Origin of the sequence: Bradyrhizobium lablabi (assembly GCF_018131005.1) — a bacterium.
Taxonomy (GTDB): domain Bacteria; phylum Pseudomonadota; class Alphaproteobacteria; order Rhizobiales; family Xanthobacteraceae; genus Bradyrhizobium; species Bradyrhizobium lablabi_D.
On record NZ_JAFCJK010000003.1, the window covers coordinates 504,734 to 561,200 of the forward strand.

The following is a 56,467-nucleotide window of genomic DNA, read 5'->3' on the forward strand; positions in this document are numbered from 1 at the left end:
TTTCCGCAATCCGCTCGGTCGCCTCTGAAATGACCATGGAGCAGATGCACGAGCAGCGCGGAGAATACGTCGCCCGCGTCAAGGCCAACGCCGCCGAGGCGCTAGCGCAGAACGGTCTCGAACTGGAGTCGGTAGCGATCACCGATCTCGACCAGACCGACCTCGAATATTTCAACCCTTCGAATCGCTTCGACGCCGAAGGTTTGACCCGCCTGATGGAAGACATCGAAGCGAGGCGCAAGCTGCGCAACGACATCGAGCAGGACTCGATGATCAAGATCCGCTCCCGAAACCTCGAGGCCGAGCGGCAGGCGCTGGAAATCGAGCGCGAAAGCGAGACCGCCCGCCTCGAACAGGAACGCGACATCGAGATGCGCCGCGCCCTGCAGCGCACCGAAGTCGCCCGCGAGCGCGCGCTGCGCGAAACTGAGGCCGAACAGGCCCAGATCACCGCGCGCGAGGCGATCGAGAAAGCGCGAATCGCCAACGAGCAAGCCATTACCGAGGCTCGCATCGCCTCCGAGCGCGAGACACGGCAGAAGGAGATCGAGCGGACGCGCGTGGTCGAGGAGAAGGAGCTCCTTGCTCGCGAGGAAATCGAGAAGGCGCGGATCACCAACCAGCGTTCGATCGACACCACACGCATCGCCTCGGAGCGGGAGGTCCGCCAGCGCGAGATCGAGCGCATGCGCACGGTGGAGGAAGCCGAGATCGCGGCCCGTGAGGCGATCGAGAAGGCCCGCATCCAGCAGGACCGCGTCGTGACCGATGCGCGCATCGCCAACGAAGAGGAGACGCGCCGACGCGAAATCGAGCGCACCCGCGCGGTCGAGGAAGCCGAAATCTCAGCGCGCGAGGCGACCGAGAAGGCGCGCATCACGCAGACCATGACGGTCAATGTCGAGCGCATCTCGTCCGATGAGCGCACCCGCGCGCTGGAGATCCAGCAAGTGCGCACAATCCAGGAGGCCGAGATCGAGGCGCAGAAGGCGGTCGAAGCCGCCCGCATCGCGCGCGAGAAGACGCTGGCCGCCGAGCGGATCAGCGCCGATCACAACACCCGCAAGCTCGAGATCGAGCGCAACCAGGCAATCGAGATCGCAGGCATCGCAGCGCGCGAGGCCACCGAAGCCTCGCGTATCACCCAGGAGGAGCACGTCCGGGCGCTGGAGATCGCGCGGACCCGCGCGGTCGAAGAGGCCGATATCGCCTCGCGCGAGGCGATCGAAGCCGCGAGAATCGCGCAAGAGAAGACCGTCGCTGCCCAACGCATCCGCGCCGAAAAGGAGACGCGCGGATTGGAGATCGAGCGCACCGAGGCGATCGAGGCCGCCGAACTCAGGCGTCGCGACGCGATCGAGCGGCAACGCATCGATGTCGAGCTGGCGCTTGAGAGCGAGCGGATCGCTTCGTCGAGGACGCGCGAGGTGCTCAATATCGACCAGAAGAAGGTGATCGAACTCGCCGACGAGGAGCGCGTCATTGCGCTGGCCGCGAAGCGCTCGGAGCGCATCGATGCCGACCGGCAGGTCAGGCAGGCCGAGATCGTCGCTCGCAAGGAGGTCGACACGACAGACGTCTCCCGCGAGCAGGCGCTGGAGGCGGCGCGGATCGAGCGGCGGCGCGCCATCGAGCAGCTCGATGTCGCCCGAAATCAATCGCTGCAGGAGGCGGAGATCGCATCACGCGAGGAAGTCGAGCGCGCGCGCATCGCCTCCGATCGCGGCCTGGACGAAGCCCGGATCGGCAGGGAACGCGATCTGCGAAAGCTAGAGGTCAACCGTGAGAAGGACGTCGAGACCGCCCTGATGGAGAAGGCGATCGCCCTGTACGAGAAATCCCTGGAAGAGTCGGCAGCCAAGGTGGCGGCGGAGGACGCGCGGGTGCGGGCGACCGAGGCTGCCGAACGGGTCGTCACCGCCCGCGAAAGCGAGATTGCCAAGCGGCGCAAGACCGTCGAGGTGCTGCTCGCCGAGAAGCAGGCCGAGGAAACAAGGATCGCGGCTGAGGCGGAACGGGTGCGCGCAGCCGTGGAGGCCGAAGCGCAGCGATTGCTCAACGAGGCCGAGAACGTGCTTACCGATCAGGCACGCTATTCGCTGTTCCGCCGCAAGCTGCTCGATCGGATCGAGGGCATCGTGCGCGAGAGCGTCAAGCCGATGGAAAAGATCGAGGGCATCCGCATCCTCCAGGTCGATGGCCTCAACGGCAACAGCCATGGCGGCGGCACCGGCCGCAGCGCCACCGACGAGGTGATCGACTCCGCGCTACGCTACCGCGTACAGGCGCCGCTCATCGACTCGATTCTGTCGGATATCGGCGTCGAAGGCGGCAGCCTCGCCAAGATGCCGGGGCTCATTCGCGAAGCGCGCGACATGCAGGGCATCCGGGATTCCTCGCGCAAGGGGGCCGGCGGCGACAAGCCCGAGTCTGATGGAACACAGTCGGGCGGGCCCCGCCCCGAGCGCACGCCGCGCAAGAAGGATTGAGCTCACGTCATGGCAAGAGTTTATGTGTCCACCGTCGTCAACGCCCGCAACGACCGGGTCTGGGCGCGCGTGCGCGACTTCAACGGGATGCCGAATTGGCATCCCGCGATCGCGGAAAGTCGGATCGAGGGCGGCGAGCCATCCGACAAGATAGGCTGCGTCCGCGACTTCCGCCTCCGCAACGGCGACCGCATCCGCGAAAAGCTTCTGGGGCTCTCCGACTACGACATGTTCTGCACCTACTCCATCCTGGAGTCGCCGATGGGCGTCGAGAACTATGTCGCGACGCTGCGGCTGACCCCGGTGACCGACGGCGACCAGACTTTCCTGGAATGGACCGCGGAATTCGACTGCGCGCCCGAGCGCGAGACGGAGCTCGTCAACAATATTGGCGGTGGTGTGTTCCAGGGCGGATTCGACGCGCTGAAGCGGGCATTCGGAGGGTGAGCCGTGCCTCATATCGTCAAAAGCACAATCCTGGACGCACCGACCGAGACGGTGTGGGCTGTGCTGCGCGATTTCAACGGTCACGACCGCTGGCATCCGGCAGTCGCGACCAGCACCATCGAGCGCGCGCAATCGGCCGACAAGATCGGCTGTATCAGGCGCTTCAGGCTGAAAGACGGTTCTGAGTTGCGCGAGCAACTGCTGGCGCTGTCCGATCTCGAACAGGCCTTCAGTTACTGCCTGCTTGATACGCCGATTGCGATGTTCAATTACGTGGCGCATGTCCGCCTGCTGCCGGTTACGGACGGCGACCGAACCTTCTGGCACTGGGAATCGCGCTTCACGACGCGGCCCGAAGACAGCGACCGCATTGCGCACATGGTTTCGGAAGACATCTATCAGGCGGGATTCGAGGCGATCCGCCGGCATCTGAAGGAGGCCGCCTGAGCGCGGAGACAGATCATGCCCGTAACGGTAAAAACATTTACCTCGTCCGGAGAGGCGGCGGCCGCGCTCTCCTCCGACCGCAGCGCGCGCTATCTCGGCGGCGGCACGCTGGTGATGCGCGCGCTGAACGAGGGCGACGTCTCGATCTCCACCATCGTGCGCGCCAATGATCATGCAATGATGCGGATCGACGCCACCGGTTCGCGTGTCACGCTCGGCGCCGGCGTCACTTTCGCGCGCATCCTGGCCGAGCGCGATCTCGCCTTCCTGCATCCACCTGCCCGCTCGATCGGCGGACCGGCGGTGCGCAACATGGGGACCGTCGGCGGCAATCTGTTCGCGTCGAACCCCTACGGTGACTTCACCGTTGCCATGCTCGCGCTCGACGCGACGGTGTCGGTGCAGGGCGGCCTCGGCAGCCGCGAGGTGCCGATCGAGGAATTCCTGCAGTCGCGCGAACGGCAGACCGGAACACTCGTGTTGGCGATCTCTTTTACGAAGCCGGCCAGTGCCGATGCCTTCCGCTATTGCAAGATCGCGCGGATCAAGCCGAAGGGCGGCGCGGTGATTACGCTGGCCGCATATCTGCCGATGAACGGCAGCCGCATTGTCGGCGCGCGCGTCGCGCTTGGCTCGATGGCACCAATCCCGATCCGCGCCCGCGCCGCTGAACGTGCGCTCGAGGGCCGCTCGCTCGATGCATCGACGATCAGTGCTGCCGCAACAGCAGCGGTGGAAGGAACTTCGCCCGGTGACAACGCGCTCGCCAGCGCCTGGTATCGCCGCGAGATTGTCGGCGTTCACCTGCGCCGTCTATTGTCCGGTCAGGAATAGCATCTCATGGCCAAGACCGCCCTCCAATTCCGCCACAATGGCCGCGACGTTGCGATCTTCGTCGACGGTGGCACCAACCTCCTGGTCGCGCTGCGCGAGCTGATCGGCGACATGACGCCGAAATTCGGCTGCGGCCAGGGCGGCTGCGGCACCTGCAGCGTGTTGATCGACGGCGAACTGCATCTTTCTTGCCTGACCCTCGCGGAGACGGTTGCCGGTCGTTCCGTCGAGACGCTCGACGGCATCAAGGACGGCCCGAACCTGCATCCGCTACAGCGCGCCTTTGCGGACAATTTTGCCGCGCAGTGCGGCTACTGCACGCCGGGCATGCTGATGGCCGCCAAAGCATTGCTCGATCGTAATTCACAACCGAGCCGCGCCGAGGTCGTCGAGGCGATCTCCGGCAACATCTGCCGCTGCACCGGTTACGAGCCGATCATCAACGCCGTGCTCGCCGCCGCGTCCGTCAGCCGGGCGCGCGCGTAAGGGGACTTGAGCCATGCTGGAACTGCGCAAGGACATCTTCGCCGACGAGCGCGACGACAATCTCAAGGAGATTGGCAAGGGCACGCAACGCCAGGACATGCTCGGCCACGTCACAGGCACCTCGCCTTATTTCGACGATCACAAGCTGCAGGGCATGCTGCATCTGAAGGTGGTCCGCAGCGCACATTCACACGCACGGCTGCGCCGCGTCGACACGAGCGAGGCGGAGCGATCGCAGGGCGTGCGGCGCGTCATCCGCGGCTCTGACGTGCCGCGCAACTTGAACACGCTGCTCAGCCTGATCAATTTCGGCAAGGACGACGAGCCGTCTCTTGCGGTCGACAAAGTGCGCTACAAGGGCGAGCCGATCGTCGCAATCGTCGCCGAAAGCCCGCGCGAGGCCTATGAGGCAATCGCGAAGGTCAAGATCGATTATGAGCCCCTGCCGGCCGTGTTCGACGTCGAGGAGGCGCTGAAGCCCGGCGCCCCCGTGGTCAACGAGGTCTATCCGAAGAACACCTTCACCTACTACGAGACTTACGATCACCAGAAGCTGCGCTTCGGCGACGCCGACCGCGCGCTCGCTTCCGCCGACCACGTGCTGGAGCAGCGCTATGAGATGTCGCCAATCGAGCACGCGCCGACCGAGACCAATGGCTCGATCGCGGCGCCCGACACCAACGGTCGCTACATCGTCTACACGTCGACGCAGGCGCTGTTCTTCTCGGTCGATACCTGCGCAAAGATCCTCGACGTCCCCTCCAACACCTTCCACTTCATCGGCGGTACCGTCGGCGGCGGCTTCGGCGGCAAGGTGGATACGCTGACCGAGCCGCTCTGCATCCTCGGCGCGATGCTGACCGGACGCCCCGTGCGCTATGTCTTCGGGCGCGAGGAGGAGATGCAATATGGCCCACCGCGCGGCGCCGAGCGCATCTACATCAAGGACGGCGTGACGCGCGACGGCCGCATCGTGGCGCGCAAAATTCGCGCTTATTTCGATAGCGGCGCCTATACGCGGCTGTCGAGCTATGCAGCCGTGAAATGTGCCGCGCATCTCCCCGGCCCCTACACGATCCCGAATGTCTATGGCGACGTCTACTGCGTCTTCACCAACCGCACACCGGCCACCGCGATGCGCGGCTTCGGTGTCACCGCGATGGACTTCGCCATCGAATGCCAGATGGACAAGCTCGCGCATCTCGTCGGCATGGACCCCATGGAGTTCAGGATCCTCAATGCGTATCGCGACGGCGATATGAAGGCGCACCGGCGCGAGGCCAAGAACACGGCGCTGATCGAATGTGTGCAGGTCGCCGCCGAAAAGGCCAAATGGCCGATCCGCGAGGAGTTCAAGCGCATGTCCTCGCGCAAGGATGGTGGCGGCGCTCGCGCCGCCGTGACGCCGACCCCGCGCGAGACGCATGCGCCGCTGGCCGCACCGCCCCAGCAGCGCACGACGTATGACCGCCCCCCGGTCGCGACCCGCGAGCCGCCGCCACCGCCCCCTCCGCCGGTGTCGCCACCGCCATCGCGACCGACCGCGCCGTCGCATGGCGCGACCCGTTTCTCATCCGTTTTCGGCACGAGGAGGCGCTGACAATGACCAGGCATCGCGGACGCGGAATCGCATCGGTCAACTATCCGATCGGCATGAACCTTGGCGGCGATCCGAGCCAGGCGCTGGTGCATTCCAACCCCAGCGGCAAATTCACGGTCGCACTGTCGTCGATCGATCTCGGCCAGGGCATGAAATCCGTGACGCGGCAGATCTGTGCCGAGACGCTCGGTGTGCCGGTCGAAGACGTCTATGTCGACACCGCTGATTCCGATACCGGACCGCATTGCATGGGCTCCTTCGCCTCGCGCGGCACTCATCGCGTCGGCAACGCGGTGATGGCGGCTGCGCGCGAGGCGCGCGGCGTAATGATGGAGGCGGCGGCCGAGGAGCTCGAAGTCAATGCCGCCGATCTCGAGACCGACGGTCGGGGCAATATTCACGTGAAGGGCGCGCCGCACCGCTCGATATCGACCAAGGACGTCGCGATTGCGGCTCAGTTCAAGCAGGGCAAGACGATCTCTGGCCGTGGAATCTTCCTGGTGCCTCTCTCCGACGTCGATCCGGAAACGGGAGAGATGTCGCCGGCGACGTGCTATGCGCATGCCTGCCTGGTCGCTGAGGTCGAGGTCGATGACGAGACCGGCGAAGTCGCGATGGTGCGGATGGACAGTGCCTATGAGCTCGGACGCGCGCTCAATCCCCGCCTGGTTGAGCAGCAGCTCGTCGGCGGAGCATGGATGGGCGTCAGCCACGCGCTCTATGAGACACCGGAACCTTATTATCCCGATCCGGTCCACGGGCCGCGCGACTTCGTCGAATATCTGATGCCGGGTCCCGGCGATATCTGCCCGCACGACATCGCGGTGCTGGAACGCCCCGCGCCCGACGGCCCGTTCGGAGCCAAGGGCCCGGGCGAAATGTGCGCCAACCCGGTGCTGCCTGCCGTAGCCAATGCGATCTTCAACGCGGTCGGTGTCCGCATCGACGATCTGCCGATCACGCCGGAAAAGGTGTTGCGCGCGATCAAGGCGCAGGGCGGCGCACGGCCGCAGGCGCGGCGCTGAGGCTATCCAATGCCGGTCCGCAGCAACATCGTCGGCATCGACAGCCCCGAAGCGCTGGAAAGGGCGCTGCGCGCGGCCTACTACCTCGCCGACGACGGCATCGCGACCGCCTCCTACCTTTCACTTGCGCTCGGCAAGCCGCTGCTGCTCGAAGGCGCGCCTGGTGTCGGCAAGACCGAGGCCGCGAAGGCCATCGCGGCCGTGCTCGGTCGCAAGCTGATCCGATTGCAGTGCTATGAAGGCATCGACGCGGCCGCGGCACTCTACGAGTGGAACTATCCGCGCCAGATGCTCGCGATCCGACAGGCAGGCGATGAGAGCATCGACATCTATGGCGAGTCGTTCCTGATCGAACGCCCCATGCTCGCCGCGCTGCGGGCGCCCGACGCGACGGTGCTTCTGATCGACGAGATCGACCGCGCCGATCAGGAGTTCGAGGCATTCCTGCTGGAGTTTCTGTCCGACTTCCAGATCTCCATTCCTGAGCGCGGCACCGTGCGCGCGGCCGAACATCCCGTCGTCGTGCTGACGTCGAACCGGACGCGCGATCTGCACGAGGCATTACGGCGTCGCTGCGTTTACCACTGGATCGATTACCCGAATGCCGAGCGCGAGGCACGCATCGTCATGATGCGCGCCTCCAGCGTCGCCGAGGCCACAGCGCGCGCGGTCGTCGCAGCCGTCGGCCGGCTTCGCCGCGAGCCGCTGAGCAAGGCGCCTGGCATTGCGGAGGCCGTCGACTGGGCGGAGGCGGCGACCTTGCTCCACAAGGGCGGCGCGCGGTGGCCTGATGCATTCAAGCGCTCGATCGGCGTCGCACTGAAGGACGAGGAGGACCTGCATTTCATCTCACCCCGGCTGGACGCGCTGATCGCGGAGGCGGCCGCGTGAGTGACGATCTCAGGCTGCCGCGCGCGGCGCAGATCTTCATCTCGTTCGTGGCGCTGTTGCGCTCCAACGGGTTCTCCGTCGCGCCGGAGCAGACCACTGCATTCCTCGCCGCGATCGGGCTGCTCGGGCCGCGCAGCCTGGAGCACATTCGGCAGGCCGGGCTCGCGACGCTGGCGCCACCGCCGGAGCGGCGTGCGACGTATGACCGGCTCTTCGATATCCATTTCCACGGCAGCGAGGCAATCGAACAGGCCGAAGGCGAGGACGAGGAGACTGTCCGCCTGCAGGAGGAAGGCCGCGGCGAGGACGAGCCACCGCTCGCCGACGAGGCGAACGAATCCGGCCTTGCCGCAGCGCGCGCCGACGCGCTGGTCGAGCGCCGCTTTGCGCAGGCCTCGATCAGCGACGCTTTGCGCCGGCTGTCGCGCGAAGCGGCGGCACGCCTGCCGCGGCGGCGCGGCCACAGGCGCAGGCGCGCGCGGCGTGGTCCATTTGCGGATTTGCGCCACACTCTGCGGGAGAGCGTCCGCAACGACGGCGAGGTGCTTCGGCTGGGGCGCCTGCAGCGGCGCCAGCGCCCGCGGAAGATCCTGCTGTTGATCGACGTCTCCGGCTCGATGAAGGCGCGCACCGAGGAAAACATGAAGCTCGCACATGCGCTGGCGCAGGCGGCCGGCAGTGTCGAGGTCTTCACGTTCGGCACGCGGCTGACCCGCATCACCAGGGCAATGCGGCTGAAGCGCCGCGAGCAGGCGTTGAATGCGGCGTCCTTTCTGGTCAGCGACTGGGATGGCGGCACTCGCATCGGCGATGCGCTGCAGGCGTTCCTCGCCGTGCCGCGGTTCGGGGGATACGCGCGCGGTGCCGCCGTCGTGATCGTGTCGGACGGTCTGGAGCGCGGCGACCCCACGGCGCTGCGCGATGCCGTCGCAAGATTGTCGCGGCGAGCCTGGCGTCTGAGCTGGCTGACGCCGCTCGCGACATCGCCGGGCTTCCGGCCGCAGACCGAGGCCCTGATCGCGATCCAGCGCTTCGTCGATGATCTCGTGGACGGCGGATCGAGCGCAGCGGTGGTCGCACATCTGCTGTCGCTTGGAAGACGAGGGAGAGCTGCGTGACCGATATCGTCGACGCACATCATCATATCTGGCGTCAGGCCGATCTCGCCTGGCTGTCCGGCCCGATGCAGCCGCGCATCTTCGGCCCCTATGAGCCGATCCGCCGCGATTATCCGATCCAGGAATATCTCGACGACTTGAAGGGCACCGGCGTCGTCCGTTCGGTCTATGTGCAGACCAACTGGCCCAACGAAAGGTTCGAGGACGAGGCGGCCTGGGTACAGCAGACGGCGAACGAGCATGGCTGGCCGCATGCGATCGTCGCCTATGCCGATTTCAGCATCGACGAAGTCCGCCCGCAACTCGATCGGCTCGCGCGCTATGCGCTGGTCCGCGGCGTGCGCATGCAACTGCACTGGCACGAGAACCCGCTCTACCGTTTCGCCGCACGGCCCGACCTCTGCGCCGATCGCGTGATCCGGCGCAACGTCGGACACCTCGCCGACTATGGCTGGAGCTTCGACCTGCAGGTGTTCGCGCCGCAAATGGCGGATGCCGCAGGTCTCGCCGAAGCCTGTCCCAAGGTGACCTTCATCCTGCAGCATGCGGGCATGCCGGAGGATCTGTCGCCGCGGGGCCGCGCCGCCTGGCGCGCCGGCATGACACGGCTCGCGCAATGTCCGAACGTGGTGTCGAAGCTCTCCGGGCTCGGCACCTTCATTCACCGCAACGATGTTGCCCATATTGCCGACGTCATCAGCGAGACCGTTGCGGTCTTCGGCGCGGACCGCTGCCTGTTCGGATCGAATTTTCCAATCGAGAAACTCTGGACCAGCTATCGCGATATGGTCGACGCCTTCCGCGCCGCTGCCGCGCGGCTCACTGCGGAACAACGTGAGGCGATCTTCGAGACGACTGCCGCGCGCGTGTACCGGCTCGGGCCATGAGCGGGCGCGAAGGACTGGTCGACTATTAAGGGAAAGTCGGATTTTGGGAGGGACGCAATGCCGTTGGAGATCAAGATTCTTGACTATGGCGATATCGAGCTGGAATCGAGCTTCCTGGTGCTGGGGCGCGATTGCGGCCGCACCCGCCGCGTGCTGACGCTCGGTTTCTTGATCCTCGGCGGCCCCTATCCCGTGCTGGTCGATACCGGCTATCGCTCCAACCAGATCATGGAGACGCTGGGCATGCGCGGCCTTCAGTTCCACGAGAACATGATCGAGAACCAGCTTGCGCGTCACGGCCTGCGAATGGGCGACGTGCGTTTCGTCTGCCACACCCATCTGCACATCGACCACGCCGGCAAGGACGATCTGTTCCCGATGAACACAACCGTGGTCGTCAACCGCAGGGAGCTCGAATACTCGGTGTCCGGCCTGATGCACCCGCAGTATCCGGCGCCTGATATCAAGCACCTGATCGACCGCCTGCACACCAAGAGCGCGCTGCGCTTCCTCGATCTCGAGATCACCGGCCCGGTCGAGCTGATGCCTGGCGTCTATTGCGATGCGGCCAACGCCCACACCGAAGGCTCGATGAACATCCATGTTCACACCGCCGACGGCATCGCGACGATCTGCGGTGACGTGATCTATGATTTCAACGACCAGATCGTCACACCCTTTCACGAAATCCAGGATGCCGAGCCGCGCACGACCGGCAACCATGGCACCAGCAAGCGAGCGGAAAAGGCCGCGATCAAGAAGCTGCTCTCCAGCTCGCGCTACCTGCTGCCCGTCCATGATCGCCCGGCCAAGATCGAGGGCGGCATGGTCGTTGGGCGGTTGCATGACCAGGTGCCTGGGCCTGTGGTGCAGAGCCTGCCGCAGCGCAACTGGTTCCCGGCATAGAGGGGGCGCACGCGATGACGCATGTCACACTGCGCTCCGGCTTCGAAGACCTCATCGATCCCTACGCGCCGGTCGGCCAGGTGGGAACGGGCTTCGATTTCACCGAGGGACCGATCTGGCATCCGCTCGATCACTTCCTCTTGTTTTCCGACATGCCGGGCGACGTGCGGCGACGCTGGGATGCGCGGCGCGGCGTCGTCGAAGTCAAACGTCCGTCGAACAAATGCAACGGCATGACCTATGACGCGGAGCTCAACCTGATCGTCTGCGAGCATGCCACCTCGTCGCTGATCCGCGAGCGCCCCGATGGACGGCGCGAGGTGCTCGCCTCGCATTTCGAGAACCAGGAGCTCAACAGCCCGAACGACGTTTGCGTCCATTCCAGCGGCGCGATCTACTTCTCCGATCCCTGGTACGGCCGGATGCCGGTCTATGGTGTCGAGCGACCGCGCCAGCTTGGCTTCCAGGGCGTTTATCGCGTGCAGCCCGGCGGCGGCGCGCCAAAGCTTCTGGTCGACCGCCATCTCTTCGAGCAGCCGAACGGGCTTTGCTTCTCGCCGGACGAGCGCATCCTCTATGTCAATGACACTGTTCAGGCCCTGATTCGCGCCTTCGATGTCACCGCCGATGGTTCGCTCGCCAATCCGCGCGTGTTTGCCAGCGGCATCCGCTCCGAACTCGAGCCCGGCGTGCCTGACGGCATGAAATGCGATCAGCGCGGCAATGTCTGGGTCACGGCGCCCGGAGGCGTCTGGGTCTATTCGCCCGCCGGGGACCTGCTCGGCAAGCTGCGCCTGCCGGAACCTGTCGCCAATCTCGCCTGGGGCGGCGCCGATTTCCGCACGCTCTATCTGACCGCGACCCATTCCGTCTATGCGATCCCGACCAAGATCGGCCCACGGCACGAACCCTATATGAGCGGCAAGCGCGGCGGTGCGGCCGCGACGTCGTCTGCGCCTGCGCCGAACCTGGCCGGCGGCGACATGCGGCTCGATCCGCAGCGCTGCGCGATGATCATCCAGGATCTGCAGAATGATGTCATCATGGATGGCGGCGCGTTCGCCGACTCCGGCGCGCCGGCCCATGCGCGCCAGCAACATGTTGTCGAGAACGTCCGACGACTCGCCGAAGTCGCGCGCGCCCGCGGCGTCGTCATCATCCATGTCTGGTTCATCGTCGAGGCCGGCGCGCCTGGCGTCACGCTTAACGCGCCCCTGTTCGAGGGCCTGGTCGACAGCAAGGCCATGGTGCGTGGGAGCTGGGGCGCGGCACCGGTCTCAGGTCTGGAGCCGCGTCCGGGCGATTTCGTCGTCGAGAAGATGCGGATGAGCGCCTGGGAAGGCACGCGGCTCGAGACCATCCTGAAGGCGACCGGCCGCGACATGATCATCAACACCGGAGCCTGGACCAACATGTCGGTTGAGCACACTGCGCGCACCGGCGCCGACAAGGGTTATTTCATGATCGTACCCGAGGACTGCTGTTCAACCATGAACGCCGACTGGCACAACGCGGCAATCAACTTCGCGCTGCAGAACGTCTCGGTCGTGACCAGCGCCGACACCGTCATCAAGGCGCTCGGCTGAAAGGCGCGCGTGGTGCCGAAGCTGCTCCATCTCGCCTGCTCTCCCCGGGCCGATTCGGAATCGGCGGCCGGCGCTCGTGTCTTTCTCGATCAGTTCCGCAACTCACGGCCGGAATGGGAGATCGACGCGATGAACCTCTGGCGCGACCATTTACCCGACTTCGAAGGCTATGTGCTGGAAGCCAAATACGCGCGGATCAATGGCAAGCCCTTCACTGATTCGCAGCGGGACGCATTTGCGGTCGTCGAACGCCTTGCGCTACGCCTGTCACTGGCCGATCGGGTGCTGATCTCGACCCCGATGTGGAATTTCAGCATTCCCTACAAGCTGAAGCAGTGGCTTGACGTCATCGTGCAGCCCGGCCTGACCTTCCGCTTCGATCCTGGCCAAGGCTATCTGCCGCTGCTGAAGGACCGGCCCACGATCGTGATCCTGGCCAGCGGCAGCGACTTCGTCACGGGCATGAACCGCGGCCGCATCGATATGGCGACCCCCTATCTGCGCGAGGTGCTGCGCTTCATCGGCATCAGCAACGTGCGCTTCGTGCCGATCGGGCCGACCACCGGCTCCACCGAGCCGATCCGCGCGGCACGCGAGGCTGCACACCGGCTGCTTGCGGAGATGGCGACGAGGTTTTGATGGAAGTATCGTCAATCTGGGTTGTGACGGCCGGCGCAGCAGGGCTCACACTTGAGATCCGCGCGCGATACAGGGTTCCGTCATCGGAAGGTCGATGACGCGACTATCTGGAAACCGCCTCGGCTCGCCCAACCACATCCTCATATCGCCCTGCCAACCGTATCGGCCATTCTGGCGCCACGCGCCCCAAGCGGCTTCTGCCGGCCCTCCGTTGAATCGACGATCGTCTGGTGTTCGATCTCGGAATTGAGCTCCGCCCCACAGAGCACGATGATGGCGGACATCCACATCCAGGTCATCATACCGATCGCCGCGCCGAGCGAGCCATAGGTCGCATTGTAGTCGCCAAAATTCGAAAGATACCAGGACAGTAGCGACGAACCGATCAGCCACAACACGGCTGCTGCGACGGCACCCACACTCAGCCACTGCCAGCGCGGTGTCGCCCGGCTCGGGCCGTAGCGGTAAAGCACCGCGAGCGCGACGAGAAGCAAGAGGGTCAGGACGGGCCACCGCCCAAGCCTGATGATGAATTCGGCGCGTGTGCCCAACCCAACCTGCTCCAACAGGAGTGGTACCACGACAACGGCGCCCACCATCACCAGAATAGCAACGAGCGCCGCGACGGTGAAACTGAGCGACACCAGGTTCAATTTGATGAAGCCGCGCTTCTCCTTCTCATCGTAGACGACGTTGAGCGCATCGATGATCGCCTTCATGCCGGCATTGGCGCTCCAGATCGCGATGAACAAGCCGAAGACGAAAGTGATTCCCAGGGTCGAGGTGCCCTTGGCAAGGACCCGGGAAATCTGGTCGTGGACGATCGCAAAGGAACCTTCAGGCAGCATCAGCGCCAAGCTCTGCAGATGGCCCGCGATCGTGAACGGGTCGGCAAACAGGCCGTAGCTCGATACGACGGCCGTGATCGACGGGAAGATTGCCAGGAGGCCATAGAACACGACGCCGGCCGCCGTCGCGAGGAGCCGGTCTTCGTCGATCTGCTGATAAGTGCGGATGAGGATGTCCTTCCAGCCAGCGAACGGAATTTGCAGCGGACTGCGCGACAATCGTCCACGGTCGACCGCTTCGGCCAGGCCGGGCTCGGCACTCTCCTCTGCTTCGGGTTGTCCGGACGACCGCGCGAGGTGTCGATAGATCGCCGCGGTCGCCAGTGCGGTTGCCCCAACGAGCGCCAGATCATTCTGCCAGCTGGAGCGCGGAGCCATCTCGCTAATCCCGGATGTCTCCCGACCGCCGTTTGAAGCGCGAGGCGGCGATCCAGCCCACGAGAGTTACGGCAGCCGCGGCAGCGAGTGCCTGTGTCACCGGATCGGCTTGCACTCGGGCCATCCGGGAGGTGGATATCAGGCGAGCCGCAACGGGTACCGCGACAGCCCGCTTGAGCATGTCGGCTTGCCGGCGCGGACGCGGCACCGGCGGCGCCGAGCGCTTCAGCAAGCCGCGGCCGACCAGCAGCCCCGCGATCCCGAGCACCAGGAATAATCCTCCGACGACACCATAGGCGAGAGGCGCACCGTACCGCACTTCAATGACATGGAAGGCCGCGGCAACGCCAACACCGACGGCGATGACGAGTGAGATCAATCCCATCAACATGAGACCAAGCGCCAATGCGTATCCAGTCGCCAGACGCATGACCCATTTTCGCAAATCCGATGCATAGGAGTGCAGGATGAAGCTGAGTGAAGTCGGTCGGGGTGTTGCGGGCATCGCTCAAGTCCAGTGAAAGCCGGTGTTCATCAACCCAGCATTCGGACCGGCGTTCCTCTATCCGGCGGATCCCGCTGCTGCCGGACGCGTTGTCGTCACTGAGCGCTGTGCGGGTCGAGGAGGCCGTGGCTCTTGCGCTGACCGTCAGCTCAACCAGCGGGCTCGTCGCATCGGTGTTCTACCACCATTGAAACAAGCAGCTCCAGTCGACATCGCGAGAATGAGGCAGAACGCTTCGGAACAGCTTGCATTCGGCGCGCAGGCCTAGAGCCGGCTAACCAACCGGAAGTGGCCCCGAACTGGGCGGCATGGAGCCGGGAAATGGCTTCGCGACCGCGAGAGCCGCACGCTCGTTGGTTTCGAGCGCAATTTTTTGAGCAAGCATTACGTCGCCCGCCACGAGCGAGCCGGCAGGCCGAAAGCACCAGCCGACCACGACGCGTCCCCTCTCGTTCATCTCATAGACGTTTGTCGCTGTGCCATAGCAAATCCGATACCGCCTTCTGGAATCCGAACCGATGACATCGAAACACTTGTCTCTCTTGAATTGCAACAATTGCGCCGGCGAAAGCCAATCCTGAAGCAGCGCAACTCCCCGGGCTTCGACCTTTTCGTACGCCTGCCACCGCTCGCGCATGGCAAGTGATGCTGCGCGCAGATTTGCGAATGCACGTCGGAGAGCCAAGAGTATGGTCGTTTCGCCCAGCTTGACCATGATGCGGTCAACCGCCGACGAGCCGAGGGTAGAACAGCGTTTCTTCCGCATTGGGATCCAGTGACCTGACAAGCTCTGCTTCGCCGGGTGCCTTCCGCGTCGCCGCCGTGTATCCTTCCGACGTCAGCTTCCTAAAGCGCGCTTCGGCCCAGGCGAGTTGCTCGCTGTTTTCGGGGTCGAAATGGTGGCGGCTGTCACCGGTGCGATCCATGATCAGAAGCGTTGCCATTCTTGTCTCCTTCAAGTGACCTTAAATTCCCGGACGATCGGCAGTTCTCAGACGATGGGGACGGCAGTCTCCGGCCTGCCACCCATCCACACTGGAAGCGGCGCGCCATCACGATGCCGACCGCCCGAGCACGCTGCCACCCACGCCGCAACGGCGCCAAACAACAGCGCAGTAGCGACCGAGAAGGCCAGAATGATCGAACTGCGCCGCGATTGCATGATTGCGGTTCTCGCATCCCAGATTGCATTGTCGACCCGCTTTTCAGCGTCGGCGGCAGGCACTCCGGTTGCGGCAGCAACCTGCTGGATCAGGTAGCTCCGATCGTCGTTGCTGACTCCGCTGTGGCCGGAACTGGTCAGCAGAATTCGCCCTGCTTCGGCGCGCACGACGTTGATATCGGCATTGGAGGGGCGCCGCAGTGACCGGTACAGACGGTCAAGCTCGTAACTCAGAAGCGGCTCCGCGGATACGGTCGTTCGGGAGTGTTCATCGGATGGGCGGTGCGCGGCCGACAAGCCGACCAATGCCAACGCGGTCGCGCCGATGATGACGCCGAGCGCCCACGCCGTCAGGCCGTGAAGCCCGTCGTTATGCTCGATCGCGTCGGCCGGCGCCGTGGAGACGACGCGTTGAGCGCGACCGGCGATGTAGCCGCCAACGCCGAAGCTCACCAGCGCTTGCAGGACCAGGTACAGACCGGACAAGAGTGCCAGCGCGGCGGATGCATCACGCCACGATGGCGAACTGGAACTGACGCCCAACCCGACCGCCGCACCGAAGCTGACCAGAATCAACGACAGCGCTGCGGCGGTGAGCGCGCCCGCGAAAACCGCGCTCCACTGCAGCCGCAGCTGGCGCCTGCTGTCAACATATGCTGCAAGAGCTGGGTTATTGTCCATTTGCGTCCTATCGCAGTCCGAAGAACGACAGCACTGCAAGAATTACAACAATCAAACCGACCAGATAGATCAGCTGGTTCATGAGCGCCTCCGCTTGTCCTCCCCTGACAATCACGACCAAGAACCAAGGTTCCTATGCGCGCGGTGTACTGCCACGCGAGGTTAAGTGCAGCCTCAGCACCGTAAACTTGATCCGGATGACCGAGCTCGTTTTGACCTAAGGAATTGTGGCAGGCACCCTTGCCAATCATTCCCAAGGGAAAACCCGCCCCCCTTTTGCGAATATTTTTCGATCTCCTTGAACCTCCGCGAGGGTGCCGAGACAAAAGAGTGCTGGGGGATTTCAGGGCCCAGTGATTAGGCCAGCGCTGCGCGACGAACATATTCCGTCTACGCAGCGCTGTTGCTTTTTTAGAATTCAACCTTAAGTTAGAGTCCACAGTTGGCGGCTCACGCCCTGATTCCCCAGTCCGTCAGCTGGGAAAACCCCGCACCCAGCCTGCGGGGTTTTCTTTTTGAATCGGCCGGGGCGTATCTTTCATCTATTGGAACACGTCGCGTCATCGGCACCGGGAACATGACTCAATATTCACGGTGAAACCTCTTGTTCCACGCAACGCACCGCGTCGCTGGTCGTTGCCCCATCGCAAAATGACCAAGGGAGTTGACGATGGAATTCCGAAGGATTGCCGCGGCGGCTACGTTGACGGTTGCGATGGCGGCTCCAGCGTTCGCCCAGGATCCCGCGCCCCGCTCGGCAGCAGCTGAGCAGCAACGCGCAGAGCGGATGCATTATCAGCGGAACAGTGGCTTCTGGCCGGCCGATGTAGCGGCCGGTGTCGTGGGCGGCGCCATAGGCACAGCGGGCGCCATCGCAGCAGCGCCGTTCCGTAACGACGCCTATGCCTACAGCCAAGGCTACTATAATCAGGGCTTCGTCTGTCAGCCGGGGACGTGGTTCCGAGGCGCGGATGGGCGGCGGCACATCTGCCAATAACGGCTCCGTTCCCTATCGGAGAGGAGAGGTGGCCCGAAGCCGCCTCTCCTTTTGTTTGCGTCATCGTCCTGAAAAGCCGGTTGTTTGCGTCATCGTCCTGAAAAGCCGGTCTCGATCGCGAGAAGCGGAATTCAGATGGCCGTTACTTCCTGCCCGTGTCATTCGCATTCGATTGCGCCGGCATTGTTGCCTAGGCTCACGTCGATCCAGCGGCGAGCAAATTCAAGGAGCTACCGCGCCAAGTCTATTCGCCGCCGAAAGCCGCCTCCGGGCGGGTTGGCAACCACGTCGGCTCAATCCCCATTTCCGTCAACTTTGATCGCCATGTGAATAGTGGATATTTTCGCCAAGACGTGGCCCGCGGGGGCACGTGATCGATTCTTCCAATCGAAGCGGTTTGCAGAAAGCACATGAAAAACGCTGCACTATTTGCTCTTGGCCTCTTGTCCGGCAGTCTTTGGCTGCACGACAGCGCTAGATGTCAGACTTCGCTTGCCCCGCCGCTTTCGCTTGCGCCGCCGAAGCCGTCGACAGACCAGGGTTCGGCACCTCCTGCCACGACCAACAGCGTTTGGCCTCCGATAGCGGCACCCAACGTCTCGCCGCCGCGCGCGACTGCCAAGAGTTCCACGCCATCAGCAAAGACCAATGTCAGGTCGTCATCGCCGACCGATGACATTACGCTGCCGCGGGCGACCGCCAAGGGTTCGGTACCACCCCCAGCCGCTAAGGATGCGCCGCCCCGGGCGACCAGCACCGCGGGCTCCCAGCCATCAGCCAACGACATGCCGCCGACCGCGTCCGGCGGCGTTTCGTCTGCACCCCTCATCGGTAGGCCGTCGCCTAAGCCGGCCGCCGACTACGATGGCTTTAGCATCGGCATCGACGACGACGACGCGCCTGTCCAGACGACGCGGCCCGCGAGGTCGCGCTCGGCAAAACAGTCCAGGCCTGGTCAAGAACCAGACAGTACGGCGGGGCAGCAATCGGTCGACCAGGCGGAAGATGAGGCGTTAACCCGCAAGCTTACGATTTGCCGCGGCTGCAAGTAGTAGCCTCGTAACGGGGACAGCTCCATCTGGTTTCGTCACCTCGAATTTTCACTTAATCTGGCGGTCTAAAGGGACACTACCGGCTGCTGTGGGGTGCCCGCTAAGTGCGTAGGATGGGTGGCCCTTGCGAAACCCACCCTCTTACGTTGCTCCGCCCATCTTACGGGCCGCGAGCTGAGGCCGACCCATCGGAACGGTCGCGCCCCTCACCAATCCGGATAGTCCCAAGGTCCGATGATGTCCGGCGGGGCCATCCAAGGCGCCCGCGGCCGCTTGGACGGCCGAGGCGCGGCTGCGCGCAGCTGATGGCGCGCAACCGCATCATTCTCCTTCATCAAGCTCCGTCCGGAGGATTTCGCGGATAATGCGGCAAGCTGCGTTTGCAGCGTCTGCACCTGGTCAGCGATGCGCGCGTTGTCTCGGGCACTTTGCTCCTGCGCCGCCTTGAGCTGTTGAATCGCCTCGGCATGGTCGCGAAGCGTCTGTTCATGATTGCTTCTCAGTTGCTCAAGCTTTTCGTTGATGCTGGCAAGGCCTTGCGAGATGGTCCTGAGCGATTGCGCCAAATCGGCGGATGTCGAATCGGTTGACGTGGTGGGGCCGGTTGACCGAACATCGTCGGTTTCTTTGCGGCTCGGAGCTGGGGGCGGGGAAGGCTGTTCATCGGCATCTGCCACCCGGACAGGCAACGATCCCGCCGGACCGCGAAGTTCGGTCGCCTCCGGGGGCGCTATCGAGATCAACGGGGCCCATCGAGCCATGATCGCCTTGGCCTCATGGCCATGTCGCGAAGCAAACGCGGCACCAAGGATGCCTATCGCCAACAAGAGGCCGACGAGGCCTCTTACCATGAGCCGCTTCCCTCTCAGGCCCAGATGGCGAGCATTGCTCTCCGGCATTGTCGCCTTGTCCACGGTCGCGTCGCTTCGTTCCGCGGCGGCGCCTTCCTGCGGGATCGGTGGGCTGTCGTTCCCACGCTCCAATCCGGAGACCAATCGGTCCAACCGTGCAAGTTCTTCATCGGCACTCTTGATCCGTTCATAGGCCTGCGCCAGCGCGTCATCGGCGCGCTGCAGCCCTTGGGGATCGCCCGGCTTCGGGTCATTCGTCTCAGGCAAGAATGCGCTCTCCATTCAGTCCGCATCAACGGGATGAGTGCGGCAGTCCACGGTTTGTGGAGAGGATAGTTCCGGCCGCCGTCTCGATCAAGACAACGGGACCGTGAGGATAATTTATGGCGACCTCGGCCTGGCCACTTCCCCCGAGTTCATGGTTCTCTGCTAATGGCTACATTGCTTCATGGATCATTGCGCCGCAGCCCGTAGGACAGGTGATGACGAGATCGGCCAAAGTCGAAAGCAGGAAGTCAGCCGAGGGAGGCCTGTGGCTATTCTCGCTGAGGTGACTTCTTGAAATCGTACATTTCGCCAACGCTTCTAGCCGCTGCCAAGAGCGCCTGTTTCAGCCGGTTTGCTACTAGCCAACCCGCCTAAGGTTCAGCCTAACCCGAAATAGGTAGGTGGGTTCTCCATAAGAGACATAGGATCGCGTGTAGGCGAACGCATAATTCTGGACGGAGGTCGAACAATACATCTGTAGAATTGATTGCAGAAGGAGCCGAGGTGCTCGCCTGCGAGTTCGCTGTCATAAAGCCATAGCCGAGCGAAGCAGGATGAAGCTCTCAATCAGTTGTGGCGGCGGGCACGCCAAACCAACATCGGAGGCCGCGATGATCATGCGATCTGCGACCTCATCAACGAGGTGCAGATCCCGGCAGCCGTGTCGGCGATCCGAAAACCCGGCGTCGCGTTCGAAGGCGACGGGCCTCTGACAAGATTTGCGAGGGAGAAACACGATGAGCATGTTTCAGCAACTTGCAAAGGCTGCGACGATGGCGGCGATCGCGATCCTGCTTCCCGCGCCGGTCGCCGCAGCGGAGCAAGGCGGACGATATTGGGTGCCGAAGACGACGAGCCTCGGCCCATACTGGAGACCGTCAACGGCCGACCCCGCTCAATATTCTGAGCCAGCAACAGCGACCCAGGCCCCATACTCGGGACCGACAACGACGAGCCCAGCCCCATATTCTGGATTGATCAAGACGGAACGCGCCAGGCATGCGCAATGGCTTGTGAGAAACCCGACTAAACGGTCCGCCACTACGCAGGTGCGGAAGCGATCCCCTCCCACTGCGATGGCCCGAGCGGCCCCCGTTTCCAAAACGCACCATTTGATCCTGCAGGTCAACACGAATGACGCTGCCGCGATGAATCTCACGTTGAACAATGCAACGAACGTTACGCAACATTATAAGGATCTCGGGGAGACGGTGAAAATCGAGGTGGTCACGTTCGGGCCCGGGCTGCATATGCTTCGCGATGACACGTCGCCGGTGAAGGCCCGAATTGAGCAAATGGCGCTGAGTACGCCGGAGGTATCGTTCAAGGCTTGCGGCAACACCCAAGAAAAAATGCACCAGGCCGAGCACAAGGACATCCCGATTGTCCCTCAGGCGCAGGTGGTAGCATCAGGCGTGGTGCGCGTGATGCAACTGCAGGAGACGGGTTGGGCCTACGTAAGACCTTGACCGGGGCAAATCGTCATACCGGCGTTGGTTTGTCCAGAAGGGTCGACGCAGGATGGGCAAACTACGACGCGTCCCGGTCAGCAAGAAGCCTGACTTTTACGAGAGCTGACCGTGCAGAATGTCAGGCAGCGAAACCACTGCAAGGAAACCACTGTAAGTATCAGTGTGGCCGACTACGCTAAAGCACGAAGACTGTTAGCCAGCTCACAATCTCTATCGAACCGATCGGGTTATCTTGCTTTGAGAATGGCCGCTCGGTTGGCAAAAGGATGAATACGTCCGAATGGTGTGTCGTCCCGGCGAGCATTGCCTGCGTCGCGGCCCTAGTCCTTCTTTGACTGTGGTTTGAGCTTGATAAGGTTTGAGGTCATGAGCCTGTACATGGCGGCAGAGCACGCAGTTGGCAGGTGGCGATGTCGTCGACCGTGATGGGCAAGCAGGCGGTCGTGATCGGCGCCGGCATGGCCGGGCTCACGGCCGCAGGGGCACTCTCCGACCGCTTCGATCAGGTGGTTCTACTGGAGCGCGACACTCTGCCCTCGGAGCCTGCCCACCGCGCGGGCACGCCGCAGGCGCGGCACGTGCATGCACTGTTGCTCAGCGGCCAGCGCGCCCTCAGCGAGTTGTTCCCGGGGTTCGAACAGGATCTCGCACGGGCGGGAGCCGTGCCGCTCAGGGCTGGTCTCGATGTTCGCGTTGAACGCCCGGGTTACGATCCCTTCCCGCAACGTGATCTCGGCTGGTTCGGTTACGCGGCGTCACGGCCGACAATCGAGCGTGCCGTGCGCCGGCGGGTGGAAAGCCGCGGCAATACCACGCTGTACCAGCGCTGCCGGGTGCAGGAGGTATTGGCGACGCCAAATGGAGATGAGGTCACCGGCGTGCGCTACGAGAACGGCGATGGCGCGAGCGAAACGATTGCGGCGGATCTCGTCGTCGACGCCTCCGGACGCGGCGCCCTCACTCTCGCTCTGCTGCAATCGATCGGCCGACCACTGCCGGAGGAGACCACAATTGGCATCGATCTCGGCTATGCCACATGCGTCTTTGCCATTCCGGACGACGCCTCGACTGACTGGAAAGGTGTCATGACCTTCGGCCAGGCACCCCAGAACAGCCGTGGCGGCCTGATGTTGCCGCTCGAGGGCAACCGCTGGATGGCGACCATTGGTGGACGACATGGCGACGGGCCGCCTGGCGATCCAGACGGATTCCTGACTTATGCAAAAGCGCTGCGGACCCCGACGATCTACAACGCGATCAGCCGCGCCAAGCGCCTGGACGGGGTCGCACGCTACGGCTTCCCTGAGAGTGTGCGGCGTCATTTCGAGCGACTTGACGTCTTCCCCCGCGGGCTTTTGCCCATCGGCGACGCAATCTGCCGCTTCAATCCCGTCTACGGCCAAGGCATGAGCGTGGCTGCGCTGGAGGCATGCCTGCTGAAGAGGCTGCTCAAGAGACTAGAGGAAAACAGCAATCCAATCGCCGCGCTGGCACCTGCTTTCTTCGCCGAGGTGCAGACGTTGATCGAGACGCCCTGGTCGGTGGCCATACTCGACTTCGTGTTTCCCGATACCCGGGGGCAACGTCCGGCGGATTTCGAGACCACGCTCAAATTCGGTATCGCCCTGACCCGGCTCGCCGCCGAAGATCCGGCCGTCCACAAGCTGACCATCGAGGTCCAACATCTATTGAAGCCACGCAGCGTTTATCGCGATCCCACGCTCGTGCAGCGGGTACTCGCGAAGATGGCCGAGACGTGAACGAGCTTGCGCATCGGTGTCGTTGTCCTCGCCTTCCCACCACTCGACGATATGTCAAATGGCGCCATCGACATAAACCGAGGCGCGCGGCGCGCACATGCGGTAATTGTGCCCGCCATATTTGAAACAGTCCTCGGCCATGCCGGCAGCCATTTTCCATCACATTGCACGGCAAGCCCGTCGCCGTCCGCGACCCGAGGGAAGCGGCGGCGTCGCCGCCTTCCATAATCGCCCGGCCGGTTGGCACGCTGCCAATAACGGTACACTATGCGCGGAGCTGCGCATTAGATTGCACAAAACTGCTCTCCGCGCGATTGGAAATGCTTGATGGCCTCCCGACGTATTCTCGAGATCCGACACCTTCGTCTTGTCTCTTCCATCGCCAACGAAGGAAGCGTGAGTCGCGCGGCACGCCATCTGAATCTTTCCCAATCAGCGGTTAGCCATCAGCTCATCAGTCTTGAGCAGGCACTTGGTTGCCAGCTTTTCGAAAGAATCGGCAAACGCATGGCACCGACGTCTGCAGGCGTGAAAATTGCAACAGCCGCCGGTCCAATCATAGATGCATTGGACGATGTCGAACGCGCAGTCTTGCACCCGGCCACCGGACAGTCGGTTATCCGCGTCGCTGCGAGCTGTTCCACGATTCTTGGCTGGCTCGGCAAGCAGGCCGCGCGCCTGTCTACGCGATTTCCTTACGCTAACGTGAAGCTGTCCTACGACGTTGGAGACCAACACGCCCATGCTCTGCTGAACGCGCGCCTTGACCTCGTCGTCACGAACCGTCCTTACGATGACCCTCGGCTGAAACACCTCCCCTTGTTCGCACTGGAGACGGTGGCGATAACCTCGTCAGATAAGGCTGTCCCGATGACACGATCGGGCAGAATAAGGTGGGCCGACTTACGTCACTCGACGATCCTCATTCATGATCTTCCACGTGAAGATCAAATCGCGCTGCGACGAGCGATCGGAGCAAACCCATCGACAAGGATCATGCAAATTCAACTCACTGAAGCGATCTTTCAGCTCGTGCGCGATGGCCATGGCATCGGTTTGATCTCTCGATGGCCCGGCGATCACATCGATATCAGCGGCCTCACGATGCGGTCACTTAGTCCACGACACTCGCGTGAATTCTACGCTTCCTATCGAGCAAGTGCCGATGACGAAGTGCTTGCGGGGCTGATAGAGCAGATGGCGTCAGGTAAGTCAGACAGTTCAGTCAGTTGGACCTAACGATGCATCGATTGCATTATTCTGTCGCAATAAATGCGCTGTTTTAATCGATTGCGGGCATATACGCTTCAGATATGTCCGATTATCTTTACTTTTCCATGGGTTCCTGTGCTCTCGCGTCGATAGCCTCCTGCGAGGCGGCTGGACACCCTTACAATGCGGTTCGGTTGGAGATGGGGGCCGATGGCGCAGGTGAAAGTACCTATGCTGCCCTGAGCCCGCTCCGCCAAGTGCCGGTACTATTGACCGAGGACGGACCGATCAGAGAAACCGGCGCGATCCTGTTTTATCTCGATCGCCTGCATTCGGAGATCGGCTTACTTCCCAAAGATCCCAAAGGTCGCGAACTTGCCGTTCGCTGGCTCGGCTTTCTCGGCGGTACGCTCCATCCGACATTCCGCCTGCTGTGGCGGCCGTCGCGTTACGTGGGTAATGACACTGCAGCGCAACGGGCACTTCGTGCAAGCACTGTCAACTATCTGGCGAAGGCATGGGAAGCCGTGGCGTCCGATCTCGGCACGTCTGCTTGGGCTCTGAGCTCGGAATCGGCCATCGATTATTACCTGCACGTCTTCACGCGATGGACGCTCGGGGCGCAACTGTCGCTCCCAGAAGCACTGCGCAAGCACCACGAGCGTCTGGCAGCGGCGCCAGCGATGGTCCGCGCTGTGTCCATTGAGGCATCGACTCCGATCAAGCCATCCAAGGAAGAAAAATAGAAATGTCGCCTATCGTTCTAGTCCACGGAGCCTGGCAGGGCGGATGGGCGTGGCGCCTCGTCAAGCCCTTGCTTGTGAACATCGGGCGCACGGTCCATGCGCCCACACTCACTGGCCTTGGCGAGCGCTCCGGAACTGCCGACCCGCCCGGTCTATCCGAACATATTCAGGACATTTGTCGTGTGATCGAGTTCGAGGAACTTGAGAACGTCGTGCTCGTCGGCCACTCATATGCAGGGATGGTCATTACCGGAGTGGCAGATCACCTTCGCGATCGCATCGGCCATCTTGTCTACCTCGATGCCGCGGTTCCTGCTGATGGCGACGATTTCGCCTCCGCCATCCCGAAATTGCCGCAGGAGCGAGCTGAGGCACGGCGACAAGCCTTCCGATCAATGGCGCCAGATGGAGACTGGCTGCCTCCACCACAAGCGACATTGCTCGGCATCCGCGATCCAGCTATCGCAGACTGGGTTGAACGCAGGTCGACACCACACCCCTTACGCAGCTGGCTTGAACCTCTACATTTCAAGAACGGCGGACACTCCGGTATTTCAAAGACATATGTGCTCGCGACCGAGCCGGCCACCGAGATCATGGGATACCCGGCTCATGCCGCTGTTGCTCGACAAGGCGGCGACTGGACATATCGCGACATCCGCTGCGGACATCAGATGCAGGCTCTGCGTCCAGACGAGACCGCGCGCATTATAGCCGAGGCAATATGATGCGGGCTTGGCGATATCGGGAGCGAATCGACATCGACGATCTTCAGGAGATTTCACTCCCGAAGCCGACGCCGAAGGAAAACGAGATCGTCGTCCGCATTCGGGCAGCCGGACTGAACCATCGGGACTTGGCCATTGCGGCCGGCAATTACCATGTGGGCGTCGCTGCACCGTTAACTCCGCTCTCGGACGGCGCTGGTGAGATCGTTGCGGTTGGCTCGGCAGTGCGCCGGTTCCGGGTGGGCGAGAAGGTATGTCCTCTTTATCTGCCGGACTGGCACACGGGTGTGGTGCGCACGGGCGCGGTAGGCCGTCGACTGGGCGGTCCGACCAACGGCACGATGATAGAGCTGTTCTGCGCGGATGCAGATGATTTTGTGAACATTCCCCAGCATCTTAGCTTCGAAGAGGCGGCGGCCCTGCCGGTCGCTTGGTTGACGGCTTTCCACACGCTGACAACGATTGGTAAACTCCAGCCCGGTCAAAAGCTCGCGGTCCAGGGCACAGGCGGCGTTTCGACCGCGGCCATCCAGCTCGGCAACGCATTGGGCTTGCAGGTGATAAGCGTGACGCGCAAAAAAGAGCGCGTTGCCCTCATGCAGCAGTGTGGCGCGGTGGCGACCGTGCTCGATCGTGGCGATAACAATTGGCCGAAGGACGTCATGCGTCTCGCAGGAGGCGGAGTTGATGCTGTCTTGACGGTCGCCGGCGGAGACCACTTCGGTGCTGCTCTTAACGCGCTTTGTCTTGGGGGACGGATACTTATGGTTGGCTATGCCGGGGGAACGATTGCGAAGTTCGACGTCTTTGATGCGATCCGGCATGCCGCCACAATCCACACTGCCATCGCCGGCCACACTGAAAGCTTCAAGGCGATGAACGCACTGATCGATTCCCGGAAAATCCGTCCCCTAATAGGGCGCGTGTTCCCAGTTAACGAATATAGAGCAGCATTTGCGGCGCTCGCGCATGAGACGAGTCCGGGCAAGTTGATCTTGCGAATCTGATCGCCGTGCTTGGGCGCATCCCGAAGCTGAAGTTAAGGAAGGTCTGACTTGCTCGACGTGCGCCGGGGTGCAGTAGGATGACCCGCGTTTCCCAGCTTGTTTCGGGACGACGACGCGGTAGGCCGCCGGCATTTGACAGAAGCGAAGCTCTGTCGGCTGTAATCGAAACATTCCTCACGTGGGGTTATTGGGGGACGACTCTAGATCAGATCAAAGCCGCCACAGGCATGAACCGGCCCAGCATCTACGCGGCGTTCGGCGACAAGAAGCAACTCTATCTGACGGCGCTGAAACTCGAGTCTGAGGAGACGTTAGCCGTGATGACGGCAGAACTGGCTCATAGCTCATCTTTGGGGCACAGACTCACAAACGCTTTCACGGGAGCGATCAAGAGGTTTGTAGGTCGGTCCGCGGCCGCTCGGGGCTGCATGCTCACAGCGGCGGCAACGACCGCTGCGCACACTGACGGCGAGGTCAGAGCTTATGTACTGGCCGCACTTGCAGCTCGCGAACAGCTTTTCCGAATCCACTTCGAGCACGCTACGGATCTCGAAGCAGTTTTGAATGTCGTTGACGCCATTTCTGCTGCGGAGTTCGCCAACGCTTTTGTGCATCGTCTCGCCGTGAAAGCTAGCTGCGGCGTCGATGAACGCGACCTTAGACTAAGTGCAATGGCCGCGGCCGCCTTTCTATGTGGGTCGTCCTAATTTCGTATGATGGCGCTCAGGATCTGGAATACCACTCGCTACGTTACTGCCGTGAACACGTGGCGCGAGATAGGCACCCGGAATCCACATGATCACGACATCATTCGACACCGAAATGGACACCGTCGTCGTGCCGTCGGCTTGCCTGCGGACTGTTCCAGGTAGGTTGGATTGCGCCGCTATGCCTCGTGTTCGGTTGAGTAGAGGCCAGTCAAAGCGTCACGACAATTTTTCCAAATTGTTCGTTCGATTCCAGAAAGCGGTGCGCCTCAACGATTTGTTCGAATGAAAACGTTTTGGCGATCACCGGTTTCAGCGAACCCGACAGCAGCCCATCAATGATGAATTCCTTGGCAACTTCCAGCCGCGCTTTGTTGCCCGTGATCTCGTGAACGAGATAGCCGCGCAGCGTCAGGCATTTGCCCAGCACCGTAGCCAACGGAAACGGGGTCGGTTCAGAACTCAAGCCACCATATTCGATAAGGATGCCTCCCCGCGACATTGCGGCCGTGAGGGGGTTAAAGATCGGTCCACCAATCGGGTCCAGAACAACGCGTACCCCGATGGGCCCGGTGATGTCCTTAAGCCTGCTCTCAAGGTCCTCCTCTTCCGAGACTATCACGTGCTCCGCTCCCATCTCGAGCAAAGCCTGCTTCTTCCGAGACGTCCTTGTGACCGCGATCGTGGTTGCACCAACACCTTGAGCGATCTGAATAGCAGCGAGGCCAACGCTGCTTGAGGCGGCCGTAACGACGAAATGATCGCTGTTGCTGAGTTTGGCAACTTCGATCAGAGCACCATAGGCAGTGAGATACTGCATCCAGGCGGCGGCGGCCGACGCAAAGCTGAGCGATGGCGGGTGTCTCACCAGGATCTCCGCCGGAAACGTGGCGAGTTCGCTATACGTTGGCCAGCGAACCATCGAAATCGGCGGGATGATGCTAACGGCGTCACCGGGCATGAAGCCTTCAACATATTCTCCAACCTGTTCGACGATGCCCGCGGCCTCTAGCCCAAGGCTGGACGGTAACCTCGCCGTTTCGATATAGGCGCCTTTACGCAGGCTAGCTTCGGCCCGGTTAAGGCCCAATGCCTTAACCCGGACCTGAATCTCTCCTCGACCTGGGGGCCGAATTTCGACCTCCTCGATGCGCAGAACCTCGGGACCACCATATTCATGGAAACGAACGACACGGGCCATCTAGCGCCACTCCAAAACTATTCAGTGGAATAAGACTTGCCTGCAGGCGCCGCACAAATAAATTGGCCTTTGAGCAGAATGGCAGAAACTGAGAGTTTCGAAATGGAGCGTCTGACGAGCATGGCTGCGTTCGTGAAGGCCGTTGAGCCGGCCACCGCCCCTTTACAAGTCGTGCCGGAGGACGACTTTCCCTTGGATTCGCCCCGATTCCAGTTCGCTATGGGCCAATAGCGCGTCTGAGCACGGAAACACTGCGTGGACCGCGGGACTTATCCGGCCCTGCTCCAAATCCTGCGCGACTCGTCGAAGGATCGCACGGAATGCCGCCTTTCTCGTTCGCCAAAGCGTGTAGATATCCGAGCTTCTAACGGAAACGCTCTTGGTGAAATTAGGCAAAAGCAGGTCGCTGGCCGATCCCGATGGAGGACCACCAAGATGCCCGAAGCTGATAATCTGGCCGAAATCCCCGAGCAGCTTTAGATCTTCGATGATGGTGTTACCAGCAACAGAATTCAGGCTGAGAGCCACACCCCGATCCCCCACCACCTGCAACACAGCCGCAACAACATCGCTTCGATTTCGGTCAATAGCCACCGTTGCGCCGTGCCTTCTCACAAAATCGAGCTTTGCCGATGTCGTGAGCGCGATCGTTCTGTAGCCTGCACTCCGCGCCACCTGAAGCGTGGCAATGCCAACGCCCCCCGCTGCCGAGTGTACCAGAATCCAATCCTCAGGCGCCGGAGAGCCATAACCAAAGATATTGTTGAGGGCGGTCGAATAGGCGACAGGGACCGCGGCCGCCACTTCGGGCGGGATCTCGTCTGCGATTTTCGTCGCGCAATAGCTCTCTACGACAGTGTACGGGCCGTAACCACCCGCTCCGAGCCAACCGAACCAGATCACGCGGTCACCGGGCTCCAAATCATCGACCCCCACACCGACACTTTCGATTGTACCAACCCCCTCGACCCCCAAGACATGCGGTAGAGCAATTGCATTCCCCGAAAGCGCCCCACGGCGGATCAGTAAATCAATATTGTTCACGCCCGCGGCATGATTGCGCACCAGAACTTCTTCCGCTTTGACCTTCGGCTCCGGTAGAGTGATGCGCTCAAGTGAATCAGCTCCGAACGCCGTCAGCGCGTAAGCTTCCATGGCCTGATCCTTCGCTGAGCCGGCCGGGCAACCGACAAGTTACCACCGCCAGGGTTTTTCCGTCGCCGAGGTTGCGCTCCAGCCAGAGCTCTGACAAATTGATTGTCGTGAGCAAGAACATCACTGAGATTGAACCTATCGACGCCGGGTTCGACGAAGCGACGCTTCGCCGAATTGATTTGAATCTCATTCTCGTATTCGCGACGATATTCAGGCACGGTTCAGTTCGTGCTGCCGCGCAAAGGCTCTACCTCGGGCCGTCAGGCGTCAGCATGGCGCTTCGACGCCTACGCTCGCTTGCGTCCGATCCGCTGTTCGTCAGAGGCAAGCGAGGGCTCGAGCCTACCTCGTTTGCTCGGGCACTGTATGGGCAGGTCGCTCCAGCGCTACTTGCGATCGGCGACGCGATGAGCCCACGGTCATTTCTTCCTGAACAGGCACGAGGTGCAATCAGACTTGCACTATCGGACGATCTCGAAATCGCGCTCGCTCCAAAGCTGACCGCTGCACTCGCTGACCTCGCGCCAGGACTACATTTATTGTTCCGCCATGCGGATTATAGGCGGGCTTCAGCGCTTCTCGACGAAGGCGCGGCTGACATCGTCTTAACTGCTAGACCAGCAAGCGTCGAAACAAGGCATAGATGTGAGAATCTTCTTGAGGAGAGGTTCATTGTTCTAAGTCCGCCAGGCCTTTTCAAGTCCGGTCGTTCCATTACGCTTGAGGAATATCTTGCTTATGAGCATGCATTGGTCTCGGCGCAGGGAAGCACGAGAGGTCGTATTGACGAAGCTCTCGCGGAAATCGACTGTAGTCGAACAGTGCGGGTCATAACCGAGAGCTTCACGGCTCTTCCATTTTTGCTTCGAAGAGGCAATCTGATAGCAAGTGTTCCGCGGTCCGCGGGCGTGGCCCTAGCTGAAGCTTTTGGGCTGGCAGTACACGATTTGCCGTTGGATAGCCCATCCTTCGCGATCGCCATGACCTGGCGGATACGCGACGAACAAGACGCTGGTCTCCGGTGGACTCGAGAATTAGTTCGAAAGCAAGTGATGTCGCTCAGACATCAATTTTCCAATTGAGCCGTGACTCTCTTCACCCTCAGTCAAGCGCGGTTAGTCTGGTCGGTTAGCTCTATGTTGAGGAGGAGTACCAATTTTAAGCAGGTTCTGTGAAATCATCGGTTAGGGGGATCAAGTGGGGAAGATCGAAAAATGGAAACAGACTTTGCGCTAGGGGCTTTGCAAAAAGCGTCAACGCGGAAACGGTGTCGTTCTCCACGGTCAGGACCTGGAGGGAATGTGCTGTCCAAGGCGCATCGGTACTAGCACGAGAATAGGCTGCGAACGCGGGCTGGTTGTTGGCGGCCGTTCGAATTAGACGAAAGCTATCGTAAGATCTCCAGGCCCATTTGAAGAAGTTGCCGATAGCCGTGCGGCCGGCGTACCACTGCGCAAGCGGCGGCATTGTGTACGTCGCATCCTCCTTAAGGAGAGCCACAAGACCGTCTACGTCAAGCCGTTCCCACGCCCCCAAATAACGATCTAGAAGTTCCTGTTCATTTGGATTGGGCGAGTGCGACGCCGCCGGTCGACCATCGGGATACCTCCTAGACAGCGTCTCGCGCGCCCGCTGCAAGATACTGTTAATCGAAGCCGTTGTGCCGCCAAGAAGGGTTGCCGCCTCGTTAGCTGACCAATCCAGTACGTCGCACAACAGAAGCGCGGCTCGCTGGCGAGGGGGTAAGCCCTGTATTGCGGCAACGAAGGCAAGTTGGACCGCTTCCCTCGACAAATATCGTCCCTCGGGGTTCGCCGACTCATCAATGCTCTCAAGGAACGAGTCTGGATAAGGTTCTAGCCACGATACGTCGGTTACCGGAGTACCGTCCGGCATTGCTGCGCCCGCAGCAGGCAGCCATTCGTTGGGGAGGAGGCGCGGCGCGTTCTTTCGAGCTGCGAGAGTATTCAGGCACACGTTCGTAGCAATCTGATACAGCCAGGCACGGAAAGATCCTCGCCCCTCAAATCGATCAACGGCGCGCCAAGCCCGCAGAAAGGTCTCCTGAACAGCGTCTTCGGCTTCGTGGACAGACCCAAGCATCCGATAACAATGCAATTTTAGCTCGCGGCGGAACGGCTCAACCAGCCGACCAAACTCTTCGCCGGTGCGGTTTGGATTTCGCTTTGAGTTTGGTGCTTCAGCCACGGACATCGCCATCCAGTATTTTCATTGGGGCAGCAATCCTCAACCGCTGATCGGGATGCAGCTTCGTAGGCCCGACCCAGGGGAGATAAACGTTGCCGCCGTTGCAAGTCAAATCGCCTGTCATTGGCGAACAGCTTCGAGCCCATTGCCTGAGACAACAAAGGTGTTGCCCTCGAAACGATCAGCGTTCGTGGTTAACTCTATGAATGCCATCGCGACGTGCAGCGAAGTTGGTGGCGACGCCATACTCCGAACGAAGTCGCCCGGGGATATGCCGAGATAGCGAGAGTAACCGGCGATCGCATGCTTGCCCAGGTCGGTATCCGGCATGATACGGGGCGCTAGCGAAATGAACCGCAACCCAAGTCGCAAACGATCCGATTCCTTCTGCGCATAGTTAGCGATGAACAGTTGCGTACGCTTGGCCCCGGCATATCCACCCGAGTTCGGAGAACCTGCAAGGGCGGCACCGCTCGATATCAGAACGACCTGAGTCCCGACGGGCGGCGGGCGCGATATTGCAGCCTTGCAGAAATTGAACGCTATTCTGACATCTGTCTCCCAATTTACACCGAACTCGTGCCAGCTCTGCGTATGAAACGGGGCCGCGGGCGGAAAGGCTCCGGCACAAATGGCAAGAACGCTTGGCTCGAGTGCCTCGAATACCTTGATGGGGGCGTCTTCGTCCGTCGCATCGAGCGACAGAATCTGAACACCCGTGACCTCATTCTGAAGCCGCTTAAGGCGCTCCTCGCGCCGTGCGACCGCGAGCACCCGCGCGCCATTGCTACGAGCTGCCTCCACGATACGCCGGCCTACGCTTCCGCTCGCCCCGATCACCGCGATGCTCTTTCCCGTCAACGCAACCATCCTTTCCTCCTAACGCTTTCCGTGATCATGCTTGACCATCCGATGAATAGACCATCTCGAAAACCGGAACTCATCGGCAAGATCGACTTTCTTTCGCTGACGGGGCTCTTTGAGCGATGTTGAAGCAGTACTGCAAGTTACGGGCGCAGATACGAAGAGCCCGGAGCACAATCAGCGAACGTTGTTCCGATACTGCACCAGCTCTCACGTGTGAGAAAATCGAGGCGGCTTGGAATCACCGGCTCCCATTGGCACCAGCTTCCTGGATGCCTTCCATAGCTGTCTGTGAATGAAATCCGGTGCAAGTCGACGCATGAATGCGAGTTGCTTCGACTGACCCGGCCGGATTTCGAGACCGCCCACTTTGAGCGCCTCGAACGCTTCCTTCACCAACCGGTCGGTTGTGATCATGGTAATGCCATCTTCCTCGCGAAGGTCAGCTGTCATCTCGGTCCTCACCGCCGGAGGCATGAGCTCGATGACCTCGACCCCCGTTTCCTCCAACTGGAAACGAAGCGATTTGGTGTACGAATGAATCGCCGCCTTGGTCGCGCAGTATATCGGTAGGCATGGCAACGGCACGAACGCCAGGGCAGACGATACGTTGATGAGCGTGCCTCTGTTAGCCTTAAGTGTGTCGATAAATGCGGAAGTCATTCGGATCACGCCACCGGCGTTAACGTCCAATTCCACTGTCAAACTCGCAAGATCGGTCGCCGTGCCCTTGAGATTCTTATAGTGGCTGATGCCGGCATTGTTCATCAGCACGTCGAGCTTGGGAAAGTCCACCCTCACGCGCGCCGCAAGCGCAGCGATCTGCACAGGGTCGGAGACATCGCTCTGGATCGTGCGAAGCTTCGGGTATTGCAGCCTCACCTGATCGAGCACTTCCTTACGTCGACCCGTCACGATGACTTGGTTACCAAGCTCCGCAAATTTGAGCGCAAACGAAAGACCAATGCCGGCGGATCCTCCGGTGATGAGAACTGTCCGACCAGTGAGTTTCATGAGATTCCCTTACTGTGTTGTGCTCGCGCATCAGCGCGCTATCATCCAGCAGTTGCGATCAAGAGCGCATCGAGAGTTTGGGGAGCTGCAAGTTCTCTCTCCTCAACTCGCATGCACCCGCGCGCATGTATCCCTCTACCGATGAAGCATGCCGAACTCCTCTCTGGCAGCTTCACAGGTATGACCAGCCACACGGACCGAATTCATCGGTGGCTGTTCACCTTTTTTCGCGTCAGTTTGGCAGGTGCCGTTTTGGAGATTTCGGATCAACGCCGACCGACAGTTTGAGAGTGACCACCGCGGATGGAGCTCACGGGCGCTTGGCGATGCTTGCGCCGATAACCCGCCAATCGCCCAGCTCCGCGATCGACGGCGCAAGGCGCCGGCAGAGGCGAAGCTCACATCAGTCGTCGAGGCTTCCCAAGCTCATGTTGACGACAGTACCGGTCATTGCACTCGCCTGATCGGAGGCCATGAAAGCAGCTGCATTAGCCATCTCCGCCAGGGTCGTCAGACGGCGCGAGTGGGTCCTGCTGGCGATCAGATCGTGGAATTGGTCCCAGGAAATGCCCCATGCTTTGGCATGAAGGCCGTAAACTTCCTTGATCGTGCCGGAATCCGGCATGCCGAGCGGTCGAAGACCGACGACGCGAACGCCGTGACGCGCGAGTTCGGCTGAGAGATTTCGCGTGAGCGCCTCCACAGCGGCCATGGCCGGACCGACCCCTCCCATCATCGGAATACCAGTCCGTGAGGGGGTTGAGGTGACCGTCATGATCACGCCGGATTTTCTTTCGACCATCCTGCGGGCAGCCAGACGCGCGGTCAAAAGATACGATTCCGTATAGGTTACGATCGGCAGGACGAACTGATCGAGCGCGAGCTCGACCAGCGGAACTCCCTGCAAATTCGTGTTTGGGATTCCGACGGCATTGAATGAGATGTCAATGCGGCCGGCCTCATCCACAACCGACTTCAGATGCCGATCGATCGCCTGCTCTTCAAGAGCATCGACCTTCGCCACTTGCACTGCCGCTCCATTCAAGGAGATTTGGCTCGCGACAGCTTCGACCGAAGCTCGGTTGCGGCCGGTGAGAAACAGCCTGGCCCCTTCGCGCGCGAAAGCCTGCGCGACAGCGCCACCGACCGCGCCGCCGGCCCCGTAGATCACCGCAACCTTGTCCTTCAGCATCATCCCTAGTCTCCCGTCCGCATATTCGCTCGTCATTCGGAGCGACTTCGTGCGTAAGACCGGGATGCCAAGCAAAATTCATCGGTGTCGTGCGAGATTTTTTTTCCATCCGTTCCTTGGCTCAACAAGTCCGGGCGCTGTTCAGTGATGTTGGACCAGCTGGCCCCCTCAGCGATCGGGCAACTAAAACCAGTCTGCAATGCCCACGCTGGAATTAACGACTAGAACGCCACGCCGGCAAGATCAGATCGCTGTCCGTGATCGAGGCGACGTGAAGCACTCCATCAGGTCGGCGTGTCGCCCGGGCTCCGATTTGGCATTAACAACTGGCCGAGCTCTTACTCGATCGTTGTTGGCGACCCGGGCTCAAATGCCCAGCGTCGATTGACGCTCTTCATTACAGAAAAAGATCAGAGGAGATCGGCCTGCGGCGAAGGCTGTATGCGTACCCTAGCCTATCCGGTGATCATGTTCGCCTTGAAGCTTTTCGCTGCGCGCGGTCCAGTAGCCTATCGATTGCCCGCCCGGCTCGCCGACGATCGGCCGCATTTACATGCGCAGCTCCTTGGAAAGCGAGTATTTCGAATGTCAGTTGCTTCAAATCGACATGCGGCTCAAGGCTACCCTCCTTCTGAGCCTCTTGAGCGGCAGCAAAGAGTGTCTTCCGCCAAGCTTCTTGATAGCCGGCGACGAGTTGTTGGACGGCACCGGGCCTCGCCCGATACTCCGCGGATACGGCGGTTACCAGGCATCCTCCTGGGAACTGGTCCTCTTCGAGGAGTTCGAACCATGCATCGCAGAGACCTCGTAGTCGCCCCAGCGCGCCTGAACGAGTTCGTAAACGCCCTCGTAGAGCATCGGCAAATGCCTCGGCGCCAAAACGTAAAGTTTGCAACTGAAGCTCTTCGCGATCCTTGAACAGCGCGGCTAACGTGCTTTTGGGTACGGCAGCAGCAAGAGCCACGCCACCAAAAGTTAGGCCTTCGAGCCCTTCGACTCCCGCTATGTGCATGGCCCGCTCAAGAACTGCAGCCCGGGTCCGATCTCCTCTAGCCCGCCGGCCATCCGGCTTCTGATTTCTGATAGCTGCTTCCGTCATAGTTCAACTAATTATACGTGCGGTCGTACGATTTCAAGTTGACTATGCATACATCGGCCATCACGTACGATCGTACGTCAATAAAGTGCATGGCTGACCGTCCGGTCCGCGGCGGCACCCTAAATAGCACGGTGAGTCAGAGAACGAGAACGGACGCCTTCATTTTGGACACGGTCCGAGGACCGCCTTGCCGGATGACGCGGCAAGGCGGCACCGCGATTGAACATCGAGATAGCGAAAGGCGCCGGAATGACTATGCCGACGCGGCAGCCTGCGTCTTCTGAACAGCTTCCGCCATGCGCTCAGCGAGACCGCGCGTATCCCAGTACACTCTTGCCTCGTACATGCGATCTCCCCGGACGTTGAAGCGATCAACACCTGTCCACGAAAGCGGCTGACCGGCCACGGTTGCCGTGGCCCTCCATTCAATCATCACCGCATCGTCGGTCGGAGCCCAACGAACCACCTGAATGCGAAGATCGGGAAGCATCTTTAGAACCCCCCTGAAGTGCTCAACAACTGCTTCGCGATTGCCCGGTTGCGCCATCGGCGGAATGAGGTTTTGGGTGTCATGATGCATTAGGTCGCGGAGGGAGTCGGCATCAGGCCTGTCCCAGCGCTCGGCGAAGCGACCCACAATATCCATTGCGAGTGCGAGCTGCGCTGCATTGGGCGCTATATATGAGTTCTCGGCTCTAAGACGAACTTCGGACACTTGGCTCTCCATTTCAAATGAATATAGACGACCGATCGTATTCTTTCATGCTCTCACGGTCAAGATAATACGCACGATCGTTCGTCTTTTTAATTGAGGACGTTTCTTTCGACCGAAATGATGATGCTGCCCGTGGGATCGTCGACGCCACTGGTGCACGGCGCTTCAGACGTCATAGGATTTCGCTCCCCTGCCGTGCCGTTGTCGCGCCCGGCACCGAGATCGAATTCATCTGCGAAAAGACAGTAAGCCGGACCGGGGGCCGATTATGCACTGACCCTTGCGTTGCTCCGGATGCGCGGGTCGGTTGCACCCTCCTCTGCGTTCACAGGCAGGAGCTCGACTGCGCCGAAGGCAATTTCACCTACCGTAAAGGCTAGGACAATCGCGGGCGCTCCATGCCAAACGGCCCAAACTTCCCAAATCGCGAACAAGGCCCGTGACAGCGCATCAAATCGACCCATGGCCTGGTTTGGAAAGGCAAGCCTTGCCAACGCCCAGACCAGCACGGCCGACCCCATTAGATTTACGAACAGCATTTGCATAGGATCGAAGGTCGGATGAGCCGCCTGCAAGCCCACGATTTCTCCGATTCCAAGGATCAGTGCAAGCGTTGGTCCCGTGGTCCACGGCGTAACAAACCCGAGAACGGTGAAGAGATCGTAGACTGCACTGACCCGAACAACTTTCTGGTTCTGAGTTTTCGTAAGCACCGCATTGCTCCCTGGTTAGGATGGAGCCTCGTTGGTAAACTATGGACATAAGTCCAAGGTCAAGGGGATGATGATGCGAATTGGAGAGCTGGCGAGGGGCGCAGGAATGAGCCGCGACGCGGTGAGGTTCTACGAGCGGCTGGGACTCATAGCTTCGATGCGAACGAGAAGCGGCTATCGTGATTTTCCGGACGAAATGTTGCAGCAACTGCTCTACGTTCGCACAGCGCAGTCTCTCGGCTTTTCGCTCTCGGAGATTGGCACGGGATTGACGCATCTTCTCCGCGGTACCAGCACGCCGCAAGACGCGAGGCGCGTTCTTCTGGATAAGATCGCAATGATCGATCAGCGAATCGCCGACCTGCGCGCTCTACGAAAGGAGCTCCACGCGAGGACCAAGCTCGACTGCCCCTTTGCTGTTAGAGGCGTCACCCCGATCGGAGCTTCGCGAGGCAAAAAGCACCATGCCTCGGTAGGCACGCGAGCACCTTAGCGTGCGTAAACGTACGCAACTTCACCAGGTGAGCGGGCTTTGGACCAACGTAAGACGATCGGTGACGCCCTGATCAAGACAAAGAGTGCTTCCCTCTCCTTGCGAATCCGTGAGCTGCTCGATCCTTGCACGGGATTCACGGTTATTTCTGAATGCAGGTATCCGCGGTCTCCCTGGTGCATTCGTCGAGGCCGGTAAATACGGGGTCATCCACCTTACCCACGATCAGAGCGATCATGACCGATCGCGCCTTGTAACCCATCTCGAACGGCCGTTGACCGACCAGTGCTTCGATGCGACCTTCCTTGGCGATCGCGACTTATCTCATGGCAGCAATATCCGGACATGATTGTGCAGGAGAATGAGCCATCCCTGGCTTGGCAGTCCCGCCGTTTTGACTATGTACTTGGCAACACTCGACTGAGCGACCTCAAACCTGAGCTTGAGCAGTTCGCCGTGAACGCGCGGCGCGCGCCAAAAGCGGACTTCTCACGCTCATCCGCCGGGATCAAAACGCGCAGCTCGACCGCGGGGGGTGGCCGCCGCCTTCCGGGCCTCGAAAAGCTGTAAGCCGACCCGCCGCATGCGGCCTTCTATTTTTTTAATTCGGTGTAGAGCTGCACCACACGTTGCGGCAGCACATCAACACGAGATACGCGCAGCGCTCGCCGCTCCCCGAATATTCGATCTATCTGCAAGAATGGCCCGTTGCCCACACCGAATGCGAAGATGTCGATTCCGTGTCGGCGGAGGTGATGCACAGCGCGCCGTGCGTCCTCCGCAAGATATCGCGGTTCAGGCACATCGACGTCGGACGGCTCACCGTCGGTCAGCACCAAGAGCACCTTGCGAAATGCCCGCCGTTGCGAAAGGTAGCTGCCAGCGTGGCGCAGCGCAGCACCCAACCGGGTCGAATGGCTGCTTTGCAGACCGGCAAGTCGCGAGCACACGAAAGCATCCATTCTTTCGTCAAAGCTCTTTATGCGGACGTATCGCACCCGCTCGCGTCCGTCGGAGTTGAAGCCGTGCACGGCGATCGTATCATCGGCAGCCTCCACGGCCGTCGTGATGATCGCAGCCGCCTTGCGCTCGACATCAAGGATCGTGCGGCCCAAACGATCACGATCGGCAGTGGACTGAGACAGATCCAACAGAAGCAGGATAGCGAGGTCGCGAGGACCCGGCGCATCGCGCAGATAAACCCGAGGCTCGAGTATGCGTCCCGCGCGCCTTTCGATCATTAGCGCAATGGCCGCATCAACATCTAGCGCATCACCCTCACGCTGCCTCTTGTAACGCTGCCGCCGACCGATCGATGCATCGCGCGTGACCGTCGTGACGCGGCGCGTCACATCCTCATCCAGCGGAACGTCGACAAGCTTCGGCAATGTCGTCGCATCAGCCTCCAGGATTGTCGTCCAGTCCGGACGCTCGATGCGAGCTGCATAATCCCATTCCGGATAGGTCGCTACCGGAAATCCGTCGAGCATCGCGATGGTGCGTGCCCGGGCACGCAAGGTTTCTTCGGGCGGCGCCGTTTCATCCTCTCTGTCGCCCTCGGCATCCTGGCGCCGCTCGACCCGGACGGAGTCGACGGGAAGTTCGATCTCGTCGACCTGGCCATCGTGCTGCCCGTCGAATTCCCATAGCGCCAAATTGTCGTCACGATAGGTGGGTTCGACAACATAGCTTTTGGCATTGAACTGCAACCGCATCTGTCCGATGTCATTACCTAACAGCCCGCCAATCTCGCGGCTGATCGCCGGGTCGTCCCATCGGTCGGCCGCCGCCTCGAACAGTACCCGCCCCTTCCCGACCCACGCGTCGGAATCTGCATAATCAGGATCAATGAGCGCTCGCGCCAGGCGCACCATTAGGCCTGCTGCCGTTGCCTGCGGGGATGGCGTTGCGGTGTGGAACGGCAGCCAAAGCCGGCCTAGGCCAGGCATATCGCGGAGTGCCAGCGCCTCGACTCGCGCATCCTCGACGAGCGAGATCAACGCGATCTGCAGTGGCTTCAAGCGGCCGATGAGAAATCGCGCGCTGGAATGCCTGAGATGCGCGCCCGCATGCGCCAATGCGGCGAGATAGATGCCGTCTGCGCGTTCAGCTTGGAAACCGGGATAGGTCTCCGGCAAGCCGAGCATCCCCCCAACAAGGGAGGCTCGGCGCGGCACCGCGGGCATCGCTCCAATCGCAAGTTTGCGCAAACGGGGCTTCTTGTTCCAGAGCGCGAGCATGGTCGCACCCAGACGCCTCTCAAGGCGTGTAAAGTCGTCGCCCGCCCCGCTCCGTCCATACAACAGGCGCGTCGAGTGCGGATCGTCGAGTCCGAAAAAAGCTCGTCGACGAGCCGGGTTGCCGCCTGCGGAGCGCAAGCCAGCTGCGACCCAGGCGGAAAAGCCTTCCGCGCTCGCATGCAGCAGAAGTTGCTCCAGCCGACTCACGATGAGGCCAAGGGACTCCGGTCCATTATCGGCCAACTGCTGTAGTGCAGCAAAGACTACCGTCAGCTCGTCGGTCGTCGCGACCCGAGTGAGAACCTTCGGCAATTCTGCGAGTATCGCGTGCGCGATCCGGCTTCCAACGACCTGACCGATGTTTCGTACTGCCCGACCCACCGCAACTGCATCTTCTATGGGCCGCTGCGCTGGCCATTGCTCCGACAGGCGCAAGAAGCTGAGAACGACGGCTTCGCCCAGATTGGCTTCGAAGAGGTCGAGCACGGCGTCGTTCCAGGTCGAAACTTGCCCGACCGGGTCCAGCCGTTTTTCCATTGCCTTTTGCGTAGCCTGAAGGGCCGCCCTGACGGCGTCATGTCCACGTAGCCGCTCCACAAGTCGGCGACTTGTCCGGAAATGATCGAGCGAGCTGACGCGCATGACCGCACTTACCTTCCACCGTAAGCTCGGGCCAGGATCACGTCTCGCAACGTGTTCCTTATGTCGAGGTCGTCGGTCAGCGGAACCACAATCGTGATCTCGCAAGCTTCCTTTAGGTCGATTCCACATCCGATCAGCCGACCGGCGTTTACGAGCATTCGGGTCGACGCACCTTCGTCGAGACCCTGGCCCTTCAGGTTGCGGCTATGCGAGCCGATCTTGACAAGGAGGTCCGCGATCCTGGGGTCGATACCCGCCTCCCGCGAGACGACCTCTACCTCCACGCCGTGATCTGGGTAGCCGAAATCGAGGGCGGCGAAGCGCTGCTTGGTGGACTCCTTGAGATCCTTGATCGCGCTCTGGTAACCAGGATTGTATGAGATCACCAACTGGAAATCGGAATGGGCGCGGATCAGCTCGCCGCGCTTTTCCAGCGGCAGTACCCGGCGGTCGTCGGTCAATGGGTGGATCACCACGGTCGTGTCCTGGCGCGCTTCAACGATCTCGTCGAGATAGCAGATCGCACCATGCCGGACGGCGGTGGTCAGTGGGCCGTCATTCCACACGGTACCGTCGGGATCGAGTAACCATCGTCCGACCAGATCCGCTGCCGTCATATCCTCGTGGCAGGCCACCGTGATAAGCGGCCGGCCTAGCCTCCAGGCCATGTATTCTATGAAGCGGGTCTTGCCGCACCCCGTCGGCCCCTTCAGCATGACAGGCATTCGGCTCGCATAGGCTGCGGCGAACAATCCGACTTCGTCTTTCAAAGCCCGATAATATGGCTCATCCTGAATTCGGTATTGATCAAGCAGCAACGGGACGTCTGACAATTGCACGCCTCTTCGAATGTGCCTGCGGCCGCCGCAACGGACTCATCCTGCAGCCGATCGAGGCGCCAAGAACGCGCCGGCGCGCCAGGAACGCGCCGGCGAGAGAGTAGCCACGGCGCTTAACGATGCGCGACCTTTTGGTTCGGAATGCCTTCGATTGGACATTCCTCGGTGCCGACGACTGGTCGCGTCATAGCCTCGACCATCTCGCGGGTCCCCTCCGGGTCCGTAATCCAGTTCTTGTAGAAGGTGTAGGGACAGACCGCATGGCCGCGGTCGCCATCTCCGGAGTTGATGAGGCCAGTATAGCCGCGATGCATCAGCTTGAAGAGATGGTTCTGAGACTGCATGTTTTGCCGTGCGTCACGGATCAGCGACACGGAAAGCTGGGCATATTGGATGCCGTTATCTTCCGTTCCGCACTCGCCGAGCGTCCGGCCATCGAATCCAATGATCGCGGAATGCCCAAAATACGAGTAGACACCATCGAAGCCCGACGCGTTAGCAACTGCCACATAGCAATTGTTCGCCCACGCCATCGACTTCGAGATCTGAATCTGTTGCTCCTTAGCCGGATACATATAGCCCTGGCAGCGAATGATCAGCTCGGCGCCGCGCATGGCACAGTCCCGCCAGATTTCCGGATAGTTGCCGTCGTCACAGATGATCAGGCTGATCTTTAGGCCTTTCGGCCCTTCCGAGACGTAGGTGCAGTCGCCGGGGTACCACCCCTCGATGGGAACCCAAGGCATGATCTTTCGGTACTTCTGGACGATTTCGCCCTTGTCGTTCATCAGGATCAACGTGTTGTAGGGCGCCTTGTTCGGGTGCTCCTCATGGCGCTCACCAGTCAGCGAAAATACGCCCCACACCTTCGCCTTGCGGCATGCGTCGGCGAAGATTTTTGTTTCCTCGCCCGGGACGCTCGACGCGGTCTCGTACATCTCCTTGGAATCGTACATGATCCCGTGCGTGGAGTATTCCGGGAAGATGACAAGATCCATTCCCGGCAAGCCGAGCTTCATGCCCTCAACCATCTTGGCAATATTGCGGGCATTATTCAGCACCTCCGCCTTGGTGTGTAAGCGCGGCATCTTGTAGTTAACGACGGCAACGCCGACCGTGTCCTTGCTGCTCGATATGTCTCCGTGTAACATTTGCTCGACTCCCTTTGATGTGAAAGTTGTAGATTTCGTTAGACCGCCATGTGCCTTTGGATGAGGTCGTCCGTGAGTTCGGCGATGGCACCCTTGGCAACCACTCTTCCTTTCTCCAGCAACGCAAACCGATTGGAGGCGCGCCGCGCGAACGCGACGTTCTGCTCAACGAGAATCACAGTGATGCCGTGCTCCCGGTTGAGCCGCGTGATCACGGCCTCGATTTGCTCGACGATGTTGGGTTGGATACCTTCGGTGGGTTCGTCCAGCAGGATGATTTTCGGCTGCGCCAGCAATGCACGTGCAATGGCGAGCTGCTGCTGCTGACCGCCGGATAGATTTCCACCGTGGCGATTCAAAAACTCCCTCAGCACCGGAAAGAGCTCGATTACCCAATCCTCGATGCCATTTGGCGCTTTTGCAGCAAAAGTACCTAGCGTCAGGTTTTCCCTCACGGTGAAGCGCGGGAGAATACCCCTACCTTGCGGTACGTAGGCGATTCCCGCCTTTGCGCGCTGGTAGGTGCGCAGGTTCGAGATGTCCGAGCCGTCGAGTGTCAGCCGTCCTGTCACGCGGTCCATTAGGCCCAGGATGCTACGCATCAGCGTCGTTTTCCCCACGCCATTGCGGCCCAGCACGGAGAGGAACTCGCCGGTGCCGACATTGAGGTTGATGTTTTGCAGCGCGCGGCTGTTGCCGTAGAACGCATCGACATCAATCAACTCAAGCATTGGTGATGCCTCCAGATCCGAGATAGGCGCGGCGAACTTCCGGATGCGCCTCCACTTCCGCGGCGGTACCTTCCGCCAACAACTGGCCCATGTGCATCACCGAGATGATGTCGCCGATCGCCTTGACGAAACCCATGTCGTGTTCGACGACGATAAGGGTGTGCTTGCCCCTCAGTCGTTCAAACAGTTCGGCTGTCTTGCGTGTCTCCTGAGCGGTCATGCCGGCGGTCGGTTCGTCCATCAAGATCAGCTCGACATCCTGCGCAACAAGCATGCCGATTTCGAGCCATTGGGTTTGTCCGTGCGAGAGGTAGGCCGCTGGCCGTTCGAGATGCTCAGTGAGGCCGATCAGTTCCGCGAGCCGTTCAATATCTGCGCGTCCGGCACGGCGCACATCCCACCGCAAATTGGCCCACACGCCCGGGCGGCGCGCCCGCGCGACCTCGAGATTCTCAGCGACCGTCAAATCACGGAACACGCTCGGTACCTGGAACTTGCGACCGACGCCGGCACGTGCAATCTCATGCTCCTCCAGATCCTGCAGCGCGGTACCGTCGAAGGTCACGGCTCCCGTGCTCGGCTTGACCTTTCCGCAGATGATGTCGAGCGCGGTGGTTTTCCCGGCTCCGTTGGGTCCGATCAAACAGCGCAATTCGCCCTTGCGAACGCTCAAGTTGAGCCCGTTGAGTGCCTTGAAGCCGTTGAACGAGACGGAGATGTCGCGCAGGTCGAGATGAGTGGTCACGCGCTGCCCTCCCTGGTCTGACCGACCCCTCGGGCAATGCCTTGCGAAGCCAGACGACGCCGCACGATCCAGCGCCACGCACTCTTCGTGAGGCCGGCGAGTCCCTTCGGCAGGAACAGCACGACCAGCACGAACAACGCACCCATCACCAACGTCCAGGTTTCCAAGAACGCCGCAGATTCGGACAGTGCACCCTGCATGCCTGCGACCAGCACCGCGCCGAGAAACGCGCCGACGAGGCTCTGACGACCGCCGACCGCACACCACACCACGACCGACAACGAGAGTTGCACTCCGAGGAAGGTTGGCGATGCGAATTCCATGACGATCGTGTAGAGCATGCCGGCAAGTCCGGCGATTGCCGCCGACAACGCGAATACGAAGATCTGGTAGGCGGCGACATCGTAGCCGAAATAGCGCACTCGGCCTTCGTGATCGCGGATTGCTTGCACCACGAGCCCGGCCTTGGTGCGGGTGAAGGCGAACGCGACAAGCAGACTCAACGCCACGCAGCTCGCCACGAGATAGAATGTGGCGCGACCATAGGCATCGAAAGCAAAGCCGAATATCTCGAGCTGGGCGAGGTCGGTTATCCCGTTGAAACCGCCGGTGAAGCTCTGCTGATCGATGATCACGAGGTTAAGTACCACCATGGTGGCAAGCGTAATGATCGAGACATAGACTCCTGTGACGCGACTGCGGAAGATGAACCAGCCCAGTGCCGCGGCCACCAGCGCCGGCACGATGATGCCGGCGGCTAGCGCAAAACTGAGCGACTTGAACGGCTGCCAGAACCACGGCAACCGCGCCACGTTGTTCCACACCATGAAGTCAGGCAGTCCGCCTGAGCCGGTATGCACGGGGATCGTCTTCAACTTCAGCGCCATCGCCATCGCGTAGGAGCCGATGCCGAAGCTCATCGCCTGGCCGAGATTGAGAATGCCGCCAAAACCCCACGACAGCGCGAGTGACACCGTGAGAATGCCGAGTACGAGATAGCGTGCGACCTTATTGAGCAGGAAGTCGTTATTGAGGACCAGCGGTAGCGCAAACACGATTGCGCATACAATGAGGATCGGCGCGATCTGCGCTCCGAGCCGAGGCAGTCCAGTTGGGAATGACGTCTTCGATGTCATGGATCGGCGATCTGAACCTTAGGCGCGCACGCGCGTTGTGAATAGCCCCTCGGGGCGGAATCGGATCAGCACGACGATGGCGATCAGCACCAGTGCCTTGGCCACCGTGTCGTTCTGCAGGAAAGCGATGCCACCGGAGAGCTCACCGAGAATGAAGGCGCTGGCGACGGTACCGCCGAGGCTTTGCACGCCGCCGAGCACCACCACCATGAAGGCGTCGATCACATAGCCGGTGCCCATATCGGGCGACACGCTCTTCAGCGGCGACACCAACGCGCCTGCAAGCCCTGCAAGGCCCGCGCCGTAGCCAAAGGTCAGGCCATAGACGCGCCTGGAATTGATGCCAAATGATGCAGCAACCGAGCGGTCCTGCATAATGGCTCTCAGCTTCATGCCGATTGTCGTGCGGTTCATCAGGAACCACGTGGCCGCGAACAGCGCGATCGCCACGATGAACAGAAACATCCGATAGGACGAGACTGAAAGCCCGAAGACATCCACGCTGTCGGATAGCGACGGTGGCATCTGCACGTAGCGCAGTTCGCTGCCGAACATCAGGCGGATTCCCTGCTGCAGCATGATGCCGACGCCCCAGGTCGCAAGGATGGTGTCGAGCGGACGATTGTGGAGCAAGCTCAGCACCAGGCGCTCGATGATCCAGCCGATTACCGCAACGGCAATAAAGATCGGAACGAGGCTCGCGAGCAGCCCGAGGCCAAAATAGGTCTGAAACAGCCACGCCGTGTACGCGCCGAGCATAACGAACTCGCCATGCGCGAGATTGATGATGCCCATCGACCCGTAGATGATCGACAACCCCAGCGCAACCAGCAGCAGGATCGATCCGATGCTCAGGCCCGTTATGATTTGTTCAAAGAATTGGTCCACGCGCGCGTTCTCCGAAGGCGGCCGCCGGCGAGATGTGGCGCCGGCGACCGTTGTCGCCCTGATCGTTAGCTTTTCTCGACCAGGCCCTTTTCGGTGCAAACCTGCCCAGGATAAGCCGCATAGGGCACCGGCTTCAGCCACTCCTTAGCCTCGACCAGGATCTCGAACTGGCCGCTGGATTTGCACTGAGCGATTTTTGGCCACAGCCAGGTATGGAGGTTCTCGGGCTCGATGCGTACCTTGCCCTGGGGGGCAATGGTCTCCGCGCCTTTCACCGCATCACGAATGGTCGGCGGAGCGATGTCGCTGGTGGCGAGTTTTTCCACCGCCTGCTTGAACAGATAGGTCTGGAAGTAGCAGGCCTCGGAGACGAAATGTGTGACCTTGTCGGCGCCCCAGCGTTTCTGGTAGGCGGCGACAAATTTTTCATTTTCCGGTGACTTGTACACCTGAAAATACGGCGCCGAAGTAAAGTGCCCGGCGGCCGCCTCACCTCCCATGGCCGCCACCTCGTTCTCCGACGTTGTGAGGCTCGCCATCGGCATCTTTTCGGGATCAAGGCCTGCGGCGCGATACTGCCGATGCAGCGCCACCACGGAGTCGCCGACCACGGTAGAGAAGATTACGTTCGGCTGCGTCGAACGCATCTTGTTGATGACGGAGGAAAACTCCGAATGACCGAGCGGCACATACTCTTCGGCGACAACTTCGCCGCCATACTTCTCCAGGAGCTTCTTGCAGTAGTTGTTCTCTTCTTTCGGATAGATGTAGTTGGAGCCGATAAGATAGAACTTCTTGCCGAACTTCTTGATTAGCCACGGCACGAACTCGTCCTGCTGCTGGTTCGGCACCGCGCCCGTGTAGACCACGTTCTTCGAACACTCGCGGCCCTCATAGAGCGTTGGATACCAATAAAGATTGTTCTGCCGTTCGAAAACCGGCAGCACGGCCTTGCGGCTCGCCGACGTGTAGGAGCCGAACACGCTGACGCATTTGTCGCCGACGACGAGCTTGCGCGCCTTCTCCGAGAAGGTCGCCGGATCGGAGGCCGGATCCTCGATGATCGGCACGATCTTACTTCCCTTGATTCCCCCGGCGGCGTTGATTTCCTCGATCGCAAGTATCGTCGCCTTGTTGAGAGATTCCTCGATGATGGCGGTTGTTCCTGTCAGCGAAAACAGCACGCCGACCTTGATCTCGCCTCCGGCCGCACGCGCAAGATCCGCGTTCTTGACCCATATGTGCGGGAAGCCCGCACCCGCGAACGCGCCAAGCGCCGCCGCATTCTTCATCAACGTCCGTCTAGAAATTCTCATCACTCGTGCTCCTGGAATGAAAAACAAAAAAGCCCTCCCGATGCGCGCTTACGCGAGCATTGGGAGGGCTTTGTCGCCGGTTGTCAGCTTGGCAGCAGTGTCGCCGCCGGATCCCCGCTATTGGGGATCAATGCTGAGGATCGTAGCCAAGCAATTCGAAGGAGTCAACGATTGCCGCAGCGACCGCACTCGCGGACACACGGCGGTCCATCGCCTGCCGACGGATGAAGCCGTATGCTTCGGTCTCTGGCATTTGTCGTGTCGCCATCAAAATCGCTTTCGCGCGTTCGACCGTTCGCATCGACCGAAGATTCTCATCGAGCTTTTCGATCTTGCTGCGCAGCCGGCGTTCATAGCCGAACTGGCTTCGCGCCAATACCAGGCTCGATAGCACCGCATTTGGCGTGAACGGCCGCGGCAGCACAGCGTTCGGTGTCGCATGGGACAGCGGTTCTGCCTGAATTGGTTCCGTCGCTGGCACGATCACCACGAGCGCGGATCGTGCGTCACCCGGGATCCAGGGCAAGCGCCGGGCGAGGTCCGGACAATACTCACAGAATACGAAGTCAGCATCACCTGGGACGGAGGTGGGCATCGGCCACACCTGCTGTACGCGCATGCGATACCGCTGCAACTCTCGCAACAGCAGGCTCGTTTGATCATCCATCGAGGCAAGAACGACAGCCGTCAAATCGGCCAGTTCCTGCACCATGGACTTGCGGCCGACCGTCTCCCGGTTACTGGGGGCTCTGCGCAGGGCTTCATTCATATGGCGTTTCCTGCCTGAGTGGTTGCGCGTCCATACCCGATGAGGAACGGATCCGCATGTACCGCTTCTCTCGATTGATTGATGACGTCGAATTGCCCTTCTCGATTGGCGCGGCCTATGCGCGTCCAGAGATCGGCATGGCCCGTGTTCGGGTTGATGGTGACCGCACCTTGCGGTGCGTCAAAGGCAGTGCCCAGCACCATTGTGCGCAAAATCTCGGTATCGAGCGTGTTGGCCTGTTCGAGCGCTTTCGCGAACAGATGAAGCTGAAAGTAGGAAGCCTCCACGCACATATTGGTCGAGACGTCTCCGCCAAACCGCTTCTTGAATCTGTTCACGAAGGAGATGTTTGCTTCGCCTTCGACGCCCTGAAAATAAGATGCCGCCGTGATATGCCCTTCACCCACATCGAAGCCCATAGCAGCGATCTCGGCTTCCGTTGTCGTAAGGCTTGCGATCGGCATCTTCTGGGGGTCAAGCCCAACGTTTGCATACGCTTGGTAGAGGAAAATCGTCGCCTCACCGACGACCGTCGAGAAGATCACGTCGGGTCGGAGCCTTCGAATGTCCTGCACGATTGGCAGGAAGTCCTGCCAGCGGGCATGCACGCTCACATAACGCTCGCCGACGACCGATCCGCCGTTGGCCTTCAAAACTTCCCGCATCACGCGGTTGGACTCGCGCGGATAAATGTAATCCGATCCAACGAAGTAGAACCGGCTTCCGTAGTTATCCATCAGATACCGACAAAGTGCGAGGCTGTTCTGATTGGGCGAAGCGCCGGTGTAGATCACATTGGGGGATGCCTCGAAGCCTTCATAAAGTGTCGGATACCACAACAGACCATTCAGCCGTTCCACCACGGGCAAGACGGCTTTTCGGCTTGACGACGTGTAACAACCGAAGATGGTGCTGACCTCGTCCTCGATCATTAGACGCTTGGCGTAGTGCCCATAGGCCGTTGAATTGGAGCCGGGATCATACGACACGGGGACCAATTCCCGGCCGCAAACACCACCGGCGGCGTTGATCTCTTCGATAGCGAGCAAGGTCCCCAGATACTGGGTTTCCTCAATCACCGACATGAATCCAGTTCGCGAGAACAGCACTCCGATGTGCCAAGGAGCGGTCGTACGCTGCAGAAGATTAGACATTATTGGGCCCCCGAGGTCATGGGAGGACGGGAGGATCGTTGTTATTCCGCTTGTCTGTTTTCCGGCGAACACAAGGATTGCACGTCGTCCGCAGCCCGACAAGGATAAATCGCGAAGTCCAAGGATGCGCCAACGTGATCAAAACCTCGCTCGGGCGAGATGCAGCGCGATCATTCGTAGTGCGGCCTTGTGCTGTCGAGTGCTTGGCGGCGTTCATTAGCTCGTGCAGCGAATAAATGTGTTTTGAACATATCTTTGGCAGCGCCACGACGGTCTTCGGAGACGCGCCGGACCACCCGAGCACGAAGCCGGTCGGGCATGCCGCTAACCATTCCGAATACCGTGACCCGTCCGGAACCGCGACGACCGGCGGGAGTTCGCGATGGAACGTTACGGCGTATTGTCCTGACAAGTTGGCTCTAACTCTTGTTGCCCCGCCGGTCGATGTCATGCTTATAAATGGCGCAAGGCGCGATAATCGCCTGGTGTTGCTGGCCAAGAAAGAAAACTAGAGCGTTCGGCGCAGCCGCGAATATTCGGGCAGCGATATCGATTTCGTTTCCTTTGATCTGCCGCAAATGTTTCGCCACAGATTCGGCAAGCGACGTGGCGTGGCCGCCACCCAGGACGCCGCGCTGGCTTGGACCGACTGGCAAAGCAAAGTTGATCAGTCGGACCACGTTCGGCAAGGATGCTGCGCAATATGCGCGGGCGGCGGTTTCCGCAGACTGCGCCACGCTGACTGAGACCGCGACCTCGGATCGCTTGCCAAGCCCGTGCTCCGTGATCTGAAACTAGCGCCCTGCGTTCCGAGCCATCGTCGTCACGCTACACGCGCGAACCCACACGACCTTTTTGGACAAGCTCGACCGAGACGCCGGATTTCACATCAAGGACCGAGCCTGCGATAAGGGCGACGGACGCATGCGCGTCGAGGATCAGATGCAGCTTCGAGCTTTGTACGGCCTTCGCGCGTAGGTGGCGTTGCCAATCAAGGTCATCACGGAGATAACGCTGCCGGAATGAATCGGTCAGGACGAGAGTGTGTTCTGGCAATGCCCCCACAATGCCGACGCCGGCCCGAGGAACGAGCGAACAGCTACGGGCAAATAGGGGTCGACAGGGACGATGACGTCCGCGACCATGGCCTCATCCTTAGCCGCTTGAACGTTTCACGCGTAAACGAGTTCAGGCGCGCTTCTTGAGTGCGCGCGCCAACTCATCAAACCGGAAGTCAGCGTCAGTGGGCGCGGTCCTGATGACCCCGACTGTCCTGGCGCGCCACGTGATCGATTCTTTAAGTTCCTCTAGCGAGTGGTGCCTGTCGAATATCCGGAACCCAGTCAAAACCTCGCGCAAAGCGTCGCTATCCCGTAGACCCAGATGTTCGCGCCCGTAGTTTGCGAATAGCGCCCATCCGGCTCCCGTCAGTCTTGGTTCCATCAAAAAGCTTTTCGACCAGAAGCCACCGGTCGTTCGCCGACACGAGCTCGGCGAGCGGATCACCGGCCAGGATGCGGTACGTAGTGAGGAACGAAAAACAAGGCCCAGGCCCAGGTTTTTCCATGCGCCCGTAAGGCATTGCAGGCGGAGAAGGTCTTTGCGCCAATGAACGCTGGATCGATGAAATCAGCATAACCGAAGCGGACGGCGAGATGCTCCGCAAGTTCGGCGTCATAGGAAGCGTAATCGGCAGCGCCTGGCATCACACACACCAGGCGTCTGTGGCGGTAGTTTTCCACAATCCCGGTGATGTTTGCATCTTGTTTCGGTGCCGCCGGGGTTCAGGATCACACTGCGACTCACGGGAGAGCATGTCATGCGCAACAGGAAAGCGGCGGGAGTAGATGCCGATGTTGAGGCGCGGATAGTTCAAATCGAGCAGATGACGTTAGATCAGATCGCGGCGTTTCAGTGCAGGATACTGAGCGAGATCACCTTGGGAAGAATCGCGCCTAGAGAAGTCAGCGCCCTAGATCGCGCGCTCAGAAAACGGCTGAAAGCGATTGAGCAGAAACTGCGCGAGGGCGGCTGAGGCATGACAAGAGCCGACGCGGGACTTCGGTCTCGCGCTCACTGTGACCGTCGCACCGAATCATAGTGTCGTGACGGGCGTAGCCCTTTGACGAGAGGAGTCGGTCGTGGCGCGGATTGTCCTGATCTTCCTGCTGCTCTGCTCTCCCGCACTCGCCCACGATCCTGAGCATCCGGAATTGAATGCCTGGTTCGATAGCCTGAGATCGATCAAGGGCCTATGCTGTTCGTTCGCAGACGGCTTCGCTGTCAGCGATGTTGATTGGGAATCGAAGGACGGCCATTACCGCGTCCGTCTCGAGGGCGGCTGGATCGATGTTCCCGACGACGCCGTGATCACCGAGCCGAACCGCGCCGGCAGAACCATGGTTTGGCCCTACACGGCCGATCGCGGAACGGATCATCCGCATACTGAAATCCGGTGCTTCATGCCGGGCAGTATGGGCTAGGTGGCGTGGACTCTAAGCACAGGCGCGCCGCCTGGTGCCCAACCAACCGCCAAAGAGTTAGCAATCCCTGCGCTATCATTCATGTCCGCTACTGCACTACCAACACCGGCGCGCTTCCGTCCACCAGGACCTCCGATGTTTGACTCCCCAACAATAGCTTCCTAAGGCCGCGACGCCCGTGAGACGCCATCACGATCAGGTCGCAGCCTCTCGACTTTTCTTTTTCGATGATTGCGGTGGCTGGGCACGCATTCGGAACGTGCAAGAGTTCTGCAGTTATCCTGATCTGCTCCGCCATCGCTCGAGCTTCATCGAGCACTTTACCGGCATGTTGCGTCAAAGTTATCAACTACTTCCTGCGCGGGAATTCACCCCCGTCGCAATCGTCCGGGCCCCACGGACACGGTCTGAAATTCCGCATCCGCGATTACCGACGGCGGTGGGACTCAAACGAAAATAAGGAGGGTGTCACGCACTTCCCCCTCCTTCTTGCGAACCCGTGACCTGCTCGATCCCTGCACTGGATTCGCGGCTATTTCTGAATGCAAGTATCCGCGGTCTCCCTCGTGCATTCGTCGAGGCCGGTAAATACCGGGTCATCCACCTTCTTGCCCTCGATCAGATCGATCATGACCGACGGCGCCTTGTAACCCATCTCAAACGGCCGCTGACCGACCAGTGCTTCGACGCGACCTTCCTTGGCGATCGCGACTTCATCGCCGATGGTATCGGCGGCGACGATCACCAGCGACTTGCTGGCGATCTGAGCCTTATACTGATCCGTCAGCTGACGATAGGGTTGTGGCGCGCCAAACAGCGGCCATCCGCCCTCGATCACGAAGGCATCGAGTTTTGGATTGGCAGCGAGGATGTCCGACATGGCCTGCACACCCCGCGGCCCGTCGTCATTGGTGAAGACAGGGCAACCTGCGATCTCGGTCCAGCCGCCTTCGCCCTTGAGTCTGTCCAGATCCTTCTTGCCGGACAAGGCATCCCGCGTTCCGGAGGCGCGGCGCAGAATGTTGTCTGCCGCGGCATTGCCCTCGATCAGGCACACAGTGCCACCGTTCGGCTTTGCCTTCTTCAAATATTCGCCGAGCCGAAAGCCCATCAGGTAATTGTCGGTGCCGAGATAAGTCTTACGAAGCGCGGCGTCTTCTTTTTTGAGATCGGCGTCGAGTGTCATGACAGGAATTTTGGGTTTGGCGGCCTTGATCGCGTTGGCGATCAAGGGCGCGTTGGAAGGCGAGATCGCAATCGCCGCGGTATCGGACTTGCCCAGCATATCCTGAACGATCTGGGCCTCGCCCGCCTCGTCTGATGTTGAGGCAGGCCCCGTGTAGAAGCAATGATAGGGGGAACTGGCGTTTTCCTTATTCCACTTCTCGCAGCCTTGATGAATGGCCTCAAAGAATGGATTGTCGAGTCCCTTGACGACGATGACGAGTTGCTTCTTCTGAGCCATGGCCGACCCGGCCGACAGGCTCATCGCCGCAGCAATCAATGCCAATACTGCCTTGTTCATTTGTCCCTCGCACGTGTTGCAGCGGACGCTTGTTCGCCCGTTTTACCGAACATCATCTGATTCAAAACTTCACGAAGGCAAGGAAACCGCTTGATGTGAGGGTGTGGCTATCAGGTCCCCTACCACCTGCACCATTTTCGAGCCTGTCCTCGAATGTGTTCCCAGCAACGACAGAGTCCAATTGCGCGATAGCCACAATCAGCGATTGACAAAGATAATTCGGACGCCTGACGAGTCAACGGCTATATGCAAAGAAATAAGACGAGGCCTTGTTTGGTGCGTCGCACCACATGCAATATGTTTTCGCGAAGGTGCGGCGTTGATCCCCGCCGAGATCATTGACTGACCACAGACCCTGTAATTCAATGTCCGCTCGCGTCTTTTGAAGAACAAGACGCGCGTCGCGGCAACGATTCCGCACCAGGTGTATCCGGAATGGCCCTTCTCGAACTAAGAAATGTTTCGAAGCATTTCGGCGCAATTCATGCCCTCAACGACGTTTCGCTGTCGCTCGAGCCTGGCCAGGTCGTGGGACTGATGGGAGACAACGGGGCCGGCAAGTCAACCCTCGTCAAGATCGTCGCCGGAAATTTTCGTCCCACGCATGGAACGATGCAGATGGAAGGCCAGGATTTGTCCATGCACCGTCCGATCGAAGCCCGCCGGCACGGTATCGAGATCGTACATCAGGACCTCGCGCTCTGCGACAATCTCAGCGCGGCCGCCAATGTTTTCCTCGGCCGCGAAATCCGTAAGGGCGTCGGCCCCTTCAAAATTCTCGACTATGCCGCGATGTATCGCCGAGCCGGACAGATCTTCTCCGAACTGCGATCCGAAACGCGGCCGCGCGATCTGGTAAGGCAAATGTCCGGCGGACAGCGACAGGCGGTCGCCATTGCCCGAACCCGGATTGCCGACGCCAAGGTCGTTCTGATGGACGAACCGACCGCGGCTATTTCGGTGCGGCAGGTCGCGGAGGTACTTAACCTGATGCGACGGCTGCGCGATCGCGGCATCGCGATCGTGTTCATCAGCCATCGCATGCCGGACGTGTTCAGCATTGCCGATCGCGTCGTGGTATTGCGCCGCGGCCGCAAGGTCGCCGACAAGGACGTCGCTGCCAGTTCGCCGGAGGAAGTGACGGGACTGATTACCGGGGCCATCGAATACGCATAGTGAGGCGTCTGGAGCTTGCTGGTAACCGAAAGTTTGATGGATGGAAATTCAGTTCGACGACAACATCAAGCGCACAAGATTCCCGCTGCTCAGCTGGCTGACCTCGCGACAGGCCTTCTGGGTCTCGCTGGCGGTCATCCTGGCCTGCGTCTTCCTGTCGTTTGCGACCAACTCGTTTGCGACCTCGAACAACATTTACAACGTCGCCCGCAACTTCACCTTCGTCGCGATCATTGCGCTCGGGATGACGATCGTGATCATCACCGGCGGCATCGATCTTTCGGTCGGATCGGTGCTGTGCCTGTGTAGTATGATCCTCGCGGTCGTTATGCACGCCGGTTACAGTATCGAGATCGGCATCGCTGCCTCGCTTGGAACGGCGTTGCTGATCGGCGCGATCAACGGCGTGCTGATCGCGTATCTGGGCATCCCGCCGTTTGTGGTCACGCTCGGCATGTTGTCGATCGCGCGGAGTCTCGCGATGGTCGCGTCCAACAACACTGTGGTGTTCCAGTTCGGTCCGGATCACGACAAGCTCTTGTTTCTTGGTGGCGGCGCCTGGCTGTTCGGGATCGCCAACCCCGTGATCTACATGCTCGCGCTTACGCTGTTGACGGGTTTTGTGCTGCACTTCACCCGGTTTGGCCGGTACGTCTTCGCGATCGGCGGCAACGAGCACGCGGCGATCGTGACCGGCGTTCCGGTGCGACGCACCAAGGTGGCCGTCTATATGATTTCCGCGCTCTCGGCCGGCGTTGCCGGTGTGATCGAAACCGGCTGGCTCGGCGCCGTCACCACCAATCTTGGCTCGGGCTTGGAATTGCAAGTGATCGCCGCCGCAGTGATCGGCGGCGCCAATCTCGCCGGTGGAACTGGCACCGCCTTCGGCGCGCTGATCGGTTCGGCGCTGATCGAGGTGATACGCAACAGTCTCGGGCTATTGGGCATTAGCGCGTTCTGGCAGGGCACCTTTGTCGGCTCGTTCATTATCATTGCCGTGGCCTTCGACCGGATCCGAAATCTCCGGTCGCCGGCATGAGCGCCGATCACAATACGTCTCCACCATTTGATCAACGACGGACGGAAAAAGGAAAATGACAGGCAAGCGCGTAGTATTCACCGGAGGAACTGGCAAGGCCGGCAGGCACGTCCTTCCGCATCTGAAGAGCAAGGGCTATGACCTTCTCAACGTCGATCTGAAACCGCTCGATCATCCCGGCATCAGCACCCTGATCGCCGATCTGACGCACAGCGGCCAGGCCTTCAATGCCCTGACCACGCATTTCGGCT

60 protein-coding genes and 1 pseudogene (2 of these 61 cut by a window edge) are annotated in these 56,467 nt (G+C 60.7%); 29 read left to right on the top strand and 32 right to left on the bottom strand.

The window, feature by feature from the left end:
* The 13 genes in view from JQ553_RS12285 to JQ553_RS12345 are tightly spaced (at most 57 nt apart) and all read left to right on the top strand, a layout consistent with a single transcriptional unit that may run on beyond the window.
* On the top strand, positions 1-2,489 hold the 3' portion of the coding sequence (locus JQ553_RS12285) for a flotillin family protein (RefSeq protein ID WP_212500200.1). Its footprint begins 406 nt before the window's first position; the window shows 2,489 of its 2,895 coding nt (coding positions 407-2,895); its start codon lies off the left edge, out of view; it ends in the stop codon at positions 2,487-2,489.
* A 9-nt stretch (positions 2,490-2,498) separates the two neighbouring features.
* Positions 2,499-2,936 carry an SRPBCC family protein gene (locus tag JQ553_RS12290; RefSeq protein WP_212500201.1) on the top strand — a complete coding sequence of 146 codons (438 nt, stop codon included), beginning with the start codon at positions 2,499-2,501 and terminating at the stop codon, positions 2,934-2,936.
* A gap of 3 nt (positions 2,937-2,939) precedes the next feature.
* The gene (locus tag JQ553_RS12295; RefSeq protein WP_212500202.1) at positions 2,940-3,383 is read left to right on the top strand and encodes an SRPBCC family protein; all 444 of its coding nucleotides are present in this window, start codon (positions 2,940-2,942) and stop codon (positions 3,381-3,383) included.
* 15 nt (positions 3,384-3,398) lie between these two features.
* Positions 3,399-4,217 (top strand): xanthine dehydrogenase family protein subunit M, encoded by an 819-nt coding sequence (locus JQ553_RS12300; RefSeq protein ID WP_212500203.1) that lies wholly within the window; start codon positions 3,399-3,401, stop codon positions 4,215-4,217.
* A 6-nt stretch (positions 4,218-4,223) separates the two neighbouring features.
* Entirely contained in the window at positions 4,224-4,703 is a 480-nt protein-coding gene (locus JQ553_RS12305; protein ID WP_212500204.1) for a (2Fe-2S)-binding protein, read from the top strand.
* A 13-nt stretch (positions 4,704-4,716) separates the two neighbouring features.
* The gene (locus tag JQ553_RS12310; protein WP_212500205.1) at positions 4,717-6,303 is read left to right on the top strand and encodes a xanthine dehydrogenase family protein molybdopterin-binding subunit; all 1,587 of its coding nucleotides are present in this window, start codon (positions 4,717-4,719) and stop codon (positions 6,301-6,303) included.
* Positions 6,304-6,305: 2 nt separating this feature from the next.
* A complete protein-coding gene (locus JQ553_RS12315; RefSeq protein ID WP_212500206.1) occupies positions 6,306-7,328 on the top strand; it encodes a xanthine dehydrogenase family protein molybdopterin-binding subunit in 1,023 nt (340 codons plus the stop codon).
* 9 nt (positions 7,329-7,337) lie between these two features.
* Entirely contained in the window at positions 7,338-8,219 is an 882-nt protein-coding gene (locus tag JQ553_RS12320) for a MoxR family ATPase (RefSeq protein ID WP_212500207.1), read from the top strand.
* On the top strand, positions 8,216-9,337 hold the full coding sequence (locus tag JQ553_RS12325; protein ID WP_212500208.1) for a VWA domain-containing protein: 1,122 nt from the start codon (positions 8,216-8,218) through the stop codon (positions 9,335-9,337). The genes JQ553_RS12320 and JQ553_RS12325 overlap by 4 nt, the downstream gene beginning before the upstream one ends.
* Positions 9,334-10,224, top strand: a complete 891-nt coding sequence (locus tag JQ553_RS12330) for an amidohydrolase (RefSeq protein ID WP_212500209.1) — start codon at positions 9,334-9,336, stop codon at positions 10,222-10,224. Before JQ553_RS12325 ends, JQ553_RS12330 begins: the two co-directional genes overlap by 4 nt.
* Positions 10,225-10,281: 57 nt before the next feature.
* Positions 10,282-11,130, top strand: coding sequence for an MBL fold metallo-hydrolase (locus tag JQ553_RS12335; protein ID WP_212500210.1), 849 nt, complete (start codon positions 10,282-10,284; stop codon positions 11,128-11,130).
* Between the two features lie 14 nt (positions 11,131-11,144).
* Complete coding sequence (locus JQ553_RS12340) at positions 11,145-12,716, top strand: isochorismatase family protein (RefSeq protein ID WP_212500211.1); 1,572 nt, start codon at positions 11,145-11,147, stop codon at positions 12,714-12,716.
* 12 nt (positions 12,717-12,728) lie between these two features.
* Entirely contained in the window at positions 12,729-13,355 is a 627-nt protein-coding gene (locus JQ553_RS12345) for an NAD(P)H-dependent oxidoreductase (RefSeq protein WP_212500212.1), read from the top strand.
* 140 nt (positions 13,356-13,495) lie between these two features.
* On the opposite strand, the gene JQ553_RS12350 is transcribed toward JQ553_RS12345, so the two are convergent.
* Together JQ553_RS12350 and JQ553_RS12355 are read right to left on the bottom strand one after the other, a co-directional pair.
* Positions 13,496-14,581: a YihY/virulence factor BrkB family protein gene (locus JQ553_RS12350; RefSeq protein ID WP_212500213.1), complete on the bottom strand. Its 1,086-nt coding sequence runs from the start codon at positions 14,579-14,581 to the stop codon at positions 13,496-13,498.
* 4 nt (positions 14,582-14,585) lie between these two features.
* Complete coding sequence (locus JQ553_RS12355; RefSeq protein WP_249144177.1) at positions 14,586-15,011, bottom strand: hypothetical protein; 426 nt, start codon at positions 15,009-15,011, stop codon at positions 14,586-14,588.
* Between the two features lie 47 nt (positions 15,012-15,058).
* On the opposite strand from JQ553_RS12355, the gene JQ553_RS12360 reads away from it, so the two are divergent.
* On the top strand, positions 15,059-15,277 hold the full coding sequence (locus JQ553_RS12360; protein ID WP_212500392.1) for a hypothetical protein: 219 nt from the start codon (positions 15,059-15,061) through the stop codon (positions 15,275-15,277).
* 83 nt (positions 15,278-15,360) lie between these two features.
* On the opposite strand, the gene JQ553_RS12365 is transcribed toward JQ553_RS12360, so the two are convergent.
* Genes JQ553_RS12365 through JQ553_RS12375 form a run of 3 tightly spaced genes read right to left on the bottom strand, consistent with a single transcriptional unit; the run spans position 15,361 to position 16,824 of the window.
* Positions 15,361-15,801, bottom strand: a complete 441-nt coding sequence (locus JQ553_RS12365) for a hypothetical protein (RefSeq protein ID WP_409363051.1) — start codon at positions 15,799-15,801, stop codon at positions 15,361-15,363.
* A gap of 7 nt (positions 15,802-15,808) precedes the next feature.
* Positions 15,809-16,030, bottom strand: coding sequence for a hypothetical protein (locus JQ553_RS12370; protein WP_212500215.1), 222 nt, complete (start codon positions 16,028-16,030; stop codon positions 15,809-15,811).
* A gap of 47 nt (positions 16,031-16,077) precedes the next feature.
* Complete coding sequence (locus JQ553_RS12375) at positions 16,078-16,824, bottom strand: hypothetical protein (RefSeq protein WP_409363052.1); 747 nt, start codon at positions 16,822-16,824, stop codon at positions 16,078-16,080.
* Between the two features lie 775 nt (positions 16,825-17,599).
* Here JQ553_RS12375 and JQ553_RS12380 point away from each other — a divergent pair.
* Positions 17,600-17,926, top strand: coding sequence for a hypothetical protein (locus tag JQ553_RS12380; protein WP_212500216.1), 327 nt, complete (start codon positions 17,600-17,602; stop codon positions 17,924-17,926).
* Between the two features lie 481 nt (positions 17,927-18,407).
* Here the strand turns inward: JQ553_RS12380 and JQ553_RS34400 are convergent, their stop codons facing one another.
* Both JQ553_RS34400 and JQ553_RS34405 read right to left on the bottom strand, forming a co-directional pair.
* Complete coding sequence (locus JQ553_RS34400; protein ID WP_249144178.1) at positions 18,408-18,755, bottom strand: hypothetical protein; 348 nt, start codon at positions 18,753-18,755, stop codon at positions 18,408-18,410.
* Between the two features lie 429 nt (positions 18,756-19,184).
* Entirely contained in the window at positions 19,185-19,655 is a 471-nt protein-coding gene (locus JQ553_RS34405) for a hypothetical protein (protein ID WP_249144179.1), read from the bottom strand.
* A gap of 1,178 nt (positions 19,656-20,833) precedes the next feature.
* Between JQ553_RS34405 and JQ553_RS35240 the strand changes: the two genes are divergently transcribed.
* From JQ553_RS35240 to JQ553_RS12425, 7 genes are all read left to right on the top strand, one after another.
* Positions 20,834-21,565 (top strand): DsrE family protein, encoded by a 732-nt coding sequence (locus JQ553_RS35240; protein WP_212500218.1) that lies wholly within the window; start codon positions 20,834-20,836, stop codon positions 21,563-21,565.
* A gap of 428 nt (positions 21,566-21,993) precedes the next feature.
* Positions 21,994-23,328, top strand: a complete 1,335-nt coding sequence (locus JQ553_RS12400) for an NAD(P)/FAD-dependent oxidoreductase (RefSeq protein ID WP_212500219.1) — start codon at positions 21,994-21,996, stop codon at positions 23,326-23,328.
* A 327-nt stretch (positions 23,329-23,655) separates the two neighbouring features.
* On the top strand, positions 23,656-24,567 hold the full coding sequence (locus JQ553_RS12405; RefSeq protein WP_212500220.1) for a LysR family transcriptional regulator: 912 nt from the start codon (positions 23,656-23,658) through the stop codon (positions 24,565-24,567).
* A 74-nt stretch (positions 24,568-24,641) separates the two neighbouring features.
* A complete protein-coding gene (locus JQ553_RS12410) occupies positions 24,642-25,286 on the top strand; it encodes a glutathione S-transferase family protein (protein WP_212500221.1) in 645 nt (214 codons plus the stop codon).
* Positions 25,287-25,288: 2 nt separating this feature from the next.
* Complete coding sequence (locus JQ553_RS12415) at positions 25,289-26,014, top strand: alpha/beta fold hydrolase (protein WP_212500222.1); 726 nt, start codon at positions 25,289-25,291, stop codon at positions 26,012-26,014.
* The gene (locus tag JQ553_RS12420) at positions 26,011-27,021 is read left to right on the top strand and encodes an NAD(P)-dependent alcohol dehydrogenase (RefSeq protein WP_212500223.1); all 1,011 of its coding nucleotides are present in this window, start codon (positions 26,011-26,013) and stop codon (positions 27,019-27,021) included. Before JQ553_RS12415 ends, JQ553_RS12420 begins: the two co-directional genes overlap by 4 nt.
* Positions 27,022-27,098: 77 nt before the next feature.
* Positions 27,099-27,728 carry a TetR/AcrR family transcriptional regulator gene (locus JQ553_RS12425; protein WP_212500224.1) on the top strand — a complete coding sequence of 210 codons (630 nt, stop codon included), beginning with the start codon at positions 27,099-27,101 and terminating at the stop codon, positions 27,726-27,728.
* 211 nt (positions 27,729-27,939) lie between these two features.
* On the opposite strand, the gene JQ553_RS12430 is transcribed toward JQ553_RS12425, so the two are convergent.
* Complete coding sequence (locus JQ553_RS12430) at positions 27,940-28,929, bottom strand: zinc-dependent alcohol dehydrogenase family protein (protein ID WP_212500225.1); 990 nt, start codon at positions 28,927-28,929, stop codon at positions 27,940-27,942.
* A 162-nt stretch (positions 28,930-29,091) separates the two neighbouring features.
* Complete coding sequence (locus tag JQ553_RS12435) at positions 29,092-30,084, bottom strand: zinc-binding alcohol dehydrogenase family protein (protein ID WP_212500226.1); 993 nt, start codon at positions 30,082-30,084, stop codon at positions 29,092-29,094.
* Positions 30,085-30,191: 107 nt separating this feature from the next.
* Between JQ553_RS12435 and JQ553_RS12440 the strand changes: the two genes are divergently transcribed.
* Complete coding sequence (locus JQ553_RS12440; protein WP_212500227.1) at positions 30,192-31,166, top strand: LysR family transcriptional regulator; 975 nt, start codon at positions 30,192-30,194, stop codon at positions 31,164-31,166.
* Between the two features lie 76 nt (positions 31,167-31,242).
* On the opposite strand, the gene JQ553_RS12445 is transcribed toward JQ553_RS12440, so the two are convergent.
* The 7 genes from JQ553_RS12445 to JQ553_RS12475 all read right to left on the bottom strand — a co-directional run bounded on the left by JQ553_RS12445 (position 31,243) and on the right by JQ553_RS12475 (position 37,889).
* Complete coding sequence (locus JQ553_RS12445) at positions 31,243-32,304, bottom strand: sigma-70 family RNA polymerase sigma factor (protein WP_249144180.1); 1,062 nt, start codon at positions 32,302-32,304, stop codon at positions 31,243-31,245.
* Positions 32,305-32,412: 108 nt separating this feature from the next.
* Positions 32,413-33,162 (bottom strand): SDR family oxidoreductase, encoded by a 750-nt coding sequence (locus tag JQ553_RS12450; RefSeq protein WP_212500228.1) that lies wholly within the window; start codon positions 33,160-33,162, stop codon positions 32,413-32,415.
* A 204-nt stretch (positions 33,163-33,366) separates the two neighbouring features.
* Positions 33,367-34,170 carry an SDR family oxidoreductase gene (locus tag JQ553_RS12455; protein ID WP_212500229.1) on the bottom strand — a complete coding sequence of 268 codons (804 nt, stop codon included), beginning with the start codon at positions 34,168-34,170 and terminating at the stop codon, positions 33,367-33,369.
* 403 nt (positions 34,171-34,573) lie between these two features.
* Entirely contained in the window at positions 34,574-35,365 is a 792-nt protein-coding gene (locus JQ553_RS12460) for an SDR family NAD(P)-dependent oxidoreductase (RefSeq protein ID WP_212500230.1), read from the bottom strand.
* Positions 35,366-35,828: 463 nt separating this feature from the next.
* Positions 35,829-36,374, bottom strand: a complete 546-nt coding sequence (locus JQ553_RS12465) for a TetR family transcriptional regulator C-terminal domain-containing protein (RefSeq protein WP_212500231.1) — start codon at positions 36,372-36,374, stop codon at positions 35,829-35,831.
* Positions 36,375-36,714: 340 nt separating this feature from the next.
* Positions 36,715-37,176 (bottom strand): nuclear transport factor 2 family protein, encoded by a 462-nt coding sequence (locus JQ553_RS12470; protein ID WP_212500232.1) that lies wholly within the window; start codon positions 37,174-37,176, stop codon positions 36,715-36,717.
* Between the two features lie 266 nt (positions 37,177-37,442).
* Positions 37,443-37,889, bottom strand: a complete 447-nt coding sequence (locus JQ553_RS12475) for a hypothetical protein (protein WP_212500233.1) — start codon at positions 37,887-37,889, stop codon at positions 37,443-37,445.
* Between the two features lie 73 nt (positions 37,890-37,962).
* Here JQ553_RS12475 and JQ553_RS35245 point away from each other — a divergent pair, with 73 nt between their 5' ends.
* On the top strand, positions 37,963-38,382 hold the full coding sequence (locus tag JQ553_RS35245; protein WP_409363058.1) for a MerR family transcriptional regulator: 420 nt from the start codon (positions 37,963-37,965) through the stop codon (positions 38,380-38,382).
* A gap of 142 nt (positions 38,383-38,524) precedes the next feature.
* Here the strand turns inward: JQ553_RS35245 and JQ553_RS12485 are convergent.
* The 14 genes and pseudogenes from JQ553_RS12485 to JQ553_RS12550 all read right to left on the bottom strand — a co-directional run.
* Positions 38,525-38,701 (bottom strand): annotated as a pseudogene (locus tag JQ553_RS12485) (sugar ABC transporter substrate-binding protein); the annotation flags it as partial.
* A gap of 274 nt (positions 38,702-38,975) precedes the next feature.
* Positions 38,976-41,159 (bottom strand): nitric oxide reductase activation protein NorD, encoded by a 2,184-nt coding sequence (locus JQ553_RS12490; protein WP_212500235.1) that lies wholly within the window; start codon positions 41,157-41,159, stop codon positions 38,976-38,978.
* A gap of 113 nt (positions 41,160-41,272) precedes the next feature.
* Positions 41,273-42,082, bottom strand: coding sequence for a CbbQ/NirQ/NorQ/GpvN family protein (locus JQ553_RS12495; RefSeq protein ID WP_212500383.1), 810 nt, complete (start codon positions 42,080-42,082; stop codon positions 41,273-41,275).
* Positions 42,083-42,216: 134 nt separating this feature from the next.
* Entirely contained in the window at positions 42,217-43,254 is a 1,038-nt protein-coding gene (locus JQ553_RS12500) for an aliphatic amidase (RefSeq protein WP_212500236.1), read from the bottom strand.
* Between the two features lie 38 nt (positions 43,255-43,292).
* Entirely contained in the window at positions 43,293-43,985 is a 693-nt protein-coding gene (urtE, locus tag JQ553_RS12505; protein ID WP_212500237.1) for an urea ABC transporter ATP-binding subunit UrtE, read from the bottom strand.
* Positions 43,978-44,730 (bottom strand): urea ABC transporter ATP-binding protein UrtD, encoded by a 753-nt coding sequence (urtD, locus tag JQ553_RS12510; RefSeq protein WP_212500238.1) that lies wholly within the window; start codon positions 44,728-44,730, stop codon positions 43,978-43,980. Before urtD ends, urtE begins: the two co-directional genes overlap by 8 nt.
* Positions 44,727-45,866 carry an urea ABC transporter permease subunit UrtC gene (gene urtC, locus JQ553_RS12515; RefSeq protein WP_212500239.1) on the bottom strand — a complete coding sequence of 380 codons (1,140 nt, stop codon included), beginning with the start codon at positions 45,864-45,866 and terminating at the stop codon, positions 44,727-44,729. The genes urtD and urtC overlap by 4 nt, the downstream gene beginning before the upstream one ends.
* 18 nt (positions 45,867-45,884) lie before the next feature.
* Complete coding sequence (gene urtB, locus JQ553_RS12520) at positions 45,885-46,754, bottom strand: urea ABC transporter permease subunit UrtB (protein WP_212500240.1); 870 nt, start codon at positions 46,752-46,754, stop codon at positions 45,885-45,887.
* A gap of 65 nt (positions 46,755-46,819) precedes the next feature.
* A complete protein-coding gene (locus JQ553_RS12525) occupies positions 46,820-48,070 on the bottom strand; it encodes a transporter substrate-binding domain-containing protein (protein WP_249144182.1) in 1,251 nt (416 codons plus the stop codon).
* Positions 48,071-48,197: 127 nt separating this feature from the next.
* Entirely contained in the window at positions 48,198-48,839 is a 642-nt protein-coding gene (locus tag JQ553_RS12530; RefSeq protein ID WP_212500241.1) for an ANTAR domain-containing response regulator, read from the bottom strand.
* Positions 48,836-49,993, bottom strand: a complete 1,158-nt coding sequence (locus tag JQ553_RS12535) for a transporter substrate-binding domain-containing protein (protein WP_212500242.1) — start codon at positions 49,991-49,993, stop codon at positions 48,836-48,838. The genes JQ553_RS12530 and JQ553_RS12535 overlap by 4 nt, the downstream gene beginning before the upstream one ends.
* A 419-nt stretch (positions 49,994-50,412) precedes the next feature.
* Positions 50,413-50,781, bottom strand: a complete 369-nt coding sequence (locus JQ553_RS34905) for an SAVED domain-containing protein (RefSeq protein WP_312015135.1) — start codon at positions 50,779-50,781, stop codon at positions 50,413-50,415.
* 40 nt (positions 50,782-50,821) lie between these two features.
* Positions 50,822-51,058, bottom strand: a complete 237-nt coding sequence (locus JQ553_RS35250; RefSeq protein ID WP_409363053.1) for an SAVED domain-containing protein — start codon at positions 51,056-51,058, stop codon at positions 50,822-50,824.
* 437 nt (positions 51,059-51,495) lie between these two features.
* On the bottom strand, positions 51,496-51,699 hold the full coding sequence (locus tag JQ553_RS12550) for a hypothetical protein (protein ID WP_212500245.1): 204 nt from the start codon (positions 51,697-51,699) through the stop codon (positions 51,496-51,498).
* Positions 51,700-51,812: 113 nt separating this feature from the next.
* Between JQ553_RS12550 and JQ553_RS12555 the strand changes: the two genes are divergently transcribed.
* Together JQ553_RS12555 and JQ553_RS12560 are read left to right on the top strand one after the other, a co-directional pair.
* A complete protein-coding gene (locus JQ553_RS12555; protein WP_212500246.1) occupies positions 51,813-52,028 on the top strand; it encodes a hypothetical protein in 216 nt (71 codons plus the stop codon).
* Positions 52,029-52,134: 106 nt separating this feature from the next.
* On the top strand, positions 52,135-52,476 hold the full coding sequence (locus tag JQ553_RS12560; protein ID WP_212500247.1) for a hypothetical protein: 342 nt from the start codon (positions 52,135-52,137) through the stop codon (positions 52,474-52,476).
* A gap of 88 nt (positions 52,477-52,564) precedes the next feature.
* Here JQ553_RS12560 and JQ553_RS12565 read toward each other — a convergent pair whose 3' ends face one another.
* Positions 52,565-52,774 carry a universal stress protein gene (locus JQ553_RS12565; protein ID WP_212500248.1) on the bottom strand — a complete coding sequence of 70 codons (210 nt, stop codon included), beginning with the start codon at positions 52,772-52,774 and terminating at the stop codon, positions 52,565-52,567.
* 234 nt (positions 52,775-53,008) lie between these two features.
* Positions 53,009-54,001: a sugar-binding protein gene (locus tag JQ553_RS12570; RefSeq protein WP_212500249.1), complete on the bottom strand. Its 993-nt coding sequence runs from the start codon at positions 53,999-54,001 to the stop codon at positions 53,009-53,011.
* Positions 54,002-54,436: 435 nt separating this feature from the next.
* On the opposite strand from JQ553_RS12570, the gene JQ553_RS12575 reads away from it, so the two are divergent.
* The 3 genes in view from JQ553_RS12575 to JQ553_RS12585 are tightly spaced (at most 55 nt apart) and all read left to right on the top strand, a layout consistent with a single transcriptional unit that may run on beyond the window.
* The gene (locus JQ553_RS12575; protein WP_212500250.1) at positions 54,437-55,177 is read left to right on the top strand and encodes an ATP-binding cassette domain-containing protein; all 741 of its coding nucleotides are present in this window, start codon (positions 54,437-54,439) and stop codon (positions 55,175-55,177) included.
* Between the two features lie 40 nt (positions 55,178-55,217).
* Positions 55,218-56,216: an ABC transporter permease gene (locus JQ553_RS12580; RefSeq protein WP_212500251.1), complete on the top strand. Its 999-nt coding sequence runs from the start codon at positions 55,218-55,220 to the stop codon at positions 56,214-56,216.
* Positions 56,217-56,271: 55 nt separating this feature from the next.
* Positions 56,272-56,467, top strand: the beginning of a protein-coding gene (locus JQ553_RS12585; RefSeq protein ID WP_212500252.1) for an NAD(P)-dependent oxidoreductase. The gene runs 704 nt beyond the window's last position; only the first 196 of its 900 coding nucleotides appear in the window; it begins with the start codon at positions 56,272-56,274; the stop codon falls past the right edge of the window.

Bases quoted from the DNA above. Each gene is read 5' to 3' on its own strand.
- JQ553_RS12290 (WP_212500201.1), top strand. From the start codon at position 2,499: ATGGCAAGAGTTTATGTGTCCACCGTCGTCAACGCCCGCAACGACCGG.
- JQ553_RS12300 (WP_212500203.1), top strand. From the start codon at position 3,399: ATGCCCGTAACGGTAAAAACATTTACCTCGTCCGGAGAGGCGGCGGCC.
- JQ553_RS12305 (WP_212500204.1), top strand. From the start codon at position 4,224: ATGGCCAAGACCGCCCTCCAATTCCGCCACAATGGCCGCGACGTTGCG.
- JQ553_RS12310 (WP_212500205.1), top strand. From the start codon at position 4,717: ATGCTGGAACTGCGCAAGGACATCTTCGCCGACGAGCGCGACGACAAT.
- JQ553_RS12315 (WP_212500206.1), top strand. From the start codon at position 6,306: ATGACCAGGCATCGCGGACGCGGAATCGCATCGGTCAACTATCCGATC.
- JQ553_RS12320 (WP_212500207.1), top strand. From the start codon at position 7,338: ATGCCGGTCCGCAGCAACATCGTCGGCATCGACAGCCCCGAAGCGCTG.
- JQ553_RS12335 (WP_212500210.1), top strand. From the start codon at position 10,282: ATGCCGTTGGAGATCAAGATTCTTGACTATGGCGATATCGAGCTGGAA.
- JQ553_RS12340 (WP_212500211.1), top strand. From the start codon at position 11,145: ATGACGCATGTCACACTGCGCTCCGGCTTCGAAGACCTCATCGATCCC.
- JQ553_RS12350 (WP_212500213.1), bottom strand. From the start codon at position 14,581: ATGGCTCCGCGCTCCAGCTGGCAGAATGATCTGGCGCTCGTTGGGGCA.
- JQ553_RS12355 (WP_249144177.1), bottom strand. From the start codon at position 15,011: ATGCGTCTGGCGACTGGATACGCATTGGCGCTTGGTCTCATGTTGATG.
- JQ553_RS12365 (WP_409363051.1), bottom strand. From the start codon at position 15,801: ATGGTCAAGCTGGGCGAAACGACCATACTCTTGGCTCTCCGACGTGCA.
- JQ553_RS12370 (WP_212500215.1), bottom strand. From the start codon at position 16,030: ATGGCAACGCTTCTGATCATGGATCGCACCGGTGACAGCCGCCACCAT.
- JQ553_RS12380 (WP_212500216.1), top strand. From the start codon at position 17,600: ATGGAATTCCGAAGGATTGCCGCGGCGGCTACGTTGACGGTTGCGATG.
- JQ553_RS34400 (WP_249144178.1), bottom strand. From the start codon at position 18,755: ATGAGGGGTGCAGACGAAACGCCGCCGGACGCGGTCGGCGGCATGTCG.
- JQ553_RS35240 (WP_212500218.1), top strand. From the start codon at position 20,834: ATGAGCATGTTTCAGCAACTTGCAAAGGCTGCGACGATGGCGGCGATC.
- JQ553_RS12400 (WP_212500219.1), top strand. From the start codon at position 21,994: ATGGGCAAGCAGGCGGTCGTGATCGGCGCCGGCATGGCCGGGCTCACG.
- JQ553_RS12405 (WP_212500220.1), top strand. From the start codon at position 23,656: ATGGCCTCCCGACGTATTCTCGAGATCCGACACCTTCGTCTTGTCTCT.
- JQ553_RS12410 (WP_212500221.1), top strand. From the start codon at position 24,642: ATGTCCGATTATCTTTACTTTTCCATGGGTTCCTGTGCTCTCGCGTCG.
- JQ553_RS12415 (WP_212500222.1), top strand. From the start codon at position 25,289: ATGTCGCCTATCGTTCTAGTCCACGGAGCCTGGCAGGGCGGATGGGCG.
- JQ553_RS12420 (WP_212500223.1), top strand. From the start codon at position 26,011: ATGATGCGGGCTTGGCGATATCGGGAGCGAATCGACATCGACGATCTT.
- JQ553_RS12425 (WP_212500224.1), top strand. From the start codon at position 27,099: ATGACCCGCGTTTCCCAGCTTGTTTCGGGACGACGACGCGGTAGGCCG.
- JQ553_RS12430 (WP_212500225.1), bottom strand. From the start codon at position 28,929: ATGGCCCGTGTCGTTCGTTTCCATGAATATGGTGGTCCCGAGGTTCTG.
- JQ553_RS12435 (WP_212500226.1), bottom strand. From the start codon at position 30,084: ATGGAAGCTTACGCGCTGACGGCGTTCGGAGCTGATTCACTTGAGCGC.
- JQ553_RS12445 (WP_249144180.1), bottom strand. From the start codon at position 32,304: ATGGCGATGTCCGTGGCTGAAGCACCAAACTCAAAGCGAAATCCAAAC.
- JQ553_RS12450 (WP_212500228.1), bottom strand. From the start codon at position 33,162: ATGGTTGCGTTGACGGGAAAGAGCATCGCGGTGATCGGGGCGAGCGGA.
- JQ553_RS12455 (WP_212500229.1), bottom strand. From the start codon at position 34,170: ATGAAACTCACTGGTCGGACAGTTCTCATCACCGGAGGATCCGCCGGC.
- JQ553_RS12460 (WP_212500230.1), bottom strand. From the start codon at position 35,365: ATGATGCTGAAGGACAAGGTTGCGGTGATCTACGGGGCCGGCGGCGCG.
- JQ553_RS12465 (WP_212500231.1), bottom strand. From the start codon at position 36,374: ATGCACATAGCGGGAGTCGAAGGGCTCGAAGGCCTAACTTTTGGTGGC.
- JQ553_RS35245 (WP_409363058.1), top strand. From the start codon at position 37,963: ATGCGAATTGGAGAGCTGGCGAGGGGCGCAGGAATGAGCCGCGACGCG.
- JQ553_RS12490 (WP_212500235.1), bottom strand. From the start codon at position 41,159: ATGGAAAAACGGCTGGACCCGGTCGGGCAAGTTTCGACCTGGAACGAC.
- JQ553_RS12500 (WP_212500236.1), bottom strand. From the start codon at position 43,254: ATGTTACACGGAGACATATCGAGCAGCAAGGACACGGTCGGCGTTGCC.
- urtE (WP_212500237.1), bottom strand. From the start codon at position 43,985: ATGCTTGAGTTGATTGATGTCGATGCGTTCTACGGCAACAGCCGCGCG.
- urtC (WP_212500239.1), bottom strand. From the start codon at position 45,866: ATGACATCGAAGACGTCATTCCCAACTGGACTGCCTCGGCTCGGAGCG.
- JQ553_RS12525 (WP_249144182.1), bottom strand. From the start codon at position 48,070: ATGAGAATTTCTAGACGGACGTTGATGAAGAATGCGGCGGCGCTTGGC.
- JQ553_RS12530 (WP_212500241.1), bottom strand. From the start codon at position 48,839: ATGAATGAAGCCCTGCGCAGAGCCCCCAGTAACCGGGAGACGGTCGGC.
- JQ553_RS12535 (WP_212500242.1), bottom strand. From the start codon at position 49,993: ATGTCTAATCTTCTGCAGCGTACGACCGCTCCTTGGCACATCGGAGTG.
- JQ553_RS12550 (WP_212500245.1), bottom strand. From the start codon at position 51,699: ATGCCAGGCGCTGCCGATTACGCTTCCTATGACGCCGAACTTGCGGAG.
- JQ553_RS12555 (WP_212500246.1), top strand. From the start codon at position 51,813: ATGCGCAACAGGAAAGCGGCGGGAGTAGATGCCGATGTTGAGGCGCGG.
- JQ553_RS12565 (WP_212500248.1), bottom strand. From the start codon at position 52,774: ATGGCGGAGCAGATCAGGATAACTGCAGAACTCTTGCACGTTCCGAAT.
- JQ553_RS12570 (WP_212500249.1), bottom strand. From the start codon at position 54,001: ATGAACAAGGCAGTATTGGCATTGATTGCTGCGGCGATGAGCCTGTCG.
- JQ553_RS12575 (WP_212500250.1), top strand. From the start codon at position 54,437: ATGGCCCTTCTCGAACTAAGAAATGTTTCGAAGCATTTCGGCGCAATT.
- JQ553_RS12580 (WP_212500251.1), top strand. From the start codon at position 55,218: ATGGAAATTCAGTTCGACGACAACATCAAGCGCACAAGATTCCCGCTG.